The organism is Jannaschia aquimarina, assembly GCF_000877395.1.
Lineage (GTDB): Bacteria > Pseudomonadota > Alphaproteobacteria > Rhodobacterales > Rhodobacteraceae > Jannaschia > Jannaschia aquimarina.
Window position 1 is genome coordinate 1 of record NZ_JYFE01000046.1, and the last position, 56,380, is coordinate 56,380.

General features: G+C 66.3%; 51 protein-coding genes and 2 pseudogenes (1 of these 53 cut by a window edge). 17 read left to right on the plus strand and 36 right to left on the minus strand.

The genetic code is table 11. The features are described 5' to 3' along the window. Positions 1–93: 93 nt before the first annotated feature. The gene (gene rnr, locus jaqu_RS12545) at positions 94–2,319 is read left to right on the plus strand and encodes a ribonuclease R (protein WP_043919341.1); all 2,226 of its coding nucleotides are present in this window, start codon (positions 94–96) and stop codon (positions 2,317–2,319) included. Between the two features lie 111 nt (positions 2,320–2,430). Further along, positions 2,431–3,693 carry a lytic murein transglycosylase gene (locus jaqu_RS12550; protein ID WP_043919342.1) on the plus strand — a complete coding sequence of 421 codons (1,263 nt, stop codon included), beginning with the start codon at positions 2,431–2,433 and terminating at the stop codon, positions 3,691–3,693. A 13-nt stretch (positions 3,694–3,706) separates the two neighbouring features. Here jaqu_RS12550 and jaqu_RS12555 read toward each other — a convergent pair whose 3' ends face one another. The 4 genes from jaqu_RS12555 to jaqu_RS12570 all read right to left on the minus strand — a co-directional run bounded on the left by jaqu_RS12555 (position 3,707) and on the right by jaqu_RS12570 (position 6,351). Then, positions 3,707–4,195, minus strand: coding sequence for a GNAT family N-acetyltransferase (locus jaqu_RS12555; RefSeq protein WP_043919343.1), 489 nt, complete (start codon positions 4,193–4,195; stop codon positions 3,707–3,709). Then, positions 4,189–4,653: an MOSC domain-containing protein gene (locus tag jaqu_RS12560; RefSeq protein WP_043919344.1), complete on the minus strand. Its 465-nt coding sequence runs from the start codon at positions 4,651–4,653 to the stop codon at positions 4,189–4,191. Before jaqu_RS12560 ends, jaqu_RS12555 begins: the two co-directional genes overlap by 7 nt. After that, a complete protein-coding gene (locus jaqu_RS12565) occupies positions 4,653–5,105 on the minus strand; it encodes a GAF domain-containing protein (RefSeq protein WP_043919345.1) in 453 nt (150 codons plus the stop codon). Before jaqu_RS12565 ends, jaqu_RS12560 begins: the two co-directional genes overlap by 1 nt. Positions 5,106–5,190: 85 nt before the next feature. Next, the gene (locus jaqu_RS12570) at positions 5,191–6,351 is read right to left on the minus strand and encodes a thiolase family protein (protein ID WP_043919346.1); all 1,161 of its coding nucleotides are present in this window, start codon (positions 6,349–6,351) and stop codon (positions 5,191–5,193) included. An 85-nt stretch (positions 6,352–6,436) separates the two neighbouring features. Here jaqu_RS12570 and jaqu_RS12575 point away from each other — a divergent pair, with 85 nt between their 5' ends. From jaqu_RS12575 to jaqu_RS12585, 3 genes are all read left to right on the plus strand, one after another. Continuing rightward, the gene (locus jaqu_RS12575; RefSeq protein WP_043919347.1) at positions 6,437–6,775 is read left to right on the plus strand and encodes an STAS domain-containing protein; all 339 of its coding nucleotides are present in this window, start codon (positions 6,437–6,439) and stop codon (positions 6,773–6,775) included. Further along, positions 6,772–7,242, plus strand: coding sequence for an ATP-binding protein (locus tag jaqu_RS12580; RefSeq protein ID WP_052500948.1), 471 nt, complete (start codon positions 6,772–6,774; stop codon positions 7,240–7,242). The genes jaqu_RS12575 and jaqu_RS12580 overlap by 4 nt, the downstream gene beginning before the upstream one ends. Positions 7,243–7,583: 341 nt before the next feature. After that, complete coding sequence (locus tag jaqu_RS12585; RefSeq protein ID WP_043919348.1) at positions 7,584–9,161, plus strand: gamma-glutamyltransferase family protein; 1,578 nt, start codon at positions 7,584–7,586, stop codon at positions 9,159–9,161. A 20-nt stretch (positions 9,162–9,181) separates the two neighbouring features. Here the strand turns inward: jaqu_RS12585 and jaqu_RS12590 are convergent, their stop codons facing one another. The 4 genes from jaqu_RS12590 to jaqu_RS12605 form a co-directional block, all read right to left on the minus strand. Next, a complete protein-coding gene (locus jaqu_RS12590; protein WP_043919349.1) occupies positions 9,182–10,354 on the minus strand; it encodes an acetyl-CoA C-acyltransferase family protein in 1,173 nt (390 codons plus the stop codon). Between the two features lie 67 nt (positions 10,355–10,421). Beyond that, on the minus strand, positions 10,422–11,201 hold the full coding sequence (locus tag jaqu_RS12595) for a DUF2189 domain-containing protein (RefSeq protein ID WP_043919350.1): 780 nt from the start codon (positions 11,199–11,201) through the stop codon (positions 10,422–10,424). Positions 11,202–11,275: 74 nt separating this feature from the next. Continuing rightward, positions 11,276–12,868, minus strand: a complete 1,593-nt coding sequence (gene serA / locus jaqu_RS12600; RefSeq protein WP_043919351.1) for a phosphoglycerate dehydrogenase — start codon at positions 12,866–12,868, stop codon at positions 11,276–11,278. A 73-nt stretch (positions 12,869–12,941) separates the two neighbouring features. After that, entirely contained in the window at positions 12,942–14,072 is a 1,131-nt protein-coding gene (locus jaqu_RS12605) for a phosphoserine transaminase (protein WP_043919352.1), read from the minus strand. 139 nt (positions 14,073–14,211) lie between these two features. Here jaqu_RS12605 and serB point away from each other — a divergent pair, with 139 nt between their 5' ends. Further along, the gene (gene serB, locus jaqu_RS12610) at positions 14,212–15,096 is read left to right on the plus strand and encodes a phosphoserine phosphatase SerB (RefSeq protein WP_043919353.1); all 885 of its coding nucleotides are present in this window, start codon (positions 14,212–14,214) and stop codon (positions 15,094–15,096) included. A gap of 159 nt (positions 15,097–15,255) precedes the next feature. Here the strand turns inward: serB and gyrB are convergent, their stop codons facing one another. The 9 genes and pseudogenes from gyrB to mutM form a co-directional block, all read right to left on the minus strand. Next, positions 15,256–17,667, minus strand: a complete 2,412-nt coding sequence (gene gyrB / locus jaqu_RS12615) for a DNA topoisomerase (ATP-hydrolyzing) subunit B (RefSeq protein WP_043919354.1) — start codon at positions 17,665–17,667, stop codon at positions 15,256–15,258. Between the two features lie 174 nt (positions 17,668–17,841). Then, positions 17,842–18,639, minus strand: a pseudogene (locus jaqu_RS12620) (nucleotidyltransferase domain-containing protein). Next, on the minus strand, positions 18,636–19,706 hold the full coding sequence (gene recF, locus jaqu_RS12625; RefSeq protein ID WP_043919355.1) for a DNA replication/repair protein RecF: 1,071 nt from the start codon (positions 19,704–19,706) through the stop codon (positions 18,636–18,638). The pseudogene jaqu_RS12620 and the gene recF overlap by 4 nt, the downstream one beginning before the upstream one ends. Position 19,707: 1 nt before the next feature. After that, complete coding sequence (gene dnaN, locus jaqu_RS12630; RefSeq protein ID WP_043919356.1) at positions 19,708–20,826, minus strand: DNA polymerase III subunit beta; 1,119 nt, start codon at positions 20,824–20,826, stop codon at positions 19,708–19,710. 63 nt (positions 20,827–20,889) lie between these two features. After that, positions 20,890–22,212 (minus strand): chromosomal replication initiator protein DnaA, encoded by a 1,323-nt coding sequence (dnaA, locus tag jaqu_RS12635; protein ID WP_043919357.1) that lies wholly within the window; start codon positions 22,210–22,212, stop codon positions 20,890–20,892. Positions 22,213–22,242: 30 nt separating this feature from the next. Continuing rightward, entirely contained in the window at positions 22,243–22,689 is a 447-nt protein-coding gene (locus jaqu_RS12640; protein WP_043919358.1) for a rhodanese-like domain-containing protein, read from the minus strand. A 219-nt stretch (positions 22,690–22,908) separates the two neighbouring features. Continuing rightward, the gene (gene rpsT / locus jaqu_RS12645) at positions 22,909–23,175 is read right to left on the minus strand and encodes a 30S ribosomal protein S20 (RefSeq protein ID WP_043919359.1); all 267 of its coding nucleotides are present in this window, start codon (positions 23,173–23,175) and stop codon (positions 22,909–22,911) included. Between the two features lie 275 nt (positions 23,176–23,450). Further along, the gene (locus jaqu_RS12650) at positions 23,451–24,227 is read right to left on the minus strand and encodes an enoyl-CoA hydratase-related protein (protein WP_043919360.1); all 777 of its coding nucleotides are present in this window, start codon (positions 24,225–24,227) and stop codon (positions 23,451–23,453) included. A 59-nt stretch (positions 24,228–24,286) separates the two neighbouring features. Further along, the gene (mutM, locus tag jaqu_RS12655; RefSeq protein ID WP_043919361.1) at positions 24,287–25,135 is read right to left on the minus strand and encodes a bifunctional DNA-formamidopyrimidine glycosylase/DNA-(apurinic or apyrimidinic site) lyase; all 849 of its coding nucleotides are present in this window, start codon (positions 25,133–25,135) and stop codon (positions 24,287–24,289) included. A gap of 77 nt (positions 25,136–25,212) precedes the next feature. Between mutM and ubiE the strand changes: the two genes are divergently transcribed. Together ubiE and ubiB are read left to right on the plus strand one after the other, a co-directional pair. Further along, positions 25,213–25,965 (plus strand): bifunctional demethylmenaquinone methyltransferase/2-methoxy-6-polyprenyl-1,4-benzoquinol methylase UbiE, encoded by a 753-nt coding sequence (gene ubiE, locus jaqu_RS12660; protein WP_043919362.1) that lies wholly within the window; start codon positions 25,213–25,215, stop codon positions 25,963–25,965. After that, positions 25,962–27,494, plus strand: a complete 1,533-nt coding sequence (gene ubiB, locus jaqu_RS12665; RefSeq protein WP_043919363.1) for a 2-polyprenylphenol 6-hydroxylase — start codon at positions 25,962–25,964, stop codon at positions 27,492–27,494. The genes ubiE and ubiB overlap by 4 nt, the downstream gene beginning before the upstream one ends. A gap of 823 nt (positions 27,495–28,317) precedes the next feature. On the opposite strand, the pseudogene jaqu_RS21115 reads toward ubiB, so the two are convergent. From jaqu_RS21115 to jaqu_RS12685, 3 genes and pseudogenes are all read right to left on the minus strand, one after another. Further along, a pseudogene (locus jaqu_RS21115) lies at positions 28,318–29,531 on the minus strand (IS3 family transposase). Positions 29,532–29,667: 136 nt separating this feature from the next. Continuing rightward, the gene (locus jaqu_RS12680) at positions 29,668–30,324 is read right to left on the minus strand and encodes a flagellar hook capping FlgD N-terminal domain-containing protein (protein ID WP_043919365.1); all 657 of its coding nucleotides are present in this window, start codon (positions 30,322–30,324) and stop codon (positions 29,668–29,670) included. Positions 30,325–30,335: 11 nt separating this feature from the next. Then, entirely contained in the window at positions 30,336–31,964 is a 1,629-nt protein-coding gene (locus jaqu_RS12685; protein ID WP_043919366.1) for a flagellar hook-length control protein FliK, read from the minus strand. Positions 31,965–32,051: 87 nt separating this feature from the next. Here jaqu_RS12685 and jaqu_RS12690 point away from each other — a divergent pair, with 87 nt between their 5' ends. Next, the gene (locus tag jaqu_RS12690; protein ID WP_043919367.1) at positions 32,052–32,339 is read left to right on the plus strand and encodes a rod-binding protein; all 288 of its coding nucleotides are present in this window, start codon (positions 32,052–32,054) and stop codon (positions 32,337–32,339) included. On the opposite strand, the gene jaqu_RS12695 is transcribed toward jaqu_RS12690, so the two are convergent. Then, positions 32,336–32,920 (minus strand): transglycosylase SLT domain-containing protein, encoded by a 585-nt coding sequence (locus jaqu_RS12695; protein WP_043919368.1) that lies wholly within the window; start codon positions 32,918–32,920, stop codon positions 32,336–32,338. The two genes, jaqu_RS12690 and jaqu_RS12695, sit on opposite strands and share 4 nt — an antisense overlap. Before the next feature lie 92 nt (positions 32,921–33,012). Further along, on the minus strand, positions 33,013–33,894 hold the full coding sequence (locus jaqu_RS12700; RefSeq protein ID WP_043919369.1) for an AEC family transporter: 882 nt from the start codon (positions 33,892–33,894) through the stop codon (positions 33,013–33,015). An 87-nt stretch (positions 33,895–33,981) separates the two neighbouring features. On the opposite strand from jaqu_RS12700, the gene hspQ reads away from it, so the two are divergent. Next, positions 33,982–34,308 (plus strand): heat shock protein HspQ, encoded by a 327-nt coding sequence (hspQ, locus tag jaqu_RS12705; protein ID WP_043919370.1) that lies wholly within the window; start codon positions 33,982–33,984, stop codon positions 34,306–34,308. A 116-nt stretch (positions 34,309–34,424) separates the two neighbouring features. Beyond that, positions 34,425–36,524 (plus strand): ATP-binding protein, encoded by a 2,100-nt coding sequence (locus jaqu_RS12710; protein WP_043919371.1) that lies wholly within the window; start codon positions 34,425–34,427, stop codon positions 36,522–36,524. 198 nt (positions 36,525–36,722) lie between these two features. Here the strand turns inward: jaqu_RS12710 and jaqu_RS12715 are convergent, their stop codons facing one another. Then, positions 36,723–37,685, minus strand: coding sequence for an asparaginase (locus jaqu_RS12715; protein ID WP_043919372.1), 963 nt, complete (start codon positions 37,683–37,685; stop codon positions 36,723–36,725). Positions 37,686–37,813: 128 nt separating this feature from the next. Here jaqu_RS12715 and jaqu_RS12720 point away from each other — a divergent pair, with 128 nt between their 5' ends. From jaqu_RS12720 to cueR, 3 genes are all read left to right on the plus strand, one after another. Continuing rightward, positions 37,814–38,356: an invasion associated locus B family protein gene (locus tag jaqu_RS12720; protein WP_043919373.1), complete on the plus strand. Its 543-nt coding sequence runs from the start codon at positions 37,814–37,816 to the stop codon at positions 38,354–38,356. 67 nt (positions 38,357–38,423) lie between these two features. Beyond that, a complete protein-coding gene (gene rlmN, locus jaqu_RS12725; protein ID WP_043919374.1) occupies positions 38,424–39,599 on the plus strand; it encodes a 23S rRNA (adenine(2503)-C(2))-methyltransferase RlmN in 1,176 nt (391 codons plus the stop codon). Between the two features lie 81 nt (positions 39,600–39,680). Next, a complete protein-coding gene (cueR, locus tag jaqu_RS12730; protein WP_043919401.1) occupies positions 39,681–40,082 on the plus strand; it encodes a Cu(I)-responsive transcriptional regulator in 402 nt (133 codons plus the stop codon). A gap of 45 nt (positions 40,083–40,127) precedes the next feature. Here cueR and jaqu_RS12735 read toward each other — a convergent pair whose 3' ends face one another. The 4 genes from jaqu_RS12735 to jaqu_RS12750 all read right to left on the minus strand — a co-directional run bounded on the left by jaqu_RS12735 (position 40,128) and on the right by jaqu_RS12750 (position 44,380). Then, positions 40,128–40,901, minus strand: a complete 774-nt coding sequence (locus tag jaqu_RS12735) for an IclR family transcriptional regulator (protein ID WP_043919375.1) — start codon at positions 40,899–40,901, stop codon at positions 40,128–40,130. Positions 40,902–40,903: 2 nt separating this feature from the next. After that, entirely contained in the window at positions 40,904–42,277 is a 1,374-nt protein-coding gene (locus tag jaqu_RS12740; protein ID WP_043919376.1) for a TRAP transporter large permease, read from the minus strand. Next, positions 42,274–43,002, minus strand: a complete 729-nt coding sequence (locus jaqu_RS12745; RefSeq protein ID WP_043919377.1) for a TRAP transporter small permease — start codon at positions 43,000–43,002, stop codon at positions 42,274–42,276. Before jaqu_RS12745 ends, jaqu_RS12740 begins: the two co-directional genes overlap by 4 nt. A 145-nt stretch (positions 43,003–43,147) precedes the next feature. Further along, on the minus strand, positions 43,148–44,380 hold the full coding sequence (locus jaqu_RS12750) for a TRAP transporter substrate-binding protein (protein WP_043919378.1): 1,233 nt from the start codon (positions 44,378–44,380) through the stop codon (positions 43,148–43,150). Positions 44,381–44,524: 144 nt separating this feature from the next. Here jaqu_RS12750 and jaqu_RS12755 point away from each other — a divergent pair, with 144 nt between their 5' ends. Further along, complete coding sequence (locus jaqu_RS12755; protein WP_043919379.1) at positions 44,525–46,159, plus strand: GMC family oxidoreductase; 1,635 nt, start codon at positions 44,525–44,527, stop codon at positions 46,157–46,159. 28 nt (positions 46,160–46,187) lie between these two features. On the opposite strand, the gene jaqu_RS22255 is transcribed toward jaqu_RS12755, so the two are convergent. The 3 genes from jaqu_RS22255 to jaqu_RS12765 are packed head-to-tail and all read right to left on the minus strand — an operon-like array spanning position 46,188 to position 48,810. Then, the gene (locus tag jaqu_RS22255; RefSeq protein WP_269078991.1) at positions 46,188–46,313 is read right to left on the minus strand and encodes a hypothetical protein; all 126 of its coding nucleotides are present in this window, start codon (positions 46,311–46,313) and stop codon (positions 46,188–46,190) included. Continuing rightward, on the minus strand, positions 46,310–47,572 hold the full coding sequence (locus tag jaqu_RS12760) for a c-type cytochrome (RefSeq protein ID WP_043919380.1): 1,263 nt from the start codon (positions 47,570–47,572) through the stop codon (positions 46,310–46,312). Before jaqu_RS12760 ends, jaqu_RS22255 begins: the two co-directional genes overlap by 4 nt. Next, a complete protein-coding gene (locus jaqu_RS12765; protein ID WP_043919381.1) occupies positions 47,572–48,810 on the minus strand; it encodes a formate dehydrogenase subunit gamma in 1,239 nt (412 codons plus the stop codon). Before jaqu_RS12765 ends, jaqu_RS12760 begins: the two co-directional genes overlap by 1 nt. 143 nt (positions 48,811–48,953) lie before the next feature. Between jaqu_RS12765 and jaqu_RS12770 the strand changes: the two genes are divergently transcribed. Beyond that, entirely contained in the window at positions 48,954–49,586 is a 633-nt protein-coding gene (locus jaqu_RS12770) for a hypothetical protein (protein WP_043919382.1), read from the plus strand. Positions 49,587–49,653: 67 nt separating this feature from the next. Here the strand turns inward: jaqu_RS12770 and fdh3B are convergent, their stop codons facing one another. Genes fdh3B through jaqu_RS12800 form a run of 6 tightly spaced genes read right to left on the minus strand, consistent with a single transcriptional unit; the run spans position 49,654 to position 55,276 of the window. Then, positions 49,654–50,247, minus strand: a complete 594-nt coding sequence (fdh3B, locus tag jaqu_RS12775; RefSeq protein WP_043919383.1) for a formate dehydrogenase FDH3 subunit beta — start codon at positions 50,245–50,247, stop codon at positions 49,654–49,656. A 12-nt stretch (positions 50,248–50,259) separates the two neighbouring features. Next, positions 50,260–53,286, minus strand: coding sequence for a formate dehydrogenase subunit alpha (locus jaqu_RS12780; protein WP_043919384.1), 3,027 nt, complete (start codon positions 53,284–53,286; stop codon positions 50,260–50,262). 46 nt (positions 53,287–53,332) lie between these two features. After that, positions 53,333–53,515 carry a twin-arginine translocation pathway signal protein gene (locus jaqu_RS12785; RefSeq protein WP_089268441.1) on the minus strand — a complete coding sequence of 61 codons (183 nt, stop codon included), beginning with the start codon at positions 53,513–53,515 and terminating at the stop codon, positions 53,333–53,335. Between the two features lie 14 nt (positions 53,516–53,529). Then, complete coding sequence (locus jaqu_RS12790; protein ID WP_043919386.1) at positions 53,530–54,135, minus strand: TorD/DmsD family molecular chaperone; 606 nt, start codon at positions 54,133–54,135, stop codon at positions 53,530–53,532. Continuing rightward, a complete protein-coding gene (locus jaqu_RS12795; RefSeq protein WP_043919387.1) occupies positions 54,132–54,719 on the minus strand; it encodes a DUF3306 domain-containing protein in 588 nt (195 codons plus the stop codon). Before jaqu_RS12795 ends, jaqu_RS12790 begins: the two co-directional genes overlap by 4 nt. Next, positions 54,716–55,276, minus strand: coding sequence for a DUF3305 domain-containing protein (locus tag jaqu_RS12800; RefSeq protein ID WP_316243066.1), 561 nt, complete (start codon positions 55,274–55,276; stop codon positions 54,716–54,718). The genes jaqu_RS12795 and jaqu_RS12800 overlap by 4 nt, the downstream gene beginning before the upstream one ends. A 154-nt stretch (positions 55,277–55,430) precedes the next feature. Between jaqu_RS12800 and jaqu_RS12805 the strand changes: the two genes are divergently transcribed. Further along, positions 55,431–56,380, plus strand: the start of a protein-coding gene (locus jaqu_RS12805) for a 4Fe-4S binding protein (RefSeq protein WP_043919388.1). It continues 997 nt past the right edge of the window; only the first 950 of its 1,947 coding nucleotides appear in the window; it begins with the start codon at positions 55,431–55,433; its stop codon lies off the right edge, out of view.

The following is a 56,380-nucleotide window of genomic DNA, read 5'->3' on the forward strand; positions in this document are numbered from 1 at the left end:
CCCCCGCGCCTCCACCCCCGGCCCGATAACGGCCGGGGGTTTTGCATGCGCCGCGCGTTGGCCGCCCCGCCGGACCGTGCTAGCTGCCGCCCCATGACGTTGCCAACGAAGTCGCAGGTCCTGCAATGGATCGCAGACAACCCCGCAAAGACCTCCAAACGCGACATCGCCAAGGCCTTCGGCATCAAGGGCGGTGAGCGGATCGACCTCAAGCGCCTGCTGCGCGAGATGGAGGACGAGGGTCATCTGTCGAAGCGCAAGAAGAGCTTCGATGACCCGAACCGCCTGCCGCCCGTCTCGGTGCTGACGGTCACGGGGGTGGACGCGGATGGCGATCTGTATCTCGCCCCCCATGACTGGCGTGGCGACGCGCCGGAACCTCGCGTTCTGTACGTCCCGGCCGAGCGCGATCCGGCGCTGGCCGCAGGCGACCGGGTGCTGGCGCGCCTGACGGAGATCGGCGGAGAGGATCACAGCCACGAGGGCCGCCTGATCCGCCGTCTGGCGACGGGGCCCAAGCGGCTGCTGGGCATCTATCGTTCAGGTGGCGAGGGCGGTCGGCTGATCCCGGTCGGCAAGGGCGACGACCGCGAGTGGCGCATCCCGGCCGGTGCGACCGGCGGCGCGCGCGATGGCGAATTGGTCGAGGCGGAGCAGTCCGGGCCGAAGGGCCGCATGGGGCTGCCGCAGGCGAAGGTCGTCACCCGGCTGGGCGATCCCGGCGCGGCGAGATCGGTCAGCCTGATCGCCATCCACGAGCACGGGCTGCGCGACGATTTCCCCGACGACGTGATCGAAGAAGCGGCGGCCGCCGAGCCCGTGACAGAGTTGGGCATGCGCACCGACCTGCGCGACCTGCCGCTGATCACCATCGACCCGTCGGATGCGCGCGACCATGACGACGCGGTCTGCGCTCTGCCCGACGATGACCCAAAGAATGCGGGCGGCCACGTCCTGTGGGTCGCTATCGCCGATGTCGCCCATTACGTCCGCCCCGGCAGCGCGCTGGATCGGGAGGCGCGCGAGCGCGGGAACTCGACCTACTTTCCCGACCGGGTCGTGCCGATGCTGCCGGATGCGTTGTCGGGCGATCTGTGCTCGCTGCACGAAGGGGTGGATCGCCCCTGCATCGCGGTACGGATGCAGCTTGCGCCCGACGGCGAGAAGATCGGGCACCGCTTCGTGCGGGGGCTGATGCGCTCGCCGGCGTCGCTGCATTACGAGGAAGTGCAGGCCGCCATCTACGGAGAGGTCTCGGACCGCGTCGCGCCGCATCTGGACGGGCTGTGCGTGCTCTGGTCGGCCTACGGGACGCTCCGGCAGGCGCGCGCCCGGCGGGAGCCGCTGGATCTGGACCTGCCGGAGCGGCGCATCGTGCTGGATGCGGACGGCACCGTCACCAGCGTCGCCTTCAAGGACCGGCTCGACGCCCACCGGCTGATCGAGGAGGCGATGATCCTCGCAAATGTCGCCGCCGCCGAGACGCTGGAAGGTGGTCCGCTCCTGTTCCGGGTCCACGAGGAGCCGCCTGAGGACAAGCTGGACAGCCTGCGGGAGACGGCCGAGGCGTCGGGCTTCAAGCTGGGCAAGGGACAGGTCCTGCGCCCGGCCCAGTTGAACCGCCTGTTGCGGGACGCCGCCGACACCGAGCTGAGCGAGCTGATCTCGATGGCGACGCTGCGCTCGATGCAGCAGGCCTATTACGCGCCGCGCAATTTCGGTCATTTCGGTCTGGCCCTGCGGGCCTATGCGCATTTCACCTCGCCGATCCGGCGCTATGCGGACCTGATCGTGCACCGCGCTCTGATCGCCAAGCATGGCTGGGGCGACGATGGCCTGTCGGCTTGGGATATCGAGCATCTGGAGCGAACGGGCGAGGTGATCTCGGCCGCCGAGCGGCGCTCGATGATGGCGGAACGGGATACGAACGACCGCTATCTGGCCGCGTTCCTGGCCGACAAGGTGGGCGCCGAGTTTCAGGGCCGCGTGACGGGGGTGCAGGGCTTCGGCGCCTTTGTGCAACTGGCCGAGACGGGGGCCGACGGGCTGATCCCCGTGCGCAGCCTAGGGGCCGAATACTTCCGCTACGACCGGGACGAGCAGACGCTGACCGGATCCGAAAGCGGGCTGGTGATCGGAATGGGCCAGCCGGTGACGGTGCGGCTGGCCGAGGTCGTGCCGGTCACCGGTGGCCTGACGCTGGAATTGCTGTCGGTGGACGGCGCGGCGGTGAAGCGCGCGAAGGGCGGCGGCAGAAAACCGTCCCGCGGGCGAGGCAAGCCGAAGTCGCGGCTCCGCAAGGTGAAGCGGCGCAGGTAGCCCCCCACCCGACCGATCGTGGGCATCCAGCCGCGCGCCGCAGGAAGACCGTTTTCACCGATTCCCGGATGCATTAGAATCGCGCCAAACGTTTCCACGAGAGGGACGACGATGAGGCTGTTTCTTCCGTTGATCGCGGTCGCGCTGGCATGTCAGGCTCAGGCGCAGGTGGACCGGTCGGACCGTCCGGCGATGCGACCGGCCGTGACCCAGTCGCCTGCTCCGCCTCCGGCGCAGGTCCCGGTGGCGAACCTGCCCGATCTGCAGGCCTGGGCTGCCGGTTTCCGCCCGCGCGCGCTGGCCGAGGGCATCCCGCCCGAGATCTTCGACCGCGCATTGGCCAGCGCCGAAATACTGCCGGACGTGGTGCGGCGCGACCGCAACCAGTCGGAATTCACCAAGACGCTGTGGGACTATCTGGAGACGGCGGTCAGCCCCTTGCGGGTCCAGAACGGTCGGACATCGCTGGCGCGCCACCGCGACACGCTGGAGGCGATCGAGGCGCGCTACGGCGTTCCCAAGGAAATCGTTGTCGCAGTCTGGGGCCTGGAATCGGCCTATGGCACCTTCCGGGGCGAAACGCGCACGATCTCGGCCCTCGCCACGCTTGCAGCCGAAGGGCGGCGGGCACGGTTCTTCGAGGCGCAACTGATCGCAGCGATGCGGATCCTGGCGGCCGGCGACGTGGATCCCAACGGCATGCGCGGGTCATGGGCCGGTGCGATGGGGCACACCCAGTTCATGCCCACCTCCTACTTGGAGCATGCGGTGGACTTCACCGGTGACGGGCGGCGCAATATCTGGGGCGACGACCCGACGGACGCCTTGGCCTCGACGGCCAATTACCTGCGCGCCTTCGGTTGGCGCAGCGGAGAGCCGTGGGGGATGGAGGTCCGCCTGCCCGACGGCTTCGACTTCTCGGTGACCGGAGAGCAGATCACGAAACCGGCCGCCGAATGGGCACGGATGGGCGTGACCCGGATGGACGGCAGCGCCCTGCCCGCCAATGACCGCGTCAGCATCCTGGTGCCCGCCGGGGCACAGGGGGCCGCCTTCGCGCGCTATCCGAACTTTGCCGTGATCGAGCGCTACAACCCCGCCGACGCCTATGTGATCGGCGTCGGGCATCTGGCCGACCGCATCGCCGGGGGCCCGGCTATCGCCGGCGACTGGCCACGGGGCGACCGGGCCCTGACCTTCGCCGAGCGCCAGGAGATGCAGCGCCTGCTCGCGCGCGAAGGCTTCGATCCGGGCGGCGTGGACGGGCGGGTCGGTCCGCTGACGTTGGCGGCGATCCGCGCGTGGCAAAGCGCCGAAGGCATGACGCCAGACGGTTATCTGCCACCCCGGATGCTGGACCGGTTAAGGCGCTGAGCGGGCCGCCGCGTCAGGCCACCGACAGCCGAAACCGGACCGGCACCTCGATCACCTCATGCCCCATGAGGTCGGTGGGACGGGCCTGCCCCTCGATGCCGCCGATGCGCGCGTAGAAGCGCCTCGCGCGCGGATTGTCGCGCAGCACGGTCAGCTCGGCCGTCGCGCGGCCAGAACTCCGCAATCGGTCGAACAGCGCAAGCATCAGCGCCCGTCCGATGCCCGCGGATCGGCGCGCCGGGGCGGTGTGAAGGTTGTCGATGTAGGGGACCGCCCGGTCGGTCAGGCAGTGCACGAAGCCGCGTATGCCGCCCTCATCGGCCACCAGCGTGATCGCGGTCCCGTCCAGCGGGCGGGTGCCCCATTTCTCCGACAGGTCTTCGGCCAGCGCACCATCGAGGTAGTCGTCCGGCAACTGGCCGCGATAGGCGTCCCGCCAACTTGCGAGATGCAGCGCGGCGATGGCGTCCCGGTCCGCCTCGACGGCCCTTCGGATCAGCACGGGGTCACCGCGTCCCCGATCTCGAACTGGCCGGGAAAGATGCCTTCGGCACACCAGCCGCCATGATGACGGACCGCGGAATATCCGCCCGGACCCAGCGTCTCCTCCATGCGGGAGCAGGGCGCGCAGGGGCCGGTGATGCGGATCCGCGCCGCGCCGATGGTGATGTCGCGCCCGCGCAAGGCGGCGAGGTTGATCCCCGCGACGACGACGTTGCGGCGCAGCGCCTGAGGCGTCGCTTCCGTGCCGCAGAGCGCCGAGATGACGGGCAGATGCTCCGCCTGAACGAGCGTCACGCATCGTTTGCCCGGCCGTGCCTTGTCCCCTTCGAGCCCCGACGGCCCCAGTGTGACCCGGTCCACCACTTTCATGGGCGCCCGGCGCTCCGGCCGCAGACCGATCCAGGCCACGCTGCCTGTCCGGTGGTGCCGCGCCATGAGCTCGCGGAGCGTCTCCATCAGCGCGCGAGAGTCGCCGACAGGATCGCCGCCAGCGCTTCGGCATCCGTCTCACCAAAGGCATCGGGGCGGTCGCTGTCGATGTCGAGGACGGCGATCAGCGCGCCCCGTCGATCGCGGACGGGCAGGACGATCTCGGACCGCGTGGAGGAGGCGCAGGCGATGTGGCCAGGAAAGGCATCCACGTCCGGCACGATCTGCACCTCACCCGTGCGGGCGCAGGCGCCGCAGACCCCCCGGTCGAACGGAATCACGAGGCAGCCGTGCCCGCCCTGATAGGGACCGATCTTCAGCAGATCGGGTGCTACGACCCGGTAGAACCCCGTCCAGTCGAAACGGTCGTCGGAATGGTGCAACTCGCAGGCGACGGTCGCCATCAGGGCGACGGCGTCGTCCTCTCCGTCGGTCAGGGAGGCGATGCGGGCGGCGAGGTCGAGATAATCGGCTTGCATGTCGCGGGGGTGCCTTGCCGCGACTTTCACGGCAAGGCGAAATCGCGCGGTCCTGTGGACCGATGGAAGCCGGGTTGAGCGTCGGTCAGGGTCGTTCGATCGCGATCGCCGTACCTTCGCCCCCGCCGATGCAGATAGCAGCCACGCCGCGCTTGAGGCCCTTGGCTTCGAGCGCGTGGAGCAGCGTCACGACGATCCGCGCGCCGGACGCACCGATCGGATGACCCAGCGCACAGGCCCCGCCATTGACATTCACCATTTCGGGGTCGAGCCCCATCTCGTGCATGAACGCCATGGGGACGACGGCGAAAGCCTCGTTCACCTCCCACAGGTCCACGTCGTCCCTGGTCCAGCCGATCCGATCCAGGAGCTTCTGCGCGGCCGGCACCGGCGCGGTCGTGAACCAGCCCGGCGCCTGCGCGTGGGAGGCATGGCCGACGATGCGCGCGCGGACAGGCAGGCCGGTATCGGAGGACGCGATGACAAGCGCCGCGGCCCCGTCGGAGATCGAGGACGCGTTGGCCGCGGTCACCGTGCCGTCCTTCCGGAAGGCGGGCTTCAGATGCGGGATCTTGTCGGGGCGGGCTGTGCCGGGCTGTTCGTCGTGCTGGACCGTGATCTCCCCCTTGCGGGTCGTTACGACGAATGGCGCGACTTCGGTCCCGAAGGCGCCGCCGTCGATCGCCGCCTGCGCGCGGGAGAGGGAGCGCAGGGCATATTCGTCCTGCGCGTCGCGGGTGAACTGATACCGCTCGGCGCAATCTTCGGCGAACGTGCCCATCAGGCGGCCCTTGTCATAGGCGTCCTCCAGCCCGTCGAGGAACATGTGGTCGATGACCTGACCATGCCCGAGCCGCGCGCCGCCGCGCATCTTGGGCAGCAGGTACGGAGCGTTGGACATGCTCTCCATCCCGCCGGCCACGACGATGCGGGCCTGTCCCAGTGCGATGGCGTCATGCGCCATCATCGCGGCCTTCATCCCCGATCCGCACATCTTGTTCAGGGTCGTCGCCGGCACGTCCTCCGACAAGCCCGCGGCAAAACCCGCCTGCCGTGCGGGTGCCTGCCCCTGCCCGGCAGGAAGCACGCAGCCCATCAGCACCTCGTCGACCTCCGGGCGGCCCGCATCGTCCAGCGCAGCGCCGATCGCGGCGCCGCCGAGATCCGCGCAGGCCACATCGGAAAAGGCGCCCTGAAACCCGCCCATCGGCGTGCGGCGGGCCGCAGCGATCACGACGTCCGGCATATGCTCCTCCGTTTACATGTTCGAAAGGTTTCGTCCCGTAGGGTGACAGCCGAACGACCCAGATGCCAGCCCCGCGAGGATTCAGATGGAACTGTCCGAAGAACGTCATGGAGACATCCTGCTGATCAAGATCCACGAAGATCGCATCGATGCCGCCGCAGCCGTGACGTTCAAGGATGGTGTCCGCAGCCTGATCGCCAATCATCCCGGCCGTGTCGTCCTCGACCTGTCCCAGGTAGAATTCCTCGACAGCTCCGGCCTCGGGTCACTGGTCGCGGTGATGAAGATGCTCGGCGGCCGCAAGCTCGAGGTGGCGGGATCGCGCGACATCGTCCTGCGGGTCTTGTCGCTGACGAAGATGGACAGGGTGTTCGTGCTGCATCCGGATCGGGATGCCGCGCTGAAAGGTCTCGACGCCGCATGACCGGGGCAGAACAGCAGAAACACTTGCCGCAGGCTGCGTCCAGCGCGACACCGCCGATCCTGTCGACAAGGATCGAGGGCTCCGACACCGCCGTGAGCAAGGCCCTGGCGACGCTTCAGGCGGGCCTGACGTCGGATCTCCTGCCCTGCCGCGACGATCTGATGATCGTCCTGGGCGAAGCGTTGAACAACATCGTCGAACACGCCCTCGCGCTGCGCACGGACGGCGTGATCGACCTGTCCATCGCCAACGTGAAGGACCGGGTTTCCGTGACGATCCGCGACAATGGGCGTCCCCTGCCGCCGGGCCTTCTCTCCGGGGCCGACGCCCCCAGCGTCGACTGCGAGATTGACGACCTGCCGGAGGGTGGGTTCGGCTGGTTCATCCTCCACTCCCTCGCAGACGACATGGTCTACGAGCGCCTTGAGGGCGTGAACGAGCTCAGCTTCACGCTGACGCGGGCCTAGACTCTTTCGGGGGGAAGCGAGCCTTCGGAAATGCAGGGCCCAGGAACGGCCTTGGGGCAGCAGGGCCGACCACCTCGGTGCGACTGCGATCTCTGCATATCATGAGTGGCAATGAGGTACGCATCGGGCCCAATGCCGTATAGCTACCTGTCCGAAGTGTCAGGTCGACTTCGCGGACACATCTTCGGAGTTTGGGCAGCCACCCCGTTCAGGCCCTTCGAAACGACTGGTGGCACCTGCGCACGCCCCGATGCCGGCGCGACAGGTTCGGCCCCTCTGGTCGTCGCGGCGCCATCGGCCTACCTTCCGCCCCGGGCGCTGCCCGCGAGTTGGAGGGGACGATGCGAGACTTTCACCTGCCGGGACGATCCCCGGTGCTTGCCGAAGGCGGAATGGCCGCGACGTCACATCCGCTCGGCACGCTCGTCGCCATCGAGACGCTTCGCAGGGGCGGAAACGCGGTCGATGCGGCCATCGCCGGGGCCGTTCTCCTCGGGCTCTGTGAACCGCAGATGACCGGTTTGGGCGGTGATTGCTTCGCCCTGCTCAAGCCTGCGGGAACCGAGGACATCCTGGCCCTGAACGGATCGGGCCGGGCGCCAGCCGGCGCCGATCCGGAAGCGATCAGGCGGGAAGGTCACGAGAGCATCCCGCTCCACGGAGTGGAGGCGGTCACGGTCCCCGGCGCGGTGGATGCCTTCTGCAAGCTCTCGGACGCGCATGGCGCGCTCGGGATCCAGGACACGCTCGCACCGCTGACGCGCTATTTCGAAGAGGGGATCCGCGTCGCGCCTCGGGTGGCGTTCGATTGGGCGGAGGCCGAAGCGACCCCGCAAGGCGCCGCGAGAGATCTGTTTCTCAAGGACGGGCGCGCCTTCCGGGCCGGCGAACTCTTCGCGCTGCCCGGCCAAGCCGAAGTGCTCCGCCGTGTTGGGGAACACGGCCGCGACGGCTTCTATGCGGGCGAGGTGGCCGAAGACATGGTCGCCGCCCTGCGCGCCGCAGGCGGATCCCACACGGTCGAAGACTTCGCCGCGACACGCTGTGACTGGACGGACCCGATCTTCGGCAGCTATCGCGGGACGGAAATGGTCGAGCACCCGCCCAACGGTCAGGGCGCGACGGCGATCCTGATGAATGCCATCCTGTCCCATTTCGACATTGCTTCGATGGACCCGCTGGGATCCGCCCGGGCCCATCTGGAAGCCGAAGCCGCCAAGCTCGCCTATGACGCGCGCAACCGCTTGCTGGCGGATCCGGACCACATGGCGCGACTGGAGCATATGCTCGCGCCCGAGACCGCCGAGAAGCTGGCCGCCATGATCGATCCGACCCGTGCGATGGCGGCGGCCACGCCCCTGACCGAGGCGATCCACAAGGATACGATCTACATCACCGTCGTGGATCGCGACCGTATGGCGATCTCGCTGATCTACTCGATCTTCCATTCCTTCGGCTCCGGCATCGCCTCCGACCGGTTCGGTATCCTGTTTCAGAACCGAGGCGCGGGGTTCACGCTGGAGCCGGGCCATCCGAACGAATTGGGGCCGGGCAAGCGTCCGATGCACACGATCATCCCCGGCATGCTGCGCGAAGGCGGGCGCGTCACGATGCCATTCGGCGTCATGGGTGGCGGCTATCAACCGAATGGCCACGCCCGGCTGATCTCGAACCTCGTGGATTTCGGGCTGGACCCCCAATCGGCGATCGACGCGCCCCGCAGCTTCTCGGAAGCCGGCAGCATGAAGGTCGAGCGCGGCTATTCGGACGCCGTCCGAGCCGAACTGGCCGAGATGGGGCACGCGGTGGAAATACCGGAGACGCCATTGGGCGGGGCCCAGGCGATCCGGATCGACGAGGCCGGCTATCTGGAAGGCGCGAGCGACCCGCGAAAGGACGGCTGCGCGCTGGGCTATTGACGCACAGCCCAGCGAGCGGTTCAGAGCCGCTCGAACCCGACGGCGATCCCCTGCCCGCCGCCGATGCACATCGTAGCCAGCGCGCGGCGGCCGCCCGTCCGGCGCAGTTCATAGAGCGCCTTGGTCGCGATGATGGCGCCTGTCGCGCCGACGGGGTGACCCAGCGCGATCGCGCCGCCATTCGGGTTCACTCGCGCCGGGTCCAGGCCCAATTCTCGCGTCACCGCGATGGCCTGGGAGGCGAACGCCTCGTTCGACTCGATGACGTCGAAATCTGCGTCGCCGCCCGTCCGCTCCAAGAGGGAGCGCACCGCGGGAACCGGGCCGATGCCCATCACCTCGGGGCGCACTCCGGCGTGACCGTAGCCGCTGATCCGGGCGATCGGGGTCAGGCCAGCCCGTTCCGCCGCAGAGGCGGTCGCAAGCACCAGCGCCGCCGCCCCATCGTTGATGCCGGACGCGTTGCCGGCGGTGACGGTGCCGTCTTTCTGGAAGACCGGGCGCAGACCGGACAGCGCCTCGGCCGTGGTGGCCTTGGGATGTTCATCGGTGTCGAACGCGACCTCTTCGCGCTTGCGGCGCACCATCACGGGCGCGATCTGTTCCGCGAAATGGCCCGCTTCGATGGCGGCAGCGGCCCGCTTTTGCGAGGTCAGCGCGAAGGCGTCCTGATCTTCGCGCGTGATGCCATACTCGGCGGCAACATTTTCGGCGGTGACGCCCATATGGCCGGTGCCGAACGGGCAATTCAGGGCGCCCAGCATCATATCCATGGATCGCATGTCGCCCATCTTGGTGCCCCAGCGCATGTCCTGCGTGGCATGAGGCGAGCGGGACATGCATTCGGCGCCGCCCACCAGAGCGAACTCCGCATCGCCCAGCGACAGCGCCTGCGCGCCCGACACGATCGCCTGCAATCCGCTTCCGCAAAGGCGATTGACGTTCATTGCCGGAACCGTCTCCGGCACACCGGCCTGCATCGCGGCCACGCGCGACAGGTACATGTCCCGCGGCTCGGTGTTGATGACGTGGCCGAAGACCGTCGTGCCGATCCGAGCGCCGTCTACGCCCGCCCGCTCCAACGCGGCCTTCGCCGCCACCGTGGCGAGGTCGATGGGCGCGGTTCCCGCGAGGCTGCCGCCGAAGGTGCCGATGGCCGTCCGCGCGGCGCCGAGGATGACGATGTCTTGCATGAGGGCCTCCCTGCCGTTCGGCAGAACTATCGGCCAGCCCCGTGCAGTCGGAAAGCGGAACGTTCCGTCAGCCGGGCATCGCCGCCCGGTAGAGATGCCAGGACGCGTGCCCGAGCACGGGCAGGACGATCAACAGACCGAGGAACCAGGGCACCATCGCCAACAGGGTGGTCACGGCGATGATCGCGGCCCAGACCATCATTATGGGCAAATTCGCGCGAACCGCCCCCAAGCTGGCCCGCATCGCGGTCACGAAATCGACCTCCCGCTCCAGCAGCATCGGCAGGCTGAGCGCGGTCAGGCCGAAGAGCAGGAATGCGCAGGCGCCACCGAAAAGGATCTGTACGATCGCCATCGCGAGGCCCGGCCCGGACAGGTAGGCGGCCAGGGTGTCAGGTGGGCCCAGCAACGCCGTCGGCCCCATGAAGAGCGCGAACAGCATGTGCGCCACGAAGCTCCAGAACAGGAAGTAGATCAGGATGACCGCGCCCGCCCAGGGGATCTGTCGCGTCCTCTCGTTCCAGACGACGGCCAGCACTTCCGAGAAGACGAGGGGGACGCCGTCGCAACGGCGACGGCTGACCTCGTAAAGACCGACTGCCAGGAACGGCGCGATCAGCGGGAAGCCCAAGGTCAGTGTGAGCGTCCAGGTGAAGAGCCCCGCGCCGAGCTGGAGCAGCGCGAAGCCCGAGATCACGTAGATGCAGGCGAAGAACAGCCCGTATTGCGGCGCGGCGCGGAAGTCGCCCCAGCCCGCGCGCAGGGCGGCCCCCAGATCCGACAACGTGACCTGCCCCGCCCGTGGAACGGGGTCGGAGACCTGAACATCGACGGATCGGTCGGACATAGGCCGAGCCTAACGGCTGCGAACCGGCCTGTCATGGGGAACGTGGGGGACGAAGATGCGGCCCCCACGCCGTCTCAGACGTCGAAGCGCAGCGGATGCACCGAAGTGAACTTGCCCGAGTCGCGGAGCGCGGACAGGACGTCCTCGGATGGCTGCTCATCGAGATAGAGAAGAGCGATCGCTTGGTGTCCGGCTTCGGTCCGGCCCAGGGTGAAGTTGGCGATATTCACGCCTTTCTCTCCCAGCGTCTGACCCAGTGTCCCGATGATGCCCGGCACGTCCTGATTGGTCGTGTAGAGCATGTGAGGCCCGACCTCGGCGTCGATATTGACGCCCTTGATCTGGATGAACCGCGGCTTGCCGTCATGGAAGACGGTCCCGGCAGCCGAGTAATCCTGTTCGGAGGTCCGCACGACCAGCTTGATATAGCCTTCGAAAACGCCGGACTTGTCCTGCCTGGTTTGGCTGATCTCGATACCGCGCTCGCGCGCGATGACGGGGGCCGAAACCATGTTCACGTCCGGGTTCTGCGCCTTCATCACGCCCGCTATGACCGAACAGTCGAGCGCGGCGAGGTTCATCTCGGTGACGGAGCCGTTGTAAGTGATCTCGATCGCCTCGATCGGCGCATCGGTGAGCTGTCCGACGAACGCGCCCAGATGGTCGGCCAGTTTGAGCCATGGGCCCATGACCTTGGCCTCTTCCGCGGTCACGGAGGGCATGTTCAGCGCATTCGTGACGGCCCCCGTCAGCAGGTAGTCCGACATCTGTTCGGCCACCTGAAGTGCGACGTTTTCCTGCGCTTCGGTGGTCGAGGCGCCCAGATGCGGGGTGCAGACGACGCCGGGCAGACCGAAGAGCCGGCTGTCGGTCGCGGGCTCCGTCTCGAAGACGTCGAAGCCGGCACCGGCGACGTGGCCGGACTTGATGAGTTCTGCCAGAGCGGCCTCGTCGACCAGACCGCCGCGGGCGCAGTTTATGATACGGACGCCCTTCTTGGTTTTCGCCAGGTTCTCGGCAGAAAGGATGTTCTTCGTCTGCTCCGTCAGAGGGACATGAAGGGTGATGACGTCCGCCTCGGCCAAGAGCTTGTCGAGGTCCATCTTCGCCACGCCCAGCTTGGCGGCCCGCTCATCGGACAGGAACGGGTCGTAGGCACCGACCTTCATGCCCAGCCCGACGGCCTTCTGGCAGACGATGCCGCCGATGTTCCCGGCACCGATGACGCCCAGACGCTTGCCGGTCAGCTCGACCCCCATGAAGCGCGACTTCTCCCATTTGCCGGCTTGGGTGCTGGTGTCGGCCTGGGGGATTTCGCGGGCCACGGCGAACATGAGTGCGATGGCATGTTCGGCGGTGGTGATCATGTTGCCGTAGGGCGTGTTCATGACGATCACGCCCTTGCGAGAGGCGGCGACCTTGTCGACGTTGTCGGTCCCGATACCGGCGCGTCCAACCACCTTCAGGTTGGTGGCCTTTTCCAGCAGCTTTTCGGTCACCTTGGTGGCCGAACGGATGGCGAGACCGTCATATTCGCCGATCACCTCGGCCAGCTTGTCCTTGTCCTTGCCAAGGGCGGGGTCGAAGGTGACGTCGATGCCGCGGTCGCGGAAGATCTGAACGGCGGTTTCCGACAGCTTGTCGGACACGAGGACTTTGGGGGCCATCGGAGGCTCCTTTTTACGATTGGTACGACGCCCTGAGGGCGGTCTTCATGTTTCGTACGGAGATTCGAGGGGATCAGGCGGTCGCAAGTTCCGACTGGTAGGCCCATTCGACCCACGGCATCAGCGCGGCGACGTCTTCGGGATCGACCGTCGCGCCGCACCAGATGCGCAACCCTTCGGGCGCGTCCCGGTAGCTGGCGATGTCGAGGGCGACGCCCTCGGCCTCCAGCCGTTTGGCCATCCTCTTGGCCGTGCCTTCGGGTGCGCCGACCAGCTTGAGGCAGACCGAGGTCGTTGATCGGGTTGCCGGATCTTCGGCGAGGTTGGCGATCCAGTCGCGGCTCTCACAGAACTCCCAGATGGCGCTGGCGGACCGGTGCGCGCGGTCGATCAGGCCGGGCAGCGTGACGCCTTCGGCCCAGTCAAGCGCGCGCAGGTAATCCTCGACGCACATCATCGACGGGGTGTTGATGGTGGCGCCTTCGAAGATCCCCTCGATCAGCTTGCCGCCCTTCGTCAGACGGAAAATCTTGGGAAGCGGGCGCGGCGGCGTGTAGCTTTCCAGCCGCTCGACGGCGCGGGGCGACAGGATAAGGACGCCATGCGCGCCCTCCCCGCCCAGCACCTTCTGCCAGGAGAAGGTGGTCACATCGAGCTTGTCCCACGGAAGCTCCATCGCGAAAGCAGCAGAGGTCGCATCGCAGAGCGTCAGGCCTTCACGGTCAGCGGGGATCCAGTCGCCATTCGGTACGGCCACACCCGACGTGGTGCCGTTCCAGGTGAAGCCCACGTCGCTGGCCCAGTCGATGGCGGTCAGATCGGGCAGCGCACCGTAGGGCGCTTCAAGGACGGTGGCATCGAGGTCGAGTTGCTTCACCGCGTCGGTCACCCAACCCTTACCGAAGCTTTCCCATGCGAGCATGGTGACGGGCCGTGCGCCCAGCATCGTCCACATCGCCATCTCGTAGGCGCCGGTATCCGAGGCGGGCACGATGCCGATGCGGTAATCGTCCGGCACGCCGAGCAGGGTCTTGGTGCGCTCGATCGCCTCTCTCAGGCGCGACTTGCCGATGGCCGCACGGTGCGAACGGCCGAGCGGCGCGGGGGCGAGGCTGTCGAGGGTGAAGCCGGGATGCTTCTTGCAAGGTCCGCTGGAAAAGCGCGGATCGGCCGGCCGCGTGGCCGGTTGAGCGAGATCGGTCATGGTATCCTTCCAGATATTCGCGCCCCGTTGGGGGGGCGTGTCCCGCCGCCGTCGGTATTGCGCCGAGAGGGGTCGCGCAAGACAAAAATCGCGGGCATGAGGGGCGGCGACGCGTCGATCCGTTGCCGATAGGAAAGAGATGTTCACGACGATCCTGACTTGCGATCCAGCCCGGGCCAGCCTGGATGCGCCCACGATCGAGGCTTTGCGCAATGCCTGGGGCGGCGGGGATGCCCGTTGGCTGGCGCGCGGCATCGCCGCAGAGTTCGACATGCCCGCGCGCCATGACCCGGCCGAGGCGCGCGCTGGTCTGGATGCGATGGGCGTGGATGTGAACGTCGTCCCGGCGGAGGGCCGGCGCAAGCGCCTGCTGCTGGCCGACATGGACAGCACCATGATCCGGCAGGAATGCATCGACGAGCTGGCGGCCGAGGCCGGGGTCGGCGACCGCGTGGCCGCGATCACGGCACGGGCGATGAACGGCGAGATCGGCTTCGAGGGCGCCCTGCGGGAGCGGGTCGGCCTGCTGGCCGGGTTGGACGTATCCGTGATCGACCGCGTGCTGGCCGAACGGATCACGCCGATGCCAGGCGGCGCCGTATTAGTCGCGACGATGCGAGCGGGCGGCGCCCATGCCGCGCTGGTCTCGGGCGGCTTCACGGCGTTTACCGGTGCGGTCGCGGCCGATCTGGGCTTCGACAGCCACCGGGCCAACACGCTTCTGGTGGCAGACGGGCGCCTGACCGGCGCGCCGGGCGAGCCGATCCTGGGCCGGGAGGCCAAGATCGCGCGGCTGGAAGAACTGGTCACGGAGCTTGGGATCGCTGCGGACGATGCCATCGCTGTAGGCGACGGAGCGAACGATCTGGGAATGCTGCACCGCGCGGGCATGGGCGTCGCGCTGCACGCCAAACCTGCGGTACAGGCCGAAGCCGATCTGGTGGTGAACCACGGCGATCTGACGGCGCTGCTGTATTTGCAAGGGTACCGTGAGGACGAGTTCGTTGATCCGTCACGGAACTGACGCGCACCACTGGTAGTTGCCGGGTTAGAACCAACCACGAGGAGTGGGGCGATGGCAGAGATCGACCCGTTGAAATTTGTGCTTCAGGTCATCCTGCCGAAGAAGCGCCGCAGATAGAAGCGGGCCGGACGGACGCGAACGACCGTCATGCGCACTTCGTCAGACCGATAGATTTTCCACGTTCAGGGCGTTGTCCTGAATGAACTCCCGGCGCGGCTCGACCAGATCGCCCATGAGCTTGGTGAAGATGTCATCGGCCTCGGCCATATCCTCCACCTTGACCTGAAGCAGCGTGCGCGCCTCGGGGTCCAGCGTCGTCTCCCACAATTGATCGGGGTTCATCTCGCCCAATCCCTTGTACCGTTGGAGCGTCAGGCCCTTTTCGCCCTCGGTCAGAATAGCGTTCAGCAGATCGGTCGGTCCGTGGATGTCGGTCCCCCTCTCGCGCCGGATCAGGGTGGCTGGGTCGCGGTAGACGTCGCGTGTCTCCGATGAGACCTGCGCAAGGCGCCGCGCCTCACCCGAACGGAGGACAGCCCCATCGAGCGTCCGCACCTCTTCGACACCGCGCAGAACGCGGGCAAGGCGGATTCCGTGATCCTGGGTGATGCGTCCCTGCCAGCCGCGTTCGTATTCCGCCGCGACCTGGTCCAGTCGTTCGGCCACGCGTTCGGCGGTGGCCTGAAGGTCCTGCGCCCCTTCCGCATCGAAAGCGCCGGCCAAGGCAGCTTGCTCCAGTACGTGACGCGGGTAATGCGTCGGGAATGCATCGAGGATCCGCTTGAAGAGTCGCGCCGCGCGCACGATGCGTTCGAGGTCGGCGCCGGCGATCTCTTCTCCGGACTTCAGGCGAAGAACGGCCCCTTCGGTCCCCTGGTCGATCAGGTAATCCTCGAGGGCGGTCTGATCCTTGAGATAGACCTCGGACTTGCCGCGCGCGACTTTGAAGAGCGGCGGCTGCGCAATGTAGAGGTGCCCGGCCTCGATGATCTCGGGCATCTGGCGGTAGAAAAACGTCAGCAGCAGCGTACGGATATGGGCGCCGTCCACATCCGCGTCCGTCATGATGATGATCTTGTGATAGCGCAGCTTGTCGAGATCGAACTCGTCACGGCCGATCCCGGTGCCGAGCGCGGTGATGAGCGTCCCGATTTCCTGGCTCGACAGCATCCGGTCGAAGCGCGCGCGTTCGACGTTCAGGATCTTGCCGCGCAGGGGCAGGACAGCCTGGTTCGCACGGGAACGGCCCTGCTTGGCCGAGCCGCCGGCGCTGTCGCCCTCGACCAGAAAGAGCTCGCGCTTTTCGGGGTTCTTTTCCTGGCACTCGGCCAGCTTGCCGGGCAGGTTCGAGACATCGTTGCCCGCCTTCTTGCGCGTAAGTTCACGAGCCTTGCGCGCCGCCTCGCGGGCGAGCGCCGCCTCGACGATCTTGCCGACCACCTGACGGGCGATCTGCGGGTTCTCGTCGAACCACTCGGCGAGTTTCTCGTTCACGAGGTTCTCGACCGCAGGTCGCACCTCGGAAGACACGAGCTTGTCCTTCGTCTGGCTGGAGAATTTCGGGTCGGGCACCTTGACCGACAGCACGCAGGTCAGCCCCTCGCGCGCGTCGTCGCCGGTAAAGCTGACCTTCTCGCGCTTGGCGATACCGCTATCCTGAGCGTAGCGGGTGATCGTCCGCGTCAGCGCGCCGCGCAGACCGGCCAAATGGGTGCCGCCGTCGCGTTGCGGGATGTTGTTGGTGAAGGGCAGCACGTTCTCGTGGTAGCTATCGTTCCACCACATCGCGACCTCGACGCCGATGCCGTCGCGCTCCCCCTCCATGTAGATGGGATCGTCCATCACGGCGGTCTTGGAGCGGTCGAGATAGCGGACGAACTCGCGCACACCGCCCTCGTAGTGCATTTCGGCGCGCAAAGCCTCGGCGGGGCGCTCGTCTTCGAGCACGATGCGAACGCCGGAATTGAGGAAGGCCAGCTCGCGCAGACGCTTTTCGAGCGTCTCGAACTGGTATTCGAGGTTGGAGAACGTACCGGTGGAGGCCATGAAGCGGACCTCGGTGCCGGTCTCGGTCGTGTCGCCGACCACTTCGAGATGCTTGACCGTCTCGCCGCCTTCGAAGCGGGCGACATGCTCCTTGCCACTGCGCCAGATGCGCAATTCGAGCCAGTCGGAGAGAGCGTTCACGACCGATACGCCGACGCCATGGAGGCCGCCGGAGACCTTGTAACTGTTCTGGTCGAACTTCCCGCCAGCATGGAGCTGGGTCATGATGACCTCGGCCGCCGACACGCCTTCCTCGGCATGCATGTCGGTGGGAATGCCGCGCCCGTTGTCACGCACGGAGACGCTGCTGTCGGCATGAATGCGGACGCTCACCTCGGTCGCGTGACCGGCCAACGCCTCGTCGATGCCGTTGTCCACGACCTCGTAGACCATGTGATGCAGGCCGGACCCGTCATCGGTGTCGCCGATATACATCCCGGGCCGCTTGCGGACGGCCTCCAAGCCCTTGAGGACCTTGATGGAATCGGCGCCGTATTCTGCCTGATTCGAGGTTTGCTCGGACATGCTGCTCTTCTTTTCGTTTCCCGCTCAAGATATATGCGTTTCGCAGGGGGATGTCACGGGATCCGCACCAGATTTGGTGGTGTCCTTCGCCATCCACGGTGTGCCACCGGCACGGGCGGAAGCGCGGGGCCAGCCCCTCGCGCTCCCCGGGATATCTCCGGCAGGATGAGTGGGTCAGACCGCGCGGACGACCCGCCGGAAAAAGGCCTCTGCGGCCGCTTGGTCGGCGGGTGCATCGGACATCTGCGCCGTCCGGGCCAGCCAGTCGCGCGCCTGGGCGAGTTCGGCCCCGATGAAGTCGAGGAGGACCGGATCGGCAGACGGTATCTGGCCGCCTTCGGGGCGGGTGTGCTTGAGGGCGATCAACGCCTCGGTGGCGGCAATCACCTCTGTCGGCGGTGCCGCGCCATTGATCAGGGCGGCCATGTCCATCGGCGGAAAGGCCGCATCATTCCGGTGCATCCAGCGCAGCGCGAGGGCGGGGCGAAGGGCGTATAACAGCGCCTTGAGCTTGATCCCGTCGGCCGTATTCATCCGCGCCTCCTGCCGAGCGGCAAGGTTCAGGTAGTGCCAGGTGGCAGGGCGCCTGCGCAAAGTGGCGGCCGCCAGTCGCGCCAGATCGTCGGTCAGCGGATCGCGGCGATAGACGATTGGCGAGCGGAGCCATTCGCCTAGGACCGCGTTGCCCGCCAGCATCAGGTTCAGCGCCTTGCGGAGGTCCCAGCCGGAGATGTCGAGTTCGTCGTCGAGCGGGCGTTCGATCACGTCTCGGCCGGGCTCGAGCGACAAGTGCGAGTCGACGGGTCGGGCATAGACGAAGCGGACGTCCTAGTCGCTGTCGGGAGAATGGAAGCCCCAGGCGCGGCTGCCACTTTCGGCGGCCAGCAGGATGCGGACGCCCTCTTCCGTAGAGATGCGTTCGAGTTCGACTTGGATGCGAGCCCGCATGGGCGCCGGGACGGGATCGGTCATGCCTGCTGCACCCGGCTCTCGCCGGCCTCCTCTGTGACCTCAAGATGCTGGGCGTCGAGCCCATCGAACAATTCCGGCCCCGTGCCCGTCAGAAACGCCTGCGTACCAAGCGCCGCCAGTTCGGCATAGAGCGCGGCCCGGCGACCCGCATCCAGATGGGCGGCCACCTCGTCGAGAAGCAGGATCGGAGGCTCGCCCTCGCGCGAGGCCAAAGCGCGGGCATTGGCGAGGATGAGCGAGATCAGGAGCGCCTTCTGCTCGCCCGTCGAACAGAGACGCGCCGCCATGTCCTTGGCGGCATAGGCGCCGTCGAGATCGGTGCGGTGAGGCCCGACCAGCGTGCGGCCGGCGGCCATGTCGCGGGGGCGGGACGCGGCGAGCGCGTCGAGCAGGCCGGCCTCGTCGCGCGGATCCTCGTCGGGGCCGGACAGCGCAAGTGCCGCGGCGGGGAAAGGCCCGGCCTCGTCCTGCGCGGCGGCCAGCAAAGCCAGCGCCTCGGTGCGGCGTGCATGGAGGGCCGCACCCACACGCGCCATCTGCACCTCGAGCGCCTCGTACCAAAGCGCGTCGCGGACCCCGTCGCGCAGCAGCCTATTGCGGTCGCGCATCGCCTTTTCATAGGCCAATGACGCCTCGGCATGGTCGGGAAAGAAGCTGAGCGTCATGCGGTCGAGGAAGCGGCGGCGCCCCTCGGCCCCTTCGAGCCAGAGCCGGTCCATGGCGGGCGTCAGCCACAGCACCCGCGTCAGTCGGGCGAGCGCAACCTGGGGCGCGGCCTTGCCGTCGATGCGGGTGCTGCGGGGCTGGCCGGGCTCTGCGCGAAGCTCCACCTCGTGATCGCCGAGCGTGGCGAGGACGCGCCATCCCACCGCTTCGGGGCGTCGAATGATTTCCTCGGCGGCGGCGCGGCGCATCCCTCTGCCCGGCGAGAGGAGGGACACCGCTTCGAGCAGGTTGGTCTTGCCGGCGCCGTTGGGGCCATGGACGGCGATCAGCGGTGCGTCGAAGGCGAGCCGCGTCCGTCGGTGCGAACGGAAATGAGAGAGCGCGAGGGAGGCGACCCGCACCTCAGACGCGCATCGGCATCACGACGTAGATGGCCGAGGCGTCTCCGCCCTCCTGCATCAGGGTCGGGTCGCCCGCATTGTTGAAGCGGAACACCGCATTCTCGCGGTCGACCTGTGCGGCGATCTCTTCGAGATACTTGGCGTTGAAGCCGATCTCGAGCTTCTCGTCCCCGTAGGCCACGGCGAGTTCCTCTTCGGCAGTGCCCGAGTCCGGAGCGTTGACCGAAAGGATGAGGCGATCCTCGTCGAGCGACAGCTTCACCGCGCGGGAGCGTTCGGAGGACACGATGGCGACGCGACGCACGGCGGCGGCGAAGTCGGAGGCGTCCACCTCCATCGTCCGGGGGTTGGCCTGAGGGATGACCCGCGCATAGTCCGGGAAGGTGCCGTCGATCACCTTCGATGTCAGCGTGATCTCGGGCGTGGCGAAGCGGATCTTGGTCTCGGAGACGGAGACGGCGATCTGCGCCTCGTCGTCATCCACCAGCTTGCGCAATTCGCCCACCGTCTTGCGGGGCACGATGACGCCGGGCATGTCGTCTGCCCCCTCGGGCAGGTCCGCATCGACGCGGGCGAGGCGGTGTCCGTCGGTGGCTACGGCACGCAGGACGCGGCCGCCCTCGCCTTCGGCCACATGCAGGTAGACGCCGTTGAGGTAGTAGCGCGTCTCTTCCGTCGAAATCGCAAAGCGCGACTTGTCGAAGAGACGCCGCAAGACCGGCGCGGGACAGGAGAAGTTCGCCGCGTAGTCAGACGACGCCATCACGGGGAAGTCTTCCTTGGGGAGCGTCTGAAGCTGGAAACGCGACCGGCCGGCGGTGATGTTGATCCGGCCTTGGGCCTGATCCTCTTCGATCGCGACGAGCGCACCATCGGGGAGCGCGCGCACGATCTCGTGCAGGGTCTGGGCGCTGACGGTGGTGCCGCCTGCGCGCTCGACCTGAGCGGGGGCGCTGTCGATGACCTCGATATCCAGGTCGGTGGCCTTGAAGCGGACCTGATCGCCCTCGGCCTCGACGAGGATATTGGCGAGAATGGGGATCGTGTTCCGCCGCTCGACGACCGATTGCGCCTGACCGACCGCCTTGAGAAGCGCGGCCCGCTCGATGGAGAATTTCATCTGACCCTCACCTGCCTTGGGACGCGCAGAATACCCGCGCATGCCTGCGGCGCAATGTCCGACTTAGCTTTCGAGGCGGCGTTGCAGAAGCTGTGCGTCCTCGGCAAGTTGCGGGTCCGACTGGATCAGCTCTTCGATCTTGCGAACGGCGTAGAGGACGGTGGTGTGGTCCTTGCCGCCGAACTTGCGGCCGATCTCTGGGTAGGAGCGGGGCGTCAGCTTCTTGGCGAGGTACATCGCCATCTGCCGGGGCCGCGCCACGCTGCGCGAGCGGCGGGCGGAAGTCATGTCGGACATCCGGAGCGAGTAGTGATCGCAGACCTTCTTCATGATCTCGTCGATGGTCAGCTTGCGCTCGGACGCCCGAAGGAGGTCGCCTAAGACGTCGGGCAGCTGCTCCACCCGAATCTCGCGGCGCACGAGGCCCCAATAGTGGAAGAGGCGCGTCATGACGCTTTCGAGGACGCGGATGGACGTGTTTATGCGGCCCGCGAGGAATTCGATCACGCCGTCGGCGAGAATGAAGTCGGGCGCTTCCTCGCGGCACTGCTCGTAGCGATGCATCAGAATTCCGAGGCGCAGTTCGTAATCGGCGGGATGCAGATCGACGACCAGGCCCGAGTGAAGCCGCGAGGTGATCCGCTCCTGCACGTCGGAAATGTCCGAGGGGGAGCGATCGGCCGAGATGACCACCTGCTTGCCGTTGTCCACAAGCGCATTGAACGTGTGGAAGAACTCTTCCTGCGTGCTTTCCTTGCCGGCGATGAACTGGACATCGTCCACCAGTAGCACGTCGACAGAGCGAAACATCTCCTTGAAGGACATGGTGGATTGCTCGCGCAGGGCTTGCACGAAGCGATACATGAACTGCTCGGCGGACAGGAACAGGACGCGGCAGCCGGGATCACGCTCCCGGAGTTGCCAGGCGATGGCCTGCATCAGATGCGTCTTGCCGAGCCCGACGCCGCCATGGAGGAAGAGCGGGTTGAAGCTGACGGGGCCACCTTCGCCGACACGGCGCGCGGCGGCATGGGCCAGCTCGTTGGATTTGCCGACGACGAAGCTGTCGAAGGTGAACCGCGGATCGAGGCCGTCCTCGGTGCGCGAGCGGACGGGCGAGGCCGGCGCGGATTCTGCGACCGGCGCAGCGCCGGCGGTGCAGATCACGCGGCTGGCGCGGATCCCGGCGGCATCGACATGCCGCAGGATGATGTCGGAAAAGTTCTGCACAACCCAGCGACCGATGAAATCGGTCGGCGATGCAAGCGACAGGGTCCGGTCATCAAGAGAGCGAAATTGAAGGGGTTTGATCCAGGTAGCGAAGTTGTTCGCGCCCACATCCCTCTCTATCCCGCTCTTCACGAGGTCCCACGTTTCGCCTGTCATGTCTTTCGGCCCTTTCTGCTCTCTTCTCGTTCAGGTCTGACGCCAAGCCAGACCCCGGGCCTTCCAACCGTTCAGGCCCCCCCTGTGAGACGAGCCGTCCAGATCACCTTCGAACCCTTCGGCCACGTTGATGCATTCCACCTGCTCTCCCTTCTCGGAGAGAGTCCGGGCGACCGCCTGAGCGGCCTGCATCGAACGTGCGCCGGAGCGGCAGATGAACAGCATCCGGGTTGGCAGCCCCGGAAGCTGATCCATCAGCGCCCCGACGAATGTCGGGTTCGGCGACATGCCGGGCCAGGCCGCCCATTCGACGCGGATCGCGTCACGGCCGAGCTCGGACAGATCGGGCCCACCCACGAAACCCCATTCGGGGGCGGACCGGACATCCACAAGGACGGCGTCTTCGTCTTCCGACAAAATCTTCCACGCATCCCGAGGCCCCACCTCGGCGATTTGCGGACCGCCGCCCGTCGTCATGAATTGTCCCCAAAGGTGCGAACTGACTCGCTGTGTGGGAGTGGATATCGCCCGGCCCGAGGGGGCTTCAACGACTCTTCTTTGTTGACTCGGGATTCCCTCGTCACGAATCTGTCGCACGAGCCTCAAGCCGCTACGCTGCAACGAAAAAGGCGCATCCGAGGATGCGCCTTCGCGAATCTCTTGATGGTGCGTTCCGATCACACCCCGGCGCGTGACTCAGGCGCCGAGCGCCTTCACGCGGTGGCTGAGGCGGGACATCTTCCGGGCGGCCGTATTCTTGTGAATCACGCCCTTCGTCACGCCGCGCATCAGTTCGGGCTGCGCCTGCTTGAGCGCCTCGGCAGCCGCGGCCTGATCGCCGCCGGCAATCGCTTCCTCGACTTTGCGGAGATAGGTCCGGATGCGCGACCGGCGCGCCTTGTTGACGGCAAAGCGCTTTTCGTTCTGACGCGCGCGCTTCTTCGCCTGTGGAGAGTTGGCCATGGGTTCGGTCCTTCGGTTTCGGGGCCCTCAGGGGCGTTACGACAAGCATGCGACGGGACGATTCCTCGGGCGCCGGGTTCGATACCGGACCTCTGGCCTGAGCGGGCCTCACGCGCATGGATGGGCGCCGCCTAGACGATTCCCGGCGCAAAGGGAAGCCCCGCGCCCCGGGCAGCCCGGACGCAAACCCTGACGCTACGTCATTCATCGACCGCCGGGAATCGGGTGGTGATCAGGGCGTCGAGACGAGTCGCCGGGGCTGACCCCTACGGACCCTACCGGTCGCGGAACTGCGCCTCGCGCTTTTCGAGGAAGGCGGTCATGCCCTCGGACTGATCCTCGGTCGAGAAGAGACCCATGAAGAGCCGCCTCTCGAAAAGGAGGCCTTGGCTCAGCGGCATCTCGTCGGCGGCGTTCACCGCCTCCTTGGCGGCGGTCACCGCGATCATCGATTTCTCCGCGATCTTCTGGGCGGCGCCCATCGCTTCGTCCATCAGCTTCTTGCCCGGCACCACGCGGCTGACGAGGCCTGCGCGTTCTGCCTCTTCGGCGTCCATGAAGCGGCCCGTCAGGTGCATGTCCATGGACTTGGCCTTGCCGACGGCCCGGGTCAGGCGTTGGGTCCCGCCGAGCCCCGCGATGACGCCGAGATTGATCTCGGGTTGACCGAACTTGGCCGTATCGGCGGCGATGATGAAGTCGCACATCATTGCAAGCTCGCATCCCCCGCCCAGTGCATAGCCCGCCACGGCCGCGACGATCGGCTTGCGGATACGCATCAGGGCGCCCGTCTCGGGCCCGAAGAGATCGCCCATGAAAACGTCGGTGAACGACTTCTCGGACATCTCGGCGATGTCGGCCCCCGCCGCGAATGCCTTCTCGGAGCCGGTGATGACGATGCAGCGCACCTTCTCGTTGTCCTGCGCGGATCGGAGCGCCTTGGCCAGCTCACCCAGAAGCTGCGAGGACAGGGCATTGCGCGCCTCGGGCCGGTCGAGCTGCATGACGGCGACGTGGTCCGTCACCTCGACGTTGATGGTTTCGTATCCCATGACGGCCTCCGAAGCGGGTCAGACCCCTACGGCTGCACCGCCACCGTTCACGATTCAAGTCATCTTTGACACGTCGCGCAGTAGAAGCTGGACCGGCCCGATTGAACGACCCGGCGCACGATACCATCGCAGCCGGAGGTGGTGCAGGATGCCCCTTCCCGATCGTAGACAGCGAAGCCGTGCTGAAAGTAACCCAGCGTCCCGTCGGCCTGGCGGTGGTCGCGCAGCGACGATCCGCCGGCGGCGATGGCTTCGGACAAGACGTCGCGCACGATGGGAACCAGCGCAGCCACACGGGCCGGCGCGATCCGACCGGCCTTGCGGAGCGGGCTGATGCCGGCGCGATGCAAGGCCTCGCACACATAGATGTTGCCCAAGCCGGCCACGATGCGCTGGTCCAGCAACACCGCCTTCACCGGCGTGCGCCGCCCCCGAAAGGCGGCGACCAGATGCGCCTCGTTGAAGCTGTTGCCAAGGGGTTCGGGACCCAGCTTCTCGATCAGCCAGTGCCGCTCCAGATCGGCCGTGGGCCACAGATCCATCGTTCCGAAGCGCCGCGCGTCGTTGAAGGTGACGCGGTGACGGCCCGTCGTCAGAACGACATGGTCGTGCTGCGGCAGCCAGCCCACTTCGCGGTGAAACTGCCCCTGCTGGACATCGTCGACCACCATGCGGCCAGACATGCCCAGATGCACGATCAGCGTCTCGCCCGTGTCCAGATGCAGCAGCAGGTATTTCGAGCGCCGCCCGAGCGCGGTCACGGTCGCACCGGTCAGACGCTCTGCCATGCGGTCCGGAAAGGGCCAGCGCAGATCGGGCCGTCGCACTTCGACGCGGTCGAGCCGCGCGCCTTCGAGCGCGGGCGTCAGGCCGCGGCGGACGGTTTCGACCTCTGGCAGTTCCGGCATGTTTGTCGCGGCCCCTCGCGTTGCAGGCAGGGCGCGCCGCCCTATAAGTCAGGCGGTCACATGAGGATGCGCAACGCATGACGCAAGAGAGCCCCCGCACCACCCATTTCGGCAATCGCGACGTGCCGGAGGACGAGAAGGCGGGACTCGTCCATGACGTCTTCTCCTCGGTGGCCTCGCGCTACGACGTGATGAACGACGCCATGTCGCTGGGGATCCACCGTCTGTGGAAGGACGCGATGCTGGACTGGCTGGCGCCCCGGCCGGGCCAGCGCCTGCTGGACGTGGCGGGTGGCACCGGTGACATCGCCTTCCGCTTCCTGAAGCGAGCCGAGGGATCGACGGCGACCGTTCTCGACATGACCGAGGACATGCTGAATGCGGGCCGCGACCGGGCAGATGCCGAATCCCTCTCCGACCGGCTGGACTGGGTGGTGGGGGACGCGATGACCCTGCCTTTCGAGGACAACTTCTTCGACGCCTATACGATCAGCTTCGGAATTCGGAACGTGACCCGGATCAACGATGCCCTGCGCGAAGCTTACCGCGTTCTCCGGCCGGGCGGGCGGTTGATGGTGCTGGAATTCAGTCAGCTTCCGAATCCGCTGCTGCAACGGGCTTACGATCTGTACTCGTTCAACGTGATCCCCCGGATGGGGCAGGCCATCGCGAATGACCGCGACAGCTATCAGTATCTCGTCGAGTCCATCCGCAAGTTCCCGGATCAGGATCGCTTTGCCGCAATGATCGTCGACGCCGGATTCGGAAACGTGAAATACCGCAATCTCTCCTTCGGGATCGCCGCGCTGCATTCCGGCTGGAAGCTGTGAAGGGCCCTCATAACATTTGGCGGTTGATCCGGACCGCCGGCACCTTCGAGCGCACGGGCGCCATGGAGGTCGTGCTCGATCAGCTCGACGCGCCGCGCAGCTTGCGGGTTCTCGCGCGTATCCTCGGCTGGCCGTTCAAATGGCTTGGATACGAGGGCGATCCGGCTCTGCCGCCAGTGACGCGCGCGCTTACCGCGCTCGGGCCCAGCTACATCAAGTTCGGGCAGATCCTGTCGACGCGGCCGGACTTCGTCGGTGCCGAGCTGGCGATGCAGCTGCGCGTCCTTCAGGACAAGCTGCCCCCCTTCCCCACCGAGTTGGCGCGCCAGACAGTTCAGCGCGAACTCGGAATGCCGTCGGACACGATCTTCCGCGAGTTCTCGGAGCCCGTCGCCGCGGCCTCCATCGCGCAGGTCCATCAGGCGCGCATTGCGGGGGACGGGACGAAGGTCGCCGTCAAGGTCCTGCGTCCCGGCATCGCCAAGGCGTTTCGCAAGGATATCGACGCCTTCTACCTGGGTGCCTGGCTCATGGAGACGGTCGCCCCCTCGACGCGGCGCCTGCGGCCGTCGGACGTCATCGCCCATTTCGACGCCACAGTGGAGCAGGAGCTCGACCTGCGGGCCGAAGCGGCCGCCGCCAGCGAGTTCGCCGCCAACACGGCGCGCGACGACGGCTTCACCGTACCGAGCGTCGACTGGAACCTGTCGGGCCGTGAGATGATGACGCTCGAATGGGCCGAGGGCATCCCGATGGCCGATCTCGATGCCATCGACGCGGCCGGTCACGACCGTGTCGCCTTGGCCGACCGGGTGATGCAGATGTTCCTGCGCCACGCCCTGCGAGACGGCTATTTTCACGCCGACATGCATCAGGGGAACCTCAAGATCGCGCCCAACGGCGATATCGTGGCGCTGGATTTCGGGATCATGGGGCGCCTCGACGAATATACCCGCAGGGTCTACGCCGAGATCCTGATGGGCTTCATCCGCAAGGATTACCACCGCGTGGCCGAGGTGCATTTCGAGGCCGGTTACGTGCCCGCCGATCGCGATGTCGACCTGTTCGCCCAAGCTTTGCGCAGCGTGGGCGAGCCGATCTTCGGGATGGATGCCTCGCGCATCTCGATGGGCCGGTTGCTGGCCTATCTCTTCGAGGTGACCGAGCGCTTCGGGATGGAGACGCGGACGGAGCTGATTCTGCTCCAGCGGACTATGGTCGTGGTCGAGGGGGTCGCCCGCTCGCTGAATCCGCATATGAATATCTGGAACGCGGCACGTCCCGAGGTGGAACGGTATATCCGCGAAAATCTCGGGCCGAAGGCCTTTGCGCGGGATCTCTACCGAACAACGCAGGTCCTCGCCCGGTTCGGGCCTCACCTCCCACGGGCGGTGGAAGACGTCCTCAAGGGGACACGCCAGACCGTGGTTGTCCCGTCTGCCCGACAGAATATCGGAAGCTCCGCCGCGTGGTTTCTGGCCGGTGCGGGCGTTACCGCGCTGATCGGAGCGCTGGCGATCTGGGCTTAGGCAGGGTCCGGCGCGGTATCTTTGTGAGCGAAGCTTGCGGGGCTGGCTGGTCTGCCATCTCCGCTCCAGGCGGGCGAGGCATTCGGCCCCGTGAGTCGGGCTCGCTGCAAACAGATCTCATTGCTCAAGCCCGCGATATCACGACGTTCGGTGCCGGCTCTCCTCCACGCTCTACAAGCCCTGCTGCCTCCGTCAGGACAGTCGCGGCTTCCCAAACGATGGCGCCACATCCCCTTCCGCCGGCGGCAAGCGCCTCCGACAGGTCGCTGAAGCAAAGGCGTCCTGTCCCAGAGTCCACCTGCGCCAGCCTCCAAGGAAACCTTCGACAGATCACTGGCACATTGTTGAAGCACGATCTGTCACAAGGTACGGATCGGGATCTGTGCAGGCTTCCGGGCAGTGGCAAGTTAAAGATGACAAGCGTCTTTTGCAGCGGCCCTGGACAGGAAGGCCGACCCGTAAATCGCTCGCTGACCGGCAGGCTGAGATCCTGGCGGAGCGGGGTCGACAGAAGCCCGGTCCCGCAGCGACATTCGATCAGACGTCGGAACGCTTTCCAGACACGTCGTTCGTCCAGCGCGGCTTACCCGTCCGCCGCCGCCGCTGCGGACGTACATGCCCTATGCACTCCACTTGGATGCTGTCAGATCGTAGAGGCACCAGTCGGATCCAACTCCTCTCCAAATCTTGCGGTGGAAGCCACGTCACGCCCCCGATGGCGCGGCGAGATCCAAGACAGAGCCTGGCCGGGCAAGCCACTTCCGATCTCGATCGGGCATGGACGTTGCTGGCCCGCTGCTGGTTTCACAAAGGACGACTTTGCTTACATCGCTCGCTCTTTGGATAGGATGGGGCTTGGATATCCAACGGGCGAGTGGCGACGTCCTGGATTGTGGAACCGCTCGATGTCGTCGAGGACATCGGCCCTTCCCTGGCTCCGTGTTCGGTATGTCCATCTCTGTACCCGCCCGGTCTTGAGCGATGAGAAGAAATTCTCCATCGCCGCGTTCCGGGCGTTCGAACGGATTCCGGATCGTTCGATCCGCTGGCGCGGGTCCGCTTGAACTCCCGGACGCTGCCGTATCGGCTCATCCATCGCCCGGAAGACGCACGCGGAGCGTGCGGCCGAGGGGAACCGGCCTACGACACGACGTGAGGACAGGTCGCTCACGACCGCGACATGGAGGCAGCATTCTGCGGTCCGGACAGAGATGAAGTCGGCGACCCACTTGTGGTTCCGCCCGTCGGCGTCGAAACTTCGGTCGGGAACGTTCGGACCGAGAATTGCCCTGCCGTCGGCATCCTTTGGAAGACGCCGGCGTTTTGACCTCGCGCGCAGCCCGTGCAGGCGCACCCATCATCCGACAGGCGACATGGAAAGCAAGTCTGCCGAGAGGGGGCGTTCGATCGCATGCAGGCCGCAATCGGTGTCCTCGGCCAACATGTCGTGCCAGACCCACCGCTTGCCGTAGGTCCGATCCGACCGCGGGAGGCTCGCACGGATCACTGCCGAGACCTCTTTTTCGCGGATCGATTTGTCGCTGTGTGGCCATGCCGGCCAAGCATGAACGTCGCTCCGCGATACAACCCTTCGCGTCACGCATCCCATTCACCGGCCATTCGTCGGAGAAACGCCCCACTGCGGCCTTTCCCGATCCTCCCCAAGTGCTTCGCAACGAACCCGAACATTGCGGCCAGTCCCTCGCTAAGGAGGCGTCGCCAGAGGTTTTTCGGACCAATGGCGCAACCGTTGCCGACCCTTCTTGAGGGAAATACCCCGCTCCGCCTTCAGCCTGGAGGATCCTCGCCGCCGGCTTCTGAGTTCTTCATGCTCCGGTGTCAGTCTCCCATGCCGAGGAGATTCCGCTGCTCCATCAGCTCTGAAGGCCCGGACTGACGAAAAACCACAATCGTGTGACACTCAAGATCCGTTGAAGCTTGGGCCGCCCTGATGCCACGCTTCGTGGTCAGGTCTACCGCCTCCAGCCTGAAATCGCGGTCAATACTCTTCTCGGCATTCGATTTCGCCAGTTCCATGAAACCTTATCTCGATCTCCACGAAATCAGCATCCGGCCACTCGACCATAGGCGCAGAAACCTACCCAGTTTGGAGCGACCTAGCTCGAAGCCGATAATCTCCTCCGTCGCGCATTAGAATGGCGGGCGCGACCCATCAGCCGCGGGGACGCAATCCGGAGATCTCCGACGCGCCGACCCGGACACCGCCATCCAGGACGAGTTGGGTGGCCCCGTCGCTGATGAGTGCCTCCTGAACGACGACGTAGCGCGCGGCCTCCACGTTCTGCATGGTTCCGCCGGCCGAGCGGGGTTCGACATGGAAGGCGTACGCACCGGGCGGAAGCGGCGCGCCGTCGCGGCCAAGCGGGGTCAAGGTCCACTCCGACCGGTCGGGGTCGATCGCCATGCGGGCGATCTCCAGCCCTGCCGGATCGGAGACGACGAGGTCGGCGGCATCTGCCGCGGCGGGTATCGAAGCCTCCAGCGCCAATTGCCCGCCATCGAAGCTGGTGATGCCCGTCGTTCGCGCTTCCATTCCGATCCAGGAAGCGAGGTCCCCGAGGCCTTGCAGTTCGATGCGACCGATCAGATCGGACAGAAGGTCGTTCGTCCGGACGCCCTGTTCCACATTCGAGAATGTCGCCAGCTGCGACGCGTATTCGGTCGAATCCGCCGGATTCAAGGGATCCTGGTTTCGGATCTGCGCCGTCAGCAGCGTGAGGAATGTATCGAGGTCCGACGAAAGCTCTGCCGCGCCGCCTGGTTTGACGCTCGCGGGGGCCGCATCGAGACCTGTGGGCTGAATATCCATGATGTCCTCTCTCAGAGACGTATGTCGAGGCGCGCGCCGGGGGAGATTCCATCGGCCAGTCGATCTTTCTGCGGTGATGGCTCGGCCCCCGCACGCTCATCGGGAAGGATGCCCTCGGGAACAGAACCGCGACGTTCGGCCTGCCCGTCGCCCTTTGCTCCGGCCCATGGGCCTTCTCCGTGGGACTGTCCCGCCCCTCCTTCCAGATCGAACCGCAGCCGCACTTGCCCTTCGGCCCCGGCCGCCCGTTCGAGAGCAGGCGCGTGCAGGCGGGCCATCTCCAGGGTTTCTCCCCTCTCGGCCATGATCCGGATCGCGAGCCGGCCATCCGGGTCAGTGACCAGTTCGATCTTGAGCCGGCCCAACTCCGCCGGCGCCAGGGTGATCTCGGTTCGCATAGTCTCGGAGGGGGCCGATCCGCTGCGGACCATGAGGTCGGCAACGAAGCGAGGCAGGGCCTGTGCAAGACTGGATGCGGGAACGGGGGCGGCAATCTTCTGGGTCGTGACCTGGACGTCGCCTTCCAGCAACGAGCTGAACCCTATGGCGTCGGTCGAGATTGGTGCGGCTGGTTGTTCCGCCCTGGGGGAATTGCCGGTCAGAACACCTGGCTGCAGATCACCGATGCCGCCGCCCCGAACGGGCACACGATATTCTGCGTCTCGAGCGCGTGCCTCGGGATCGATCGGGCCCTCGCTGAGAACGTTCTGCGCCACGGTGACCTGCTCTTTTCTCGCCGAACCGTCAGAAGTGCCCTTTGCTCCGACCTCCGCCGGGTGGTCCAACTGGGATATCATTGTATCGTCCCAATTCGCTGGCCCGGAGACGATATTCTGGCGCGATACCATTCCCGGAATCCGGTCCAGGGCAGTTCTCGCGGCGAGGTCCGCCTGCCATCTGCCCGTGGACACGTCCGGGGTATGACCGCCACCCGGAAGACCCGTCACCAATTGCAGTCGCGCGTCGAGCTCCCCCGCCGCGCTGTCGGAAGCCGCCGACAAGGCCGATCGCTCTGAAGGGGATCCCTGCAAGTCGGCTGCCTTGCTGATGGGGGCCGTTGCGACACCGATCTCTCCGTCTTTGGCCGGTACTTGCGCCGCAGGACGGCGCTCACCGCTGACTGCGTGATCGGCAAATGCCGCGGGTACTGCCGTCAGAATCGCGTCCGACGGCTGTCCGCCGGGCGGGACCTCCGCCGTGGACTGACTGTTCTGGGATTTCTGACGTGCTTTGGTCTCTGAATTCGCGCGCCCTTCGCCGGGAGCAATCGCGAGACTGTCCCCTGTATTCTTCGCTGCTTCGGTCGTCCCGTCCGGCACATTCACCCTATCAACCACCACCTGAGCTTGGTGAGCATGATCCCCCCGCCCCGTGGCGTCGGCCGGGATTTCGGTTCGGCGCATGTCCGGGGCGATCTGACCCGGAAGGTCGATAGCCGGCCCTGCGTCATGGGCCGCCTCGTCCGCCGAGGTGCCGGCCGTGTCCCCTGTATCCCCCAGAAGCTTAGACCTGTCGTGCTCGGCGGCCCCTTCGGAGCCCATGAGCAAGGCGAACTCCCCTCCATCATCCATTGCGGGTCCGGAATTGCCCGGACGGACCGCGGCGGCCTGATGCAGCTCTGTCAGTTGGATCGGAACCATCACGTCTCCTCTTCCGGGGTCGCTCTAGCCGGTCCGAGTTGACGTTTCCTTTACGCCGACCTGCGAGAGAGGCTGCGGAGGTGCACGATGATCGACACGCAATTCGCCAATCCCGTGCCGGCCCCCCAGCCCAAGCCGGATCCGAAGGACCCGCTCTGGCAAAAGGCGGTCGAACTGGAAGCGGTACTCTTCGCCCAGATGCTCGAAGTCGCCGGCGTCGGGGGGCTTCCGGTCGCTGGCGGGGCAACCGGTCAGGCCGGCAGCCAGTTCGACAGCTTCCTGCGCCGCGAGCAGGCCGAGGCTGTGGCCCACAGCGGTGCGACCGGCCTTGCGCAGGCTCTCTACAGGGAACTGGCGGCCCGCGCGGGCGCCTAGCGACAGCGCGGCAATTGTTGCCGGTACGTGTCCGCCCGGGCGGCCACCTCGCCCGACACGCGGATCAGCCATGCCTTCCGCTTCCAGGTCCCGCGGCGATAACCCGACCGTCCGTCGTGATAGGCGAGGTACTGGTTGCGCGCATCGGTCAGCGGGATGCCCAGTTCTTCGCGGGACTTGGACATGTACCAGCCCATGAAATCCGTCGCGTCGCGGATCCGGTCCCGCTTGGCGCGGGGGCGGCCCTGCTCTCGCTTGTATTCCTTCCAAGTCCCGTCCAGCGCCTGGGAATAGCCGAACGCGCTGCTTTGCCGCCCGACGGGGATCACCCCCAGCGCGAACCGGAGCGGCGTGCGCGCATCGGCGACGAATTTCGACTCCTGGTAGATGGTCGCCATCTGGACGTGGACGGGAACACCCCATTTCCGCTCCGTCGCGCGGAATGCACGCCTGTAATCCGGTTTCTGCGCTAGGATCGCGCAGGCATTGTCGAGGTTCGAGGGCGCCCGCCCCACGTCGCCACCGCCCCCGCAGGCGGCGAGGCCCGCAAGAAGGAGCGTCGCCTTGATCAGATTTTTCATGTCACTGCCCGTATTCGGTTCTTGTCGACCGCGTATCCCAGGATCGTAGCCGATCCCGGGGCATCGCGCCACTCTGAACGGTTCGAGAACGCTTAGACCAGCGCCGAGAGGAGAGCCGGCAGCGCCACGATCGACAGAAGCGTCGAGGCGACGACCAGGCCGGCCACGGGCTGCGCATCGGCGCCGTACTTCTCGGCCAGCAGGTACGACGTCACCGCGACCGGCATCGCGAGTTGAAGCGTGAGGACACCCGCGGCCGCACCCTCCAGCCCAAAGGCCAGAGCGGTGCCCGCGCCCAGCGCCGCACCGGCTGCCAGTTTGGCCGCTGCAAGCGCCGTCACCATTCCCATCGCCTTGACCCGCAATCGGGCGACCGCCACGCCCAACGTGATCAGCATCAGCGGGATGGCCATCTGCCCGACGAGCCCAAGCGCGTTCGCGGCGACCGCGGGCAGGCGCCACCCCTGCCAGAGCATCAGCGCGCCCAGCAGCGTCGCGGCCACCATCGGCTCTCGCAAGGCACGCAGGGGCGACCCGCCCCCGGCGACGATCCATAGCCCCAGTGTGAACTGGATGATTGCCGAACAGGCGAAGACCACGACCGCCAGAGCCAACCCCTCGGCCCCGAACGCGAAGAGCGCGAGCGGCAGGCCCACATTGCCCGTATTCCCGAAGGCCAGCGGCGCGACCCAGGTGCGCCGCTCCGCGCCGACAGCGGCGCAGGCGACAGCCCAGAGCGCCAGCGCGATGCCATAGGCCGTCAGGGCCGCAAGGGCCATGCGCGCGACAGCGGCCGGATCCAGCGTCGTCTCCGCGAGAGCGGTGAGGATCAGGGCCGGCACCGCAAGTGTCATCGCCAGACGCGTCACGAAGACGGTGTCGTAGGACAGTCCCAGACGCACCCAGCCCCATCCGATCGCAGCCAGAAGGAAGACCGGCGCGGTGATTCCGAGTACTGTCAGAGCGAGAGTCACAGAGTGTTTCCACCGATTCGCGGGGGCATGCATTGATCTGCCCCTCCCCGCGGAGGTAGGTGACGGTGAGGGGTTAGGGCAAACGATATGCATACAGCGCTTGCAAAATTCGGGTTGGGCGAAGTGGTTCGCCACAGATCTCATCCCTTTCGGGGGGTCATCTTCGACGTCGACCCGGAATTCTCGAATACGGAAGAATGGTACGAGTCGATCCCGGCCGAGGCGCGGCCGAGCCGCGACCAGCCGTACTACCACCTGCTCGCCGAAAACGAGAACAGCTACTACGTGGCCTACGTCTCCGAGCAAAACCTTGTCCGGGACCGCTCCGGAGAGCCGGTCGATCATCCGGATCTGCCTGACCTATTCGGAGCGTTCGACGGCAAGGGCTATCCGCTGCATTTCGACCTGAACTGACGGCTCTACCGCTGAAGTCAGGCCTGTGACCCCCGGACCCGCCGCGGCGAAGGCGCTGCGTTAACTACACTTTCACCCGCTAATGTCAGAAGCGCCCCGACCGGTACGAGGGGCGGATGGACGGCTTCCGAGAAGACGACGTGATCCTGGCCGAGCGGCGTAAGCGGCTCGCTGCGGAGCAGATGCTCGACCATGTTCGCGGCGAATTGCTTGCCGCACATCGGAGCCTGTCCGACCATGTGGAGCGGGTCACCGCCCAGTACATGAAAGAGCGCGAGGCCCGCATCGCCGAGACGGGCCTCGTCGACCGGGTCTCGGCGGAACGGCGTGTCGCCGAAACCCGCGCCGACAGGGCCGGCCGTCGTCTCTGGCATGCGATCGAGGCGATCCGGGACGGCTTCGCGGTCTGGGACCCGGACGGGACCCTCGTGCAGTGCAACCAGCCCTTCCAGATGCTCTTCGACGGCGCGCTGGATCCGCTCCCCGGGACGACCTTCACCGACCTGTTCCGCGCCGCCGCCGAGGACGGAATTTTCGACCCCGGCGAAAGCGAGGTCGATGACTGGGTCGACACGATCCTTGCGCGGCGCAAGGCCGAAACCGACACGCCTGTCCTCCTGCGCCTCTTCGATGGCCGCTCGATCAGTTTGCATGACCGTGTGACGGAAGACGGCGATATCGTCAGCCTCGCCATCGACGTCACCGCCGAGGAGGAGCGTGCCGCCGCGCTCGAAGCCGCCCGCCGCGAGGCGGAGGATGCGAACCGGGCCAAATCGCGGTTCCTGGCACGGATGAGCCATGAATTCCGGACACCGATGAACGGCGTGATCGGCGTGTCAGACCTCCTGCTCGAAGGGGATCTCGACGAGGAGACGCGGCTCTATATCCAGACGATCCGCGATAGCGGCCTGTCGCTTCTGGAGATCGTGAACGACGTGCTCGACGCGGCCCGACTGGAGGCCGGCAAGCTGACATTGCGCCCCGCTCCTTTCGATCTGGAACAGACGTTGACGCAGGTCGTCCGTCTCGCCGCGGTATCGGGGGGCGCGGCCGCGGGGATCGCCCTCGACTACCCGCTCGACGCGCCGACGCGTTTCATGGGCGACGAAGCACGGATCCGCCAGATCGTCACCAACCTGGTGGGCAATGCGGTCAAGTTCGCCGCCGGCGGAGATGTGCTGGTGACGTTCCGTGCGACTCGCCCCGGGGGCGAGGAAACGGCGCGCCTGGAGATCGAAGTCCGGGATACAGGACCCGGCATCCCCGCCGACCGGAGGGAGCAGGTCTTCGGCGAGTTCACCCGGGTTGAAGGGCGCTCTGGCGAGGGAACCGGGCTGGGTCTCTCGATCGCACGGGACCTGGCGCACCTCATGGGCGGCACGATCGCGCTGTTGGACGACCCCGAGGCGGAAGCGCAGGGCGCCTGTTTCGTGTTCTCGGCGACGCTGCCGACGACCCGGAAATGGCCCAGCCGCCCCGACCTGCCGGACGCGGTCCGGATGCCCGTGGCGGAGACCTTGGTGGGACGGGCTCTGCGGACGCGGCTCAGGGCGTCGGATGTCGACGTGCTCGGCGGATGGGACAGCGGAGACGGCAAGGCGCCCATGATCCTGCCCACCGACCTCGATCCCGAATTGCAGGTCCGGGCTACGGCCGGAGCCGGAACCGCGCCCCTGATCATCGTCGGACGTCGGCAGGACGCGGCGGCCGATGCGCTCGAAAGGGCCGATTTCGTCCTGCCCGATCCCTGCGATGGCCCGACGCTCCTGGCGGCATTGAATGGGCGCCACGACCGAGCGCGCGAGGGTACGGACGTCCAATCCGAAAGAAAGCTGCGGATCCTCGTCGCCGACGATGTGGCCACGAACCGCCTGCTGATGAGCAAGATGCTCGCCGACCCGGCCCACGAGGTCGAGGTGCTGGACGATGGCGACGTGGCCGTGGAAGCCTTCGAGGCGGATCCACACGACCTCGTACTGCTCGATATCTCCATGCCCCGGATGGACGGCAGGGAAGCGGCGAAACGCATCCGGGAATTGCCGTCCGGGGCGGCGGTTCCCATCGTCGCACTCACCGCTCATGCCGACCCTGCCGAGGCGGAGCGGATCCTGACATTCGGGCTGGACGAGGTTCTCGTGAAGCCGGTGCGCAGAGCGGATCTGCGGGCACTGCTCGACAGGCTCGCCCATCGTCTGCCGCGCAGCCCGCGGAAGTGAGTTTGGGTCGCGGAATACAACTGACGTTGCTGGAAAGGTCGTAGCGGGGGCCGGAGAGCATCCGGCCGGATGTGTGGACGCCGACTGTGCCGGGTCGGCCGGGAACGCCGGTCGCGAGCTTCCCGCAGAGCAAATGGGCACTGTAGTCCCATGCGTTCGGTTGGCCCCCATGAAGCAGGTTGCCTGCCGACCGATCTCCTAGAGGACGACCTCGTAATGACCGGTCACAAGACCGCGCCGGTTCCGGATCGGTCCGTGGGTCAGCCGGCGGGCGACATCACTCTGTGGGTCGAGCAGACCCAACCGAACCAGAAGCGCAGCGATGACGGCTTCGGCCGCGCGGGTTGCGCCATCGGCGATCTTGACCGCGATGCCCAGTTTCTGAGCCGGGACGATCGCCACGAAGACCGCCTCGGCCCCCGTCTTGACCGCGACGCCCGGTGCGGCGCGCATGAGGTCGGTGCAGGCGCGCCCCTCGCCTGCGACAAGGACGGGATGCGCCATCATCGCATCGCGCAGAGCGACCATCGCCCGGCCGCGCACATCACCGCCCGAAGCTGCGAAAGCGGCCATCGCAAGCGCCAGACCATCCAATCGGCACGCGAAGTTCGGGGCCGAGCATCCGTCGATCGCCCAGCCGGGGCTTTCAGCACCGGTGACCTCTTCGAATGCCTCCCGGACGGCACGCTGAACCGGATGGTCGATCTCGATGTAGTCCGGATCCGCGCCGAGATGTTTCGACAGGGCGAGGAAGCCGGAATGCTTGCCGGAGCAGTTGTTGTGCAACTGGCCGGGGGCCTCCCCCGCGCGGATCAGGTCCGCTGCGGCATCTTCCGAATAGGGCATGTGCGACCCGCATCGCAGATCCGGTTCGCCCAATCCCAGCTCGTCAAGCCAGGCGGACGCCGTTTCCACATGAACCCGCGCGCCCTGATGGGAAGCGCAGGCAAGGGCAAGGCGCCGCGGATCGCTCTCCAACCCGGCTTCGACAAGCGGCAGCGCCTGGATCATCTTGCAGGAAGAGCGGGGATAGATCACCGCGCCGGGCGCTCCCCAGACCTCGACCGGGCCGCCCGGGCCGGCAATCACGACGGCACCGCGATGGACGCTCTCGACGCGATCGCCGCGGATCACCCGCACCAATTCCGGCCAGTCCCGCATCGCCCTCTCCCTACGCGAAATTCCGCCGCACGGGGTTCCGCCCGGCATCGGAATGCGGCTATCATCCGGCCGCGTTGATGGGAACCGCGCCATGATCCGGGACAACCCGGGCGGAGCGGTGAGGTGAGATGAAAAGCACAGAGGCAGTGACGATGATGAAGCAGGCCATTCCGATGCTTCTGGCACTCGCGCTCGCGGCACCCGCCGCCGCGCAGGAAAGCCAGAACCGCGTTTCGACCGAGACGGACTGGTCCGTCTTCGTCGAGGACAATCCCACACAATGCTGGATCGTGTCGGCGCCGAAGTCGATCCGAAACACCCGCGACGGCCAAGAGGTCGCAGCCCGGCGCGGCGACATCCGGCTGTTCATCAGCTACTGGCCAGGTGAGGGCAAGAAGGGCGAGGTCTCGGTTACCGGCGGCTACCCCTATCGCGACGGATCCACGGTCACGATGACGATCGGATCGGACACGTTCGAGCTGTTCTCGGACGGAGAGTTGGCCTGGGCGGCGAGCCCGACAGAGGACGAGCGTATCGTCGCGGCCATGAAGCGTGGCGCGCAGGCCGTCGTGGTCGGCGTCTCGGGCCGGGGCACGCGCACGGAGGACACGTTCAGCCTGCTGGGCTTCACCGCCGCGGTCGAAGACGCGTCGCAGCGCTGCAGCGGCTGACGCCAGAGTTTGAGATTTCCGACGGGCGCCTCTATATGGGGCGCCTGTTTCGTTTCCGGAGAGAGCCATGACCGCGCCCAAAGCGCCCGTCACGCAGGACGTCGTCACGATCCCCCGCAAGTCCGAGGGGCGGCCGAACGTGATCGGTCTCACGCGCGGGCAGCTTCAGGCGGCGCTTGCGGAGATCGGCATCCCGGAAAGACAGCTCAAGATGCGCGCGGGTCAGATCTGGCAATGGATCTATCATTGGGGCGTCCGCGACTTCGATGCGATGACCAATGTCTCCAAGGAGATCCGTGCCAAGCTCGCCGCGCAGTTCGACATCGCCGTGCCCGAAGTGGTCAGCCGCCAGGTCAGCGCCGACGGGACGCGCAAGTATCTGGTCCGCATCGCGGGCGGCCACGAGGTCGAGACGGTCTACATCCCCGAGGCGGATCGCGGGACGCTCTGCATCTCCAGTCAGGTGGGATGCACGCTGACCTGCTCGTTTTGCCATACCGGCACGCAGAAGCTGGTCCGGAACCTGACGGCCGCGGAAATCGTCGGCCAGATCCTGATCGCCCGCGACGATCTGGGCGAATGGCCTGTTCCCGGCCAGCCCAAGGACGAGACGCGACTTCTGTCGAATATCGTCCTGATGGGGATGGGTGAGCCGCTCTACAATTTCGAGAACGTCCGGGATGCGATGAAGATCGCGATGGATGGCGAAGGGATCGCCCTGTCGCGCCGCCGGATCACGCTGTCCACTTCCGGTGTAGTGCCGGAAATCGCGCGCACGGCGACCGAAATCGGCTGCCTGCTTGCCGTCAGCTTCCACGCCACCACCGACGAGACGCGCGATGTGCTGGTGCCGATCAACAAGCGCTGGAACATCGAGACATTGCTGGCCGCTCTGAAAGAGTACCCGAAGGCATCGAACTCGGAGCGGATCACCTTCGAATACGTGATGCTGGACGGCGTGAACGACACGTTCGAGGATGCGCACCGGCTGGTGAAGCTGCTGGAGGGGATCCCGGCGAAGGTGAATCTGATCCCTTTCAACGAATGGCCGGGTGCGCCCTACAAACGCAGCAGCAACAACCGGATCCGTGCCTTTGCCACGATCCTGATGGAGGCGGGCTACGCCACGCCGATCCGGACCCCGCGGGGCGAGGATATCATGGCCGCCTGCGGACAATTGAAATCCGCGACGGAGCGGGCCCGGAAGTCGCGTGCGCAGATCGCGGCCGAAGCAGGGCTCTAGCCGCCCTGCCCGTCCGCCTCGAACCGGGGCCTTGACCTTCCAGAGAGTGGAAGCCTTATCTGTGAGGCCATGGTAGAGGTGCTGAATATCGGGAAGGTCGCCGAACGCTCCGGCGTCCCGGCCAAGACGATCCGTTACTACGAGGACATCGACCTCGTCGTGCCGATACGGGCGGCGAACGGGTATCGCGCCTTCCGCGAAAGCGACGTTCAGAAGCTGATCTTCGTCGGCCGCGCGCGGTCGCTGGGCTTTTCGATCGAGGATTGCCGCGCGCTTCTGGCCTTGTGGGAGGACGACGCGCGGCCTTCGGCCGAGGTCAAGGCGATTGCGTCCGAACACCTTTCGCAGATCGACGCCCGGATCCGGGACCTCCACGCCATGCGCGAAACGTTGGGGGCGCTGGTCGAGGCCTGCGCGGGCGACGAGCGGCCCGATTGCCCGATCCTGAAGGCCATGGCGCCGGATGGGGTGCCCGAAGCCTAGCTGGTCCGGTCCGCAGCGTGCAGTCGGCGCCGATCCGTCCGCGCCTCAGCCCCCATCCGTCACCAACCGCATCAGAGCGTTGGAGGCGGCCAACATCTGCGGAAGATAGGTCCGGGCACGCTCCAGATCGAAGCGTTGGGCCGGGGCATGAAAGCTGAGCGTCGCCATCAGACGTCCCTCTGGGCCGTAGATCGGAACGGCCAGCGCGACCATGTCATCCATGAATTCCCCGTCATCCGTCGCGTAGCCTTCTGCGCGGATGCGGGCGATTTCTTGGGCGAGGGCCTCGCGGTCGGTAATCGTGTTCGATGTCCGCGCCTCGAGGCGGGTCGCGACGAGCAATTGATCCAGGTGCCGCTCATCGAGGGAGGAGAGATAGAGTTTGCCGGATGCCGTGCAGGTGAAGGGGACGCGCGTGCCGATGGGCAGCTGGATGCGCAGGGGCCAGTCCGTTTCGGCCCGGTCGACATAGACCATCGCGTCCCTGTCGGGCAGCGCGATATTGCAGGTCTCTCCGATCTCGTTGGACAGGCGCTGCAGGATGGCCTGCCGGGCCGTGCGGATCCGAAGGCTGGAGAGCACATTGCCGGCAAAGCTGCGCAGGCGCGCGCCGGGCGAATAGCTGCGCCCGTCGATGTCGCGCTGAACGAACCCTTCCTGTTCCAGCGTGGCAAAGAGCCGGTGGATCGTCGGCTTGGGCAGGCCGAGTTCGGCATTCACCTCGGTCGGCGTGACCGGCCCGCCGGCACGCGCAAGTTCCTCCAACACCAGAAGCAGGCGCAGGTTCGTCGGGATCGGATCGTCGCGTCCGCCATCCATCGTTATCTCTCTGGCAGAAGGGCCGTGCTGAGACCGGGAACCAGCGCGATGGTGAACCACGCCAGGATCAGCGCCACGAGATAGGGCAAGATGTAGCGCAACAACCGGAAATAGGGCACGCCGGTCACGCCGGACGCGACGTAAAGGTTCAGGCCGTAGGGCGGCGTGATGAAACCGATGGATGCGCCGACAAGGAAGATCACGGCGAACTGGATCGGATCGACGCCGACGCCGGCGGCAATCGGCGCCAGGATCGGAGCGAGGATGATCGTCACCGGAAGGCTTTCGAGCACCATGCCGGACACGAAGACGATCGCCATCGCCGTGAACAGGACCGCGTGATAGCCGCCCATCGAGGTGACGAATGCGCTGATCGCCTCCTGCGCGCCGAGGACGGACAAAATCTGCTGCATCACGACGGAGACCGCGATCAATGGCGCCAGAATCCCCGTGATCTGCGCCGAGCGCATCGTGATGGAAGGCAGCTCCGTCGGGCCGAACCCCTGAACCAGAAGCATCTCGGCGAAGCCGCGTTCCTCAATTGCGCGGTCCTCGGGCTTCTCGCCGTCGCGGCGGTGCATCAGCTTGTAGAGCGGCAGGCAGAGGAAGCCCACGATGATACAGAAGCCGACGGTGACGCCCGCCGCTTCGGTCGGAGAGAACTTGCCGGTGTAGATCCCCCAAAGAACCAGCCCGATGGCGAAGAAGCCGAGCCATGCGCCGATACCGGTCTTGATGACCCGTGCGGGCGAGAGGCCGATCAGGATACCCCAACCGTTCCGCCAGCAGACGATGAAACAGGCGGTCATCATCGCTCCTGCCATCAGGATGCCGGGCAGGATGCCCGCAACGAACAGATCGCTGATGGGCAGGTTCAGGAGGAAGCCGTAAACGATGAAGATGATCGACGGCGGGATGATGATGCCGAGGGTGCCGCCGGCCGCGGCCGTGGCAGCAGAGAACCGTTCGTCATAGCCGCCCTTCGTCATCTCGGGATGGAGCATCGAGCCGATCGTGGCCGTGGTGGCGGAGTTGCTTCCCGAAATCGCCGCGAACAGCCCGCAGGCCCCGATGGATGCCATCGCCAGCCCGCCACGGATCCAGCCGAGGCACGAATAGGCGAAGTCGGAGAGGCGCCGCGCGATCCCCGACCGGTTGATGAGGTCCCCGGTCAGGATGAAGAGCGGCATCGCCAGTAGCGCGAAGCCGTCGGTGAAGACATCCGACAGGGCCGCACCGATGTTCAGGAGCGGCAATCCCAGGACGAAGGACATGCCGACGACCCACCAGCCGATGACCAGGAAGACGGGCACGCCCAGCATGAAGAGGATGGTGACGCCGATCGAGATCATCGTGACGATGGTTCCATCGGTCATGCGTCACCCCCGATCACGGCCCGCTCGATCATCGGGCCCCCGGACCGGTAGCGCGCGACGTCGTCCATCAGGTTTTCGATCACCCGCCCCGACAACAGGATCCAGGCCAAAGGGACAGAGATCAGGAACCACCATTGCATCACGTTGTCGGTGCCCAGCATGATGCGGAAATTCGAGGCGGCGTTCACCGTTTCCTTGCCGGCGGTCACGATCACGATCCAGGCGAAGCCGAGCCACAAGACCGCATCGAGGACAAGACAGGCGAACTGCCCACCGCGCGGCATCGCCGTCCGAAACTCGGCGAAGGCGAGATGGGTCCGCAACTTGACGTTCCAGCTGCACCCGACCCAGGTCATCACCAGGAATAGGAAAGGTGGCAGCGTCGTCGACCATGACGGCTGGCCTGCCAGATAGGGCGCGAGCAGGTCACCCAGCCAGCTGCCGACGAGAAAGTCGGGAACCGAGCCAAACCGCTGGATCACGCCAGAGAAGATGATCGCTCCGATGGCAAGATAGCTGACCACCATGACTGTCGGCTCCAGGTACCGCTCGGTCAGGGGCACATGGCGGTACATCTGCGCGGTCAGGTATCCGCCGAGCAACGTGATCAGCAGACCAAGCACCCAAGCCGACGGCGCATTCGCCCGCAGCGCGTCCGCCAGCATCCAGGCATCGTTGCCGAACAGGGCCGAGATGATCTCGCCCATTCCGCCGAAAATCTCCATCGACGGTCCCTCCCTCTTGCCTCACGATGCTTCGGGCCGTTGCGGAAGGCCCCCGACGCGGATCGCATCGTATCTGCCGGTCGATACCGGTCGATGCCGGGCGCGCGGCGCGCCCGGCCCGTTCTTTGCCGATTGGGATCGCGCCTCAGCCCTTCCACCACCGCCGAGGCTCGACATTCTCGGGCAGCGTGTCCTCGGGGATCTGGCGCGCGACGTCGTAGATCACCTGATAGGTGTCCTGTCCGCCGGACCAGCCATTCAGCCGCTCGCGCCACTGCTCCCAAGCCTGAGGCTGATATTCGGGCGAGCACATCTCTTCGGCCATCTTGATCTGCTCGGGCGAGAGCTCGGCCACGCGGACGCCATTCTCCTCGAAGATCGTGCCCGGAAGCTGCGGGTTCGAGAAGCCGACCGTCTTGACCAGTGCCGCCTCGTTGGCCGCCTGGACGTGGACCTGCGCCAGATAGGCGGATTCCAGAACCGCCTCCTGCAATTCCTCCGACAGGCCGTCGAAGGCGCGGGCCGACATGGCCGTATGCTCGGTCCCGCAGAAGAAGCGCAGATCCACGGATTGCGTGACCACGGGCGCCATGTTGGCGTAGGCCACCGCACTGGCCCATGTTTCCGCGCCGTCGATCAGGCCCTGCTTTAGGCCATCCAGCGTTTCCTCCCAGGCGATCGGAACGGGGTTCAGGTTCAGAAGCTGCATCGCGATCCGGCCGAGCTGCGTGCCGGTGACGCGGTTCTTGGTTCCGAAAAGCTCCTCGATGGAGGTGATCGTCGGCTTGTCCGCAAAGCTGGACCCGGTCTGGATGCCGCGCAATTCGCAATGGGTGAAAAGGAACTTCAGCCCGTGCCGCTGCTCGAACGGGTCGCGCAGAACGCTCACGGATTCCGGGCTGTAGAAGAAGTGGTACTGATCCGCGCGGGTGCGGAACATGTAGGCGTAGTCCAGCACGTTCAGATATGGCGCGCCACCGGCCGAATTCTGTGTAGAGGCCGCATACATGTCGATGATGCCTGACTGGGCTTTCTCGACGCAATTGGGCTGGGTGCAGATCTGGTTGTCGCCGATGAACTCGACCCGGATCTCTCCGTCGGTCCGCTCTTCGAGGTCCAGGGCGAATTGCAGGACGCCCGCCCGTTCGATCAGGAGGTTACGCTCGTTAAAGCCTGCCGCGCCCAGTTTGAAGGTATGCCGGGGTTCGTTCGCGTAGCGCTTTTCGTAGCTGGATTGCGCCGCTTTCGCGAGCTCGGGCAGCGTGGCGGCTGCACCGAACGCGCCCGCGCCCATCAGGACCGATGACATCCCGTACTGGCCGGACAGCTTGAACAAATCCCGGCGGGAGATCCCGCTGAGGGCTTTCGAGACTTTCATGATGTTCCTCCCTCGCAGTCGTTTTGAGACTTGCAGTCTCGATTTTGACGGCCCTAATGTCGAGTTGGCAAGAAAATTCTTCGCTGCGTCCGCAAAGGTTTCAGCGAAGAGCTCGGCCGTGGCTTCGACCGGGGAGGGGTCGTCTTGGAGGATATCGAGGCCGACTATGTCATCGTTGGCGCCGGAAGCGCGGGCTGCGTTTTGGCCAACCGCCTGTCGGCAGATCCCTCTGTCCAAGTGGTGCTGCTGGAGGCCGGGGGCCGGGACTGGAACCCGTGGATCCACATCCCGGTCGGCTACTTCCGAACGATGCACAATCCCGCCGTGGATTGGTGCTACAGGGCCGAACCCGATCCGGGCCTGAACGGCCGGGCGATAGACTGGCCGCGTGGCCGGGTCCTCGGCGGATCCTCGTCGTTGAACGGTCTGCTCTACGTTCGCGGCCAGCCACAGGATTACGACCGCTGGCGCCAGATGGGCAATCCGGGCTGGGGCTGGGATGACGTCCTGCCGCTCTTCAAGCGGAGCGAATGGCAAGAACGGGGCGCAGACGACTTCCACGGTCAGGACGGGACGCTGGCGGTCACGGATATGCGTCTGAGCCGTCCGATCTGCGACGCCTGGGTCAAGGCCGCACAGGCGGCGGGATATCCGTTCAATCCCGATTACAACGGGGCGACGCAGGAAGGCGTGGGCTATTTCCAGTTGACGGCACGCAACGGGCGCAGATGCTCGGCGGCGGTCGCGTTCCTGAAGCCGGCACGAAACCGCCCCAACCTGCGGATCGTCACGAACGCCCCCGCCGCGCGCCTGACCTTCGAAGGCCGGCGTTGTACCGGTCTGTCGGTTCGAGGGAAAGGAGGGCGGGAATGTCGGGTGCGGGCCCGGGCGGAGGTCATCCTGTCGGCCGGAGCCATCGGTTCGCCGCAGATCCTCGCCTGTTCGGGGATCGGCCGGGCCGACGACCTGCGCGCCGCCGGGATCGATCCGCGCCGCGACCTGCCGGGCGTGGGCTACGGGCTACAGGACCATCTGCAGGCGCGGCTGGTCTTCAAGTGCCACGAGCCGACGCTGAATGACGAAGTGCGAAGTCTTTCGCGCAAGGCAGCGATCGCGTTGCGTTATGCCCTGACGCGGTCGGGGCCGATGACAATGGCCGCCAGCCTCGCCGTCGGCTTCATGCGCACGGGCGACCATGTGGCGACACCCGACATCCAGTTCCATGTCCAGCCCTGGAGCGCCGATAGTCCCGGAGAGGGCGTGCACCCTTTCTCGGCCTTCACGATGTCGGTCTGCCAGCTTCGTCCCGAAAGCCGGGGACGGCTGGAGGTCGTGTCGCCGGACATCCGGATCGCCCCAAAGATCCACCCCGCCTACCTGTCGACCGAGACCGATTGCCGAACGCTCGTCGCGGGGGTCAACATCGCGCGGGATATCGCCAGACACAGCCCCCTTCGCGAGGCCATCAGCGAACCCTTCCGGCCGCCTGCCACGCTTGCGATGGACGATTACGAGGGAACGCTCGAATGGGTCCGCAACAATTCGGTCTCGATCTATCATCCGACCGGAACCTGCCGGATGGGGCCGGCCTCCGACGCCTCCGCCGTGGTCGATCCGCGGCTGCGCGTCCACGGGATCGCCGGGTTGCGGGTCGCCGATTGCTCGATCATGCCGGAAATCGTCTCGGGCAACACGAATGCGCCCGCGATCATGATCGGAGAAAAGTGTTCGGACCTCGTGGCGGAGGATCGGAAGGCCGGACGTTCGGCCCCCGCCTGACCCCACGGAGGCGGCCACATCCAACCGGTCAGTCCAAGCGAACCGAGTCGCCCGTCCGCTCGCCCTCGGTATAGGGGACGACATCGTTGAGCACCCACCACGCTCCGACCGACAGCACGGCCGTCAGCACGATCCCCAACCCGATTGCCTTCATTTCGTGGTCTCCGTGGCGTCCCTGAGAAATGCGATGAGGTCTGCCCTATCTTCCGGCCGGGCAATGACCTGCATCGGCATCTTCGTACCCGGCACATAGTGATCCGGGCCCTGGTCGAACAGCGCATCGATCGTCCGGTCGGTCCAGACGATGTCGCCCCGGCTAAGGCGTTCGGAATAGGGATAGCCTTCGAGGGTGCCCGACCGGCGGCCGAAGAGGCCCGCGAGGCTTGGCCCGGCACGGCGCGACGGCCCCGGGGACAGCGCGTGGCAGATGGAGCATTTCCGCATGAACTGCCGCTCGCCATTCGACATCTCGGCGGGCGGGCGCAGGAACTGCTGCTCTCCAGCGTCGATAGGCTGCACATCACCGTCGAGGGCGAAGCCGTGGATCGCCTGGTCCAACCCGCCGGCCCAGAGCGTCGCGCCGTCCGCCGAGAAGGCGAGCGCCCAGACCGGGCCGCTCTTCATCGCGCGGAAGTCGCGCGCCAGTGACCAGTCTGCGGTGTTAAGCACCATGATCCAGCCATCGCCATCGCCGACCGCAAGCAAACCATGCCGAGGCTCATGCGCCATCGACAGGATCGGCCGCCGGTCCAGCGTGTAATCCCTGAGGCTGTCGCCGGTCAGGGGATCCACGATCCGGGTCACGCCATCCACGGCACCGTAGGCCAGCCATCCGTCGCCCAGCACCATCCTGTTGATGCCGAACCCATGGCGAACGATGGGACGGGACGTGCCGGAAGCGACGTCCCATAGCCGGATCGACCCGTCGGAGGAGGCGGACCAGAGGCGACCGGACGGACCGAGAACGACTGCGTTCACCCCCGCCTCATGTCCGGCAAGCTGGATCGCCTTGCCGCCGTCGAGGGGCCAGAGCGCGATCGTCCCATCCCAACTGGCGCTGATCACGTGATCGCCGCTGGCCGCCAGGTCAGAGATCTTGCCGGCGTGCCGTCCAAGCTCGACCGGCGCGGCGTCGGACCCGGACCAGAGCAGGACGCGAAAGTCATCGCCTGCGGAGACGAGCGCACCGTCCGGCAGCGGCAGGATCGCGGTCACGGCGGCCTGATGCCCCTCCAACCACGCCGGAACCCCCGCGGAGGACCACAACCCGACGGAGTTGTCGAAACTGGCCGAAACCACACGCCCCTGCTCGGTGACCGCGAGATCCATGATCGGCCCGCCATGTCCGTCGAGCCGACCCTGCGCCCCGGCCGCGCCTGCCCAGAGAGCCAGAAGCCCGGCGAGGACGCGCATCACTCCGCCGGCGTGGCGGATCCGGGGGCGCGCCGTTCGGGCGCCTCTCCCTTCTGGCGCAACTCCTCCAGCCAGAGCGCGTGGTGCTGCTTGGCCCAGCGTTCGTCCACCCGTCCGCTGGTCATCGCCTGATGCGCACCCTGCATGCCGATCGACCCGATATAGATATGTGCCAGCGCGATCGCCATCAGCACGAAGGAGACGATGGCGTGCCACGCCTGCGCCAGCTGCATTTCCTCCTGCGGGGACAGGGCTTCCGGCAGAGGAGCCATGCCCATCAGGCCGGGCAGCCCGAGGGCGTTGAGCTTTTCGAAGGTCACCGCGAAGAGGGAGAACTGGAACGGGAAGAGGAGCGACAGGCCGGAGACGGACAGCGAGCCCCCGAGAAGGATCACCGACCAGAAGATCAGCTTCTGACCGAAATTGAACTTCTTGGCGGGCGGATGCTTGGAGCCGACGATCCCGCCTGCCTGCTTGATCCAGACCCAGTCCGTGCGGTTGGGGATGTTGTGCCAGACCCACAGGAAGAATACCGCGACCAAGGCCGCCATGAATGGCCAGGCCACGTTGTTGTGAACCCATTTCGAAACGACCAGAATGCTCGCATTCGCTTCCGCACCGAAAAGCGGGATCAGGACGGTCCGGCCGAACAGGCTGGCGAGTCCGGTCAAGCCCAACGCGATGAAGCTGATGGCGAGGACCCAATGGGCCGTCCGCTCCCAGAAGCGAAAGCGCAGGACGGTCCGGCCGATCGGTCCGCCCTCGATCGGGATGCGTCCGCGCAACAGCAGGAACAGCGCCAGCGCACCGATCGTGCCTGCCAGAAGCCATCCGCCATATGTGCGCAGCGGGCCGTCGCGGAACTGGTACCAACGCATCCCGCCATCCTGCACGAGGACCTTGGCCACATCGCCCCCTGAGGACACGCTGACGTTCGGCGCATCGTCATAGCGAAGCGCGCGCCAGAGATCGGCATCCGAGGCGCCGCCCAGTGTCCCGAGCTGGGCCGCGATCCCGGCGGCGCTGTCGGGATCGCCTGTCGCGGCTCGGCGGGCGCTGTCGTCGACGGGCAGACCCTGTTGACGACGCAGAATGTCCTCGAGCGTCTGAGCGCCCCCAGTCGCGGAGCGGTCGGGGACGACATTCACGGCATCGTCGGGGGGACGGACGTCCTGTGCTGCCGCCGGCACCGCGAAGACACCGGCGAGGACGAGGAGAAAGGCGAGGATCGATCTCATGGCGGTCGTCCTTTCGGATCGGTCGGGCGGCCGTGGTAAGGGAAACCCACCTACGACTGCACCGGGTCCTGCGTTAACATTTGAACGGGGCCGAAATCCCTGCGCCCCGCTTGTCTTGAGTCTCAGAGTACCGGGAGGTTCCCATGCGCACCCAACGCATTCTTTTCGCATGTCTTTTTTCCGCCATCCCGCTTTCGGCGGATGCCAACAACCATCTGCTTCCGAGCGGCGGTGGAGTCGAGACGACTCCGGGCGCGGATGCAGGTTTCGTCGTCCTTCGCCAGCCGCGCGCCGACCATCGCATCACGATGACAGTGAGGCCGATCTCCGGACAGGGCGGCAATCCCGCCAACTGGAACTGGGAGCGGACGGAACCTGGCGGGGGCGGCTACGCGGCCGCGCGGACCATCCGCTGGAACGCGACCGCGTCCTGTTCCGAGGGGATCCAGTGGATCCGCATCACCGGGCCCGGAGGAACCCAGACGCAGACGCTGAATGGAACGCGCAACGCGATATCGGGGCATGTGAACTACGACAGCTTCGATCCCGATGCGCTGGACGCGGTCTGCATCGGCTGGGGCGAGGCCCAGAGCGGCGCCTGCTTCCAGAATCCCGACGAGGGCGGATGCGAAACCGAGCGGACGTTCGACGAAAACCATCGCGCCATCGTTCGGGGCAGCGCGCCCATCATGGTCAGCGGAGCCTGCACCGACGGGCCCATGCCCGACGAGACCTACCAGCCTCGCCTGGAACTGGTCTGCCGCTGGGATCCGTGACACGTGTCCACCGATTGACGAAGCCCCACGTGAGGGGCTTCGCCACAGCGATCGGCGCGCCGTACGATCAGCCGCCCTTCTGCTCATAGGCCGTGCCCCAGCCCCAAGCTCCCGAGCCAAAGCCGCGGGCGACCACGCGCTCGCGGTAGATGCCCGAGACCACGTCGCCGTCGCCGGCAAGCAGGGCCTTGGTCGAGCACATCTCGGCGCAGATGGGCAACTTGCCCTCGGCGATCCGGTTGCGCCCGTACTTGGCGAACTCGGCCTGCGAGTGGGTCTCTTCGGGGCCACCGGCGCAGAAAGTGCACTTGTCCATCTTGCCGCGCGACCCGAAGTTGCCGGCCTGCGGATATTGCGGCGCGCCGAACGGGCACGCGTAGAAGCAATATCCGCAGCCGATGCACAGATCCTTCGAGTGCAGGACGACGCCTTCCTCGTTCTGGTAGAAGCAATCCACCGGGCAGACGGCCATGCAGGGCGCGTCCGAACAATGCATGCACGCCACCGAGATCGAGCGCTCGCCGGGCGTCCCATCGGCAATCGTCACGACACGCCGACGGTTGATGCCCCACGGCACCTCATGCTCGTTCTTGCAGGCGGTCACGCAGGCGTTGCATTCGATGCAGCGCTCGGCGTCGCAGAGGAACTTCGCTCTTGCCATTGTCTCTCTCCCTTACGCCGCGGTGATCTTGCAGAGGGTGGCCTTGGTCTCCTGCATCTGGGTGACCGAGTCGTAGCCGTAGGTCTGGGCGGTGTTGGTGGATTCGCCCAGCACGTAAGGATCGGCACCATCGGGATACTTGTCCCTGAGGTCCTGACCCTGGAAGTGGCCGCCGAAATGGAATGGCATGAAGGCCACGCCCGCCCCGACGCGCTCGGTCAGCATGGCCATGACCTTGACCTTGCCGCCCTCCGGTCCTTCGACCCAGACCTGTTCGCCGTCGCGGATGCCCAGATTGTTGGCGTCGCGCGGATTGATCTCGACGAACATGTCCTGCTGCAACTCTGCCAGCCACGGATTCGACCGCGTCTCGTCGCCGCCGCCCTCGTACTCGACCAGACGACCGGAGGTCAGGATGATCGGGTAGTCACTGGCGAAATCCTTCTCCTGGATCGACGCGTACATCGTCGGCAGCCGATAGAACTTGCGGTCTTCGTAGGTCGGGTAGTCGGCCACCAGGTCACGCCGGTTGGTATAAAGCGGCTCGCGGTGGACGGGGACCGGATCGGGGAATGTCCAGACGACGGCGCGGGCCTTGGCATTGCCGAAGGGCGCGCAGCCATGCTTGATCGCGACCCGTTGGATACCGCCCGAGAGATCGGTCTTCCAGTTCACCGCGCTCGCCCGTTCGTTGAAGTCGGACGGGAAGGGCGACATGGACTGTTCGCCAACCTCTTCGTTCGAGGCTTGATCACCGCTGGCATCGGTCGTGCCGTCGGGTGTCGCGCCCTCCTGCAGATTGTCGAGCACGATGCCGGCTACCCGGGCGATCGAGCCCTTTTCCTCGTCGGTCAGATCGGCGTCCCAGCCAAGGTCCACCAGCATCTGGTAGGTGAACTCGGGATAGCCGTCCTGGATCTCGGACCCGACACTGGCGACACCATCCGCAAGAAGGTTGTCCCCGTCCCGTTCCACGCCGAAGCGGGCGCGGAAGGTCAGGCCGCCTTCGGCGACAGGCTTGGACATATCATAGAGGTTCGGCGTGCCGGGATGCTTCATCTCGGGCGTTCCCCAGCAGGGCCAGGGCATCCCGTAATAGTCGCCATCGGCGGGGCCACCATTCGCCCGCAGCGTCGTGCGATCGAAGGTGTGCTGGTTGGCCATGTGCAGCTTGATGCGCTCTGGACTCTGGCCGGTATAGCCGACCGTCCACATCCCGGCATTGAACTCGCGCGTGACCGACTCGATCACCGGGGTGATGCCGTCCTCTTCCATCTCGATGTTGCGGAAGAAGCGGTCGGCCCATCCGAACTTGTTGGCGAAAAGGCCGATGATCTCGTGATCGGTCTTGCTTTCGAAGAGCGGAGCGACGACCTGGTCGCGCCACTGGATCGAGCGGTTGGACGCCGTCACCGAGCCGCGGGTCTCGAACTGCGTGGCGGCGGGCAGCAGGTACACCCCGTCCGTCCGGTCATGCAGCACGGCGGAGACGGTGGGATACGGGTCGATCACGACCAGCATGTCCAGCTTCTCCATCGCCGTCTTCATCTCGGTCATGCGCGTCTGCGAGTTCGGCGCATGCCCCCACAACACCATCGCGCGCACATTGGCGGGCTGGTCCATGTTGGCCGGATCCTCCAGCACGCCGTCGATCCAGCGGCTGACAGGAATGCCGGTCAGGTTCATCAGCGGCTTCTCTTCGCCGTCGACCTCCGCCGTGGCGAACTGGCTCTTCAGCCAATCCAGATCCTCGCCCCAGACGCGAGACCAGTGACCCCAAGCGCCCTCGGACAAACCATAATAGCCGGGCAAGGTATGAGACAGCACACCGAGGTCGGTCGCGCCCTGCACATTGTCGTGGCCGCGGAAGATGTTCGTCCCGCCGCCTTCCGTGCCCATGTTCCCCAGCGCGAGCTGAAGGACACAGTAGGCGCGGGTATTGTTGTTGCCGTTGGTGTGCTGGGTGCCCCCCATGCACCAGATGACGGTGCCCGGACGGTTGTTGGCGAGTGTGCGGGCCACGCGCTTGAGCTGCGAGCCGGGAGTGCCGGTGACACGCTCCACCTCTTCGGGCGTCCAGCGTGCCACCTCCTCCCGGATCTGATCCATGCCCCAGACGCGGGTGCGGATGAATTCCTTGTCCTCCCACCCATTCTCGAAGATGTGCCAGAGGATACCCCAGACCAGCGCGACGTCGGTGCCGGGCCGGAAGCGGACATACTCATCCGCGTGGGCCGCGGTGCGGGTAAAGCGCGGGTCGCAGACGATCAGAGGCGCGTTGTTCTCTTCCTTGGCCTTCAGCACGTGCAGCAGCGAGACGGGGTGGGCCTCGGCGGGGTTGCCGCCGATGATGAAGATCGCTCGGCTCTTGTGGATGTCGTTGAAGCTGTTCGTCATGGCGCCGTAGCCCCACGTGTTCGCCACGCCGGCGACGGTGGTGGAGTGGCAAATGCGCGCCTGGTGGTCGACGTTGTTCGTGCCCCAATAGGCCGCGAACTTGCGGAAGAGATAAGCCTGCTCGTTATTGTGTTTGGCCGAGCCCAGCCAATAGACGCTGTCAGGACCGCTCTCGTCGCGGATCTGCATCATGCCGCCGCCGATCTCGTCGATCGCCTGCTCCCAGGAGATGCGCTTCCACTCGCCACCCTCCTTCTTCATCGGATATTTCAGCCGCCGCTCGCCATGGGCGTGCTCACGGACCGAAGCGCCCTTGGCGCAGTGCGCGCCTAGGTTGAAGGGGCTGTCCCAGCCGGGTTCCTGTCCGACCCAGACGCCGTCGGAAACTTCGGCGACGACGGTACAGCCGACAGAACAATGGGTGCAGACCGATTTGACGGTTTCGACCGCACCGGCCGCAGCGGTGGCGGCGGTTGCGGGGCGGACCGTCCCGCCGGTGGCGCCGATCGCGGCGAGGCCGCCGATCGCGAGGCCCGATCCGCGCAGGAACGCGCGGCGGTCGACCGAGGCGCCTGCGGCGCGGCTCAGGATCTTGGGGCGGTGGGTCTGACGGGCGGTTCCGTCTGTCTTCTTCCTCAGCATCGGGGTCTCCCTGGCTGGCCAGCGGCTGGCGGGGTGGGTCGGTCGCTCAGAAGCGGGCCGAGGCGTAGTAGGCGCGGGTATGGGCGGTGTCCTGCATCCGCTCGTCGGTCAGGTCGGGCTCGGCGGCCTGTGCGGCTTGTCCCGTCGCGGTGACGATCGCGGCAGCGGGTGCGGCGGCGACCGCAGCTTTCAGCATGCCCCGGCGCGTGGGGTTGGATGTGTCGGACATGGATCCCTCCTGTGTCATGCGGGTGCGGCCGCGCTCATGCGGAAACCTTCCGCTTCGATATCGAGAAAGGCACGTCCGAGCGTGCCGACGGAGGCGTAGAAGACGGAGTTCTTGGCCGCCTCCAGATCGCCGAAGAAATGTCGTGCCCAAGGGGCGATGTGCTTGTTGTGGAACTCTCGCTGGTCCTCCAGCGAGGCGGGGGGGCCGAACCGTCCGACGATCAACGCGGCCATCATCTCCAAAAGGGAGGCGATGTTGTCCTCGGGCTCGTAGACATTTTCCGACCGCGCCAGGCCCCGGGCTGCCATGTCCCTGCGCAGCGCGGCGAGTGGTTTCTCGTTCAGGAAACCTGTCAGATAGTAAGACGCATATGGCAGCAACTCGCCGCGGCCGAGGCCAATGAAGAGCTTGTTGAACTCAGTCTCCAGCGCGGCGGGCCTGGCCTTGGCAGCCATCCGGGCCAGCGCGTCGATGGCATCGCCGACCTCGCCACCGTCCCCCGTGAGGCCTGCGACCTGATCCAGAAGAAGCTGTTCAGGCGGGCGCGCAAGGAGAACGCCGAGAAAGTTGTATAGGTCGGCTCGGAGCCGATCCTCCGGCAGGATCTCGGCGGCACTCATGCAGCGTCACCCGGGAAAGTGAAGGCCATGCGGCGCGGAGCGGCCGCGACGGGCTCCGCCACGGCGACCGTCTCAGGCTCCGCCGCCAAGGGCTCATCGGTCGCGGTAACGGCCGGGCGTACCTCGTCCTCGGTGATGTCTTGCATCACGTCGGCCGGAGCATCCGGTGCGGCGTCCTCCTCGTCCTCCGCCTGGCGCGCCAGTTCCATCACATGCGCCGCCATGCCCTTGCCGACCTGATAGGCTGTGGACAGGTTTTCGACGACGGTGGCGGCATCGGTGAAATCCTCGCCGTAATCGACGAGGCCGTCGAGATTGGCGAGCGCGGGGTTCACTTTCCACAACTGCCGCAGCGCGCGGCGGCGGATCAATTCGGGCACACCTTCCCGAAGGAAGGCGGTCACCTCGTCACCGGCTTTCAGGCTTTCGGGCACGGGCAGGTCGAGCGCGTCCAGCGCTTCGGCCTCGTCCATATCCTCCAGCCTGGCGATCTCGGCCTTGACCTGCGCCTCACGCGCGGCGCGCGTCTCGACCTCAGCCTCGGCGGCAACGGCTTCGCGACGGCGAGACCAGAAATCGCTCATGCGACCTTCCCCCGGCGTGAGGTGGGCGAGCGATAAACATCGGCGATCTGGCGGATCCGCGCGTCGCCGATGCCATCCTCGACGACATCGATATCCTTGCGATCGCGGCGACGCTTCTTGAAGGGTTCCTCGACATGGTGCCGTGCGACGAAGTCCTCGACCCATTCAAGGATGGCGGCAGGCATCGGGATCTTCTCGACCAACTCCTCGCCCGACTCGGCATAGTCCTGTGCCTCGTAGGGCGAGGCCGTCAGCAAGACCAAGTCTTGCGGACGTCCACTGCCTTCCCGCATCACGGCGTAGAGGCAGGGCGTGCGGGCGGCGAGATTGTGGGCATAGGCCTCGGCCTCGGCCCCATGCAGTTCGAGCGTCAGCGTTCCCGCATGTATTTCCGCCACGTCGCCCTCTCGACGCAACTCTTTCCAATCCGCAGGGCCAGCACCGGGCAGAACGGAGGTCGCACGCCAGACCAAAGGAGCCCAGCGCGTGACGCCGGGCCGCTGGGTGAGGACGATGCCCATCGGCATCGCCTCGTATCTCTCGGGATCGCGGATCAAGGTGTGGTCGTCCTCCGTAGAGCGAATTGTGACTCCGGCAAGGGGGTGGGGCTACCCCCCACCTTGGTCGTAGATGCAGCCGCGAAACAACCGATCCGACATTGCGGCCCCCGCCTGAACCTGTAGCGTGTCGCCGCCAGGGAGGAGGGCCGCCATGACACGTCAGATCGTGCTCTGCGATTGCGCCGGCAGTCAGGACATCGACGCAGATGGTCTTTCGAGCGCGACCGGGCTGTCGGCCTCCAAGGCGTGCTCGCATCTTTGCACGCGTCAGATCGACGTGGCCGCCAAGGCGTTGAAGGCCGGGGACGCTTTGATCGCCTGCACGCAAGAGGCGGATACCTTTACCGCACTGGCCGAAGACCTGGGCCTGCCCGCCCCCGCGCTCGTCGATATCAGAGATCGCGCCGGTTGGACGGATGACGGGCGTCCGACGCTGCCCAAGATGGCGGCGCTCGTGGCGGAGGCACAGCTTCCAGCCGCGCCCCACCCCACATTGGACGTGATCTCGGAAGGACTGTGCCTGATCGCGGGCCCTGCGGATGTCGCCTTCGAGTCGGCCGACCGGCTGAAGGATCATCTGTCGGTCACCGTGCTCATTGGACCGGACGATGCGGCCGACCCGCCGATAGATCGCGGCTGGGACCTCGTGAAGGGGACGATCCGCAATGCGACCGGCTCCTTGGGACGGTTCAGTCTACGGCTCGATCGGTTGCAGCAACTGGATCCGGCGGGACGGGACCGGACCTTCACATCCCCGCGGGACGGCGCCGAATCCGCCTGCGATATCCTGGTCGACTTGCGCGGCGAACCACCCCTCTTTCCCGCGCCCGAAAAGCGCGATGGGTACCTGCGCGCCGACCCCGGACATCCGCAGGCCGTCGCGGACGTCATTCTGGCTGCCTCGCACCTGTCGGGGACCTTCGAGAAGACGCTGCACGTGCGGACCGAGCCGCTGCTTTGCGCGCATTCGCGGGCCGAGCAGGTCGGCTGCACACGGTGCCTGGACCTCTGTCCGACCGGGGCGATCACTCCGAACGGAGAGCATATCTCCGTCGATCCCCTGATCTGCGCGGGCTGTGGGGCATGTTCCGCCGCCTGTCC

What these genes read in the sequence shown, in the direction of transcription:
- rnr (WP_043919341.1), top strand. Translation starts at nt 94, where the DNA reads ATGACGTTGCCAACGAAGTCGCAGGTCCTGCAATGGATCGCAGACAAC.
- jaqu_RS12550 (WP_043919342.1), top strand. Translation starts at nt 2,431, where the DNA reads ATGAGGCTGTTTCTTCCGTTGATCGCGGTCGCGCTGGCATGTCAGGCT.
- jaqu_RS12560 (WP_043919344.1), bottom strand. Translation starts at nt 4,653, where the DNA reads ATGGAGACGCTCCGCGAGCTCATGGCGCGGCACCACCGGACAGGCAGC.
- jaqu_RS12565 (WP_043919345.1), bottom strand. Translation starts at nt 5,105, where the DNA reads ATGCAAGCCGATTATCTCGACCTCGCCGCCCGCATCGCCTCCCTGACC.
- jaqu_RS12570 (WP_043919346.1), bottom strand. Translation starts at nt 6,351, where the DNA reads ATGCCGGACGTCGTGATCGCTGCGGCCCGCCGCACGCCGATGGGCGGG.
- jaqu_RS12575 (WP_043919347.1), top strand. Translation starts at nt 6,437, where the DNA reads ATGGAACTGTCCGAAGAACGTCATGGAGACATCCTGCTGATCAAGATC.
- jaqu_RS12580 (WP_052500948.1), top strand. Translation starts at nt 6,772, where the DNA reads ATGACCGGGGCAGAACAGCAGAAACACTTGCCGCAGGCTGCGTCCAGC.
- jaqu_RS12585 (WP_043919348.1), top strand. Translation starts at nt 7,584, where the DNA reads ATGCGAGACTTTCACCTGCCGGGACGATCCCCGGTGCTTGCCGAAGGC.
- jaqu_RS12590 (WP_043919349.1), bottom strand. Translation starts at nt 10,354, where the DNA reads ATGCAAGACATCGTCATCCTCGGCGCCGCGCGGACGGCCATCGGCACC.
- jaqu_RS12595 (WP_043919350.1), bottom strand. Translation starts at nt 11,201, where the DNA reads ATGTCCGACCGATCCGTCGATGTTCAGGTCTCCGACCCCGTTCCACGG.
- serA (WP_043919351.1), bottom strand. Translation starts at nt 12,868, where the DNA reads ATGGCCCCCAAAGTCCTCGTGTCCGACAAGCTGTCGGAAACCGCCGTT.
- jaqu_RS12605 (WP_043919352.1), bottom strand. Translation starts at nt 14,072, where the DNA reads ATGACCGATCTCGCTCAACCGGCCACGCGGCCGGCCGATCCGCGCTTT.
- serB (WP_043919353.1), top strand. Translation starts at nt 14,212, where the DNA reads ATGTTCACGACGATCCTGACTTGCGATCCAGCCCGGGCCAGCCTGGAT.
- gyrB (WP_043919354.1), bottom strand. Translation starts at nt 17,667, where the DNA reads ATGTCCGAGCAAACCTCGAATCAGGCAGAATACGGCGCCGATTCCATC.
- dnaN (WP_043919356.1), bottom strand. Translation starts at nt 20,826, where the DNA reads ATGAAATTCTCCATCGAGCGGGCCGCGCTTCTCAAGGCGGTCGGTCAG.
- dnaA (WP_043919357.1), bottom strand. Translation starts at nt 22,212, where the DNA reads ATGACAGGCGAAACGTGGGACCTCGTGAAGAGCGGGATAGAGAGGGAT.
- jaqu_RS12640 (WP_043919358.1), bottom strand. Translation starts at nt 22,689, where the DNA reads ATGACGACGGGCGGCGGTCCGCAAATCGCCGAGGTGGGGCCTCGGGAT.
- rpsT (WP_043919359.1), bottom strand. Translation starts at nt 23,175, where the DNA reads ATGGCCAACTCTCCACAGGCGAAGAAGCGCGCGCGTCAGAACGAAAAG.
- jaqu_RS12650 (WP_043919360.1), bottom strand. Translation starts at nt 24,227, where the DNA reads ATGGGATACGAAACCATCAACGTCGAGGTGACGGACCACGTCGCCGTC.
- mutM (WP_043919361.1), bottom strand. Translation starts at nt 25,135, where the DNA reads ATGCCGGAACTGCCAGAGGTCGAAACCGTCCGCCGCGGCCTGACGCCC.
- ubiE (WP_043919362.1), top strand. Translation starts at nt 25,213, where the DNA reads ATGACGCAAGAGAGCCCCCGCACCACCCATTTCGGCAATCGCGACGTG.
- jaqu_RS12680 (WP_043919365.1), bottom strand. Translation starts at nt 30,324, where the DNA reads ATGGATATTCAGCCCACAGGTCTCGATGCGGCCCCCGCGAGCGTCAAA.
- jaqu_RS12685 (WP_043919366.1), bottom strand. Translation starts at nt 31,964, where the DNA reads ATGGTTCCGATCCAACTGACAGAGCTGCATCAGGCCGCCGCGGTCCGT.
- jaqu_RS12690 (WP_043919367.1), top strand. Translation starts at nt 32,052, where the DNA reads ATGATCGACACGCAATTCGCCAATCCCGTGCCGGCCCCCCAGCCCAAG.
- jaqu_RS12695 (WP_043919368.1), bottom strand. Translation starts at nt 32,920, where the DNA reads ATGAAAAATCTGATCAAGGCGACGCTCCTTCTTGCGGGCCTCGCCGCC.
- hspQ (WP_043919370.1), top strand. Translation starts at nt 33,982, where the DNA reads ATGCATACAGCGCTTGCAAAATTCGGGTTGGGCGAAGTGGTTCGCCAC.
- jaqu_RS12710 (WP_043919371.1), top strand. Translation starts at nt 34,425, where the DNA reads ATGGACGGCTTCCGAGAAGACGACGTGATCCTGGCCGAGCGGCGTAAG.
- jaqu_RS12715 (WP_043919372.1), bottom strand. Translation starts at nt 37,685, where the DNA reads ATGCGGGACTGGCCGGAATTGGTGCGGGTGATCCGCGGCGATCGCGTC.
- jaqu_RS12720 (WP_043919373.1), top strand. Translation starts at nt 37,814, where the DNA reads ATGAAAAGCACAGAGGCAGTGACGATGATGAAGCAGGCCATTCCGATG.
- rlmN (WP_043919374.1), top strand. Translation starts at nt 38,424, where the DNA reads ATGACCGCGCCCAAAGCGCCCGTCACGCAGGACGTCGTCACGATCCCC.
- jaqu_RS12735 (WP_043919375.1), bottom strand. Translation starts at nt 40,901, where the DNA reads ATGGATGGCGGACGCGACGATCCGATCCCGACGAACCTGCGCCTGCTT.
- jaqu_RS12740 (WP_043919376.1), bottom strand. Translation starts at nt 42,277, where the DNA reads ATGACCGATGGAACCATCGTCACGATGATCTCGATCGGCGTCACCATC.
- jaqu_RS12745 (WP_043919377.1), bottom strand. Translation starts at nt 43,002, where the DNA reads ATGGAGATTTTCGGCGGAATGGGCGAGATCATCTCGGCCCTGTTCGGC.
- jaqu_RS12750 (WP_043919378.1), bottom strand. Translation starts at nt 44,380, where the DNA reads ATGAAAGTCTCGAAAGCCCTCAGCGGGATCTCCCGCCGGGATTTGTTC.
- jaqu_RS22255 (WP_269078991.1), bottom strand. Translation starts at nt 46,313, where the DNA reads ATGAAGGCAATCGGGTTGGGGATCGTGCTGACGGCCGTGCTGTCGGTC.
- jaqu_RS12760 (WP_043919380.1), bottom strand. Translation starts at nt 47,572, where the DNA reads ATGCGCGTCCTCGCCGGGCTTCTGGCTCTCTGGGCAGGCGCGGCCGGG.
- jaqu_RS12765 (WP_043919381.1), bottom strand. Translation starts at nt 48,810, where the DNA reads ATGAGATCGATCCTCGCCTTTCTCCTCGTCCTCGCCGGTGTCTTCGCG.
- jaqu_RS12770 (WP_043919382.1), top strand. Translation starts at nt 48,954, where the DNA reads ATGCGCACCCAACGCATTCTTTTCGCATGTCTTTTTTCCGCCATCCCG.
- fdh3B (WP_043919383.1), bottom strand. Translation starts at nt 50,247, where the DNA reads ATGGCAAGAGCGAAGTTCCTCTGCGACGCCGAGCGCTGCATCGAATGC.
- jaqu_RS12780 (WP_043919384.1), bottom strand. Translation starts at nt 53,286, where the DNA reads ATGCTGAGGAAGAAGACAGACGGAACCGCCCGTCAGACCCACCGCCCC.
- jaqu_RS12785 (WP_089268441.1), bottom strand. Translation starts at nt 53,515, where the DNA reads ATGTCCGACACATCCAACCCCACGCGCCGGGGCATGCTGAAAGCTGCG.
- jaqu_RS12790 (WP_043919386.1), bottom strand. Translation starts at nt 54,135, where the DNA reads ATGAGTGCCGCCGAGATCCTGCCGGAGGATCGGCTCCGAGCCGACCTA.
- jaqu_RS12795 (WP_043919387.1), bottom strand. Translation starts at nt 54,719, where the DNA reads ATGAGCGATTTCTGGTCTCGCCGTCGCGAAGCCGTTGCCGCCGAGGCT.